The following is a 57,671-nucleotide window of genomic DNA, read 5'->3' on the forward strand; positions in this document are numbered from 1 at the left end:
ACGGGCCCTGGGCTGGAGCTTGCTGGTGTTCTTCGGCCTCGGCCTGTTGCTGGCCTTCGCCCCCTGCTCGCTGCCGATGCTGCCGATCCTCGCCGGCCTGGTGGTGGGCAGCGGCGCCAGCCCGCGTCGCGGCTTCGCCTTGGCGGGCAGCTATGTGGTGTGCATGGCGTTGGTCTACGCCGCCATGGGCGTGCTGGCCGCGCTGCTCGGCGCCAATCTGCAAGCACTGTTGCAGCAGCCCTGGCTGCTGGGCAGCTTTGCCGCTGTGTTCGTGATCCTCGCGCTACCGATGTTCGGCTTCTTCGAGCTGCAACTGCCGGCGGCCCTGCGCGACCGCCTGGAAAACGCCAGCCGTTCGCGTCGTGGCGGCAGCCTGGTCGGCGCCGGGGTGCTCGGCGCCCTGTCCGGCCTGCTAGTGGGCCCGTGCATGACCGCGCCGCTGGCCGGCGCCCTGCTGTACATCGCCCAGAGCGGCAACGCCCTGCACGGCGGGCTGATCCTGTTCGTCATGGGCCTGGGCATCGGCCTGCCGCTGTTGTTGCTGGTGACCGTGGGCAACCGCTTCCTGCCCAAGCCCGGCCCGTGGATGAACCTGCTCAAGGGCGTGTTCGGCTTCCTGTTCCTCGGTACCGCCATCGTGCTGCTGCGCCCGGTGCTCGACGAGTCGCTGTGGATCGGTTTGTGGGGCGCGCTGGCACTGGTCCTGGCCTACACCGCCTGGTATCAGATGCGTGCCGCCGGGCGCGCCGGGCACCTGTTCGGCGCAGGTTCAGTGGTGTTCGGCCTGTGGGGCAGCCTGCTGCTGGTGGGCGCCGCCGGTGGCAGCGACGACCTGTGGCGACCGCTGAAGGTCTACAGCGGCGGCAATGGCGTGGCGGCGGTCAGTGCCCACGACGCCTTCACCACCGTCAAGGCGCCGGCCGACCTGCAAGGCGCCCTCGACGCCGCCAGGGCCCAGGGCCAGTGGGTGCTGCTGGACTACTACGCTGACTGGTGCGTGTCCTGCAAGATCATGGAGAAACAGGTGTTCGGCCAACCCCAGGTCCTCGAGGCCCTGAAAGACGTGCGCCTGCTGCGCCTGGACGTGACGGCCGACAACGCCGCCAGCCGCGAACTGCTCAACCGGTATAAAGTGCCGGGGCCGCCGAGCCTGCTGTGGATCGGCCCGGACGGCGAAGAACGACGCAGCCAGCGGATTACCGGCGAGGTAGACGCCGCTGGCTTCCTGCAACGCTGGACCGCTACCCGAGAAGCCCGTTGATGCTGACCTTTACCATCGGCACCTTTGCCATTGCGCTCAACCACCTGCTGCTGATCAGTGCCCTGGCACTGGCCACCTTTGTCGGCTGGCGAGTCGCCAAGCGCGGTGGCGAGAACCCGGAATCGGTGCTGTTCGGCCTGTTCCTGCTGGGCATGCTGGCCGCGCGCATCGGCTTCGTGGTCGCCTACTGGAAGCATTACCGCCACGACCTGTGGCAGATCATCGACCTGCGCGACGGTGGTTTTCTCCCTTGGCCGGGGGCGATCGTCCTGCTGCTGGCCGCCCTCGCCTGGGGCTGGCGCCGCCCTGCCCTGCGCAAACCGCTGGGCGCCGGGGTCGGCAGCGGCCTGGCCTTCTGGCTGCTCGCCACCCTGTCCCTGAGCATCTTCGAACAAGGCACGCGGTTGCCGGAGATCGCCCTGCGCAACGCCGACGGCGGCACCGTGCAGCTGACCAGCTATCAGGGCAAGCCCCTGGTGATCAACCTCTGGGCCACCTGGTGCCCGCCCTGCCGGCGGGAAATGCCGGTGCTGGAAAGAGCCCAGCAGCAGCGCCCGGACCTGACCTTCCTGTTCGTCAACCAGGCCGAAAGCATGCAGAGCGTCAGCACCTTCCTGGCCACCCAGGAGCTGAACCTGAACAACGTGCTGTTCGACGGCAGCGGCCGCCTGGGCCAGGCCGTGGGCTCCATGGCGCTACCGACTACGCTGTTCTACAGCGCTGACGGGCGCATGCTCGGCAGCCACCTGGGCGAGCTGTCCGAGGCCAGCCTGGCCCGCGCCCTGGAACATTTCGACCGACCGCATTCGACCACGGCCACGCAGGCCGCCCCTTCAAGGAAACTGCCATGCCCTTCATCCGCCACCTGCTGAGCCTGTCCCTGGGCGCGGCGCTGCTCCAGGCACCGTTGCTGCACGCCGAAGAACTGCCCCAGGCGATCAAGAACATCGAAGCCAAAGGCGCCAAGATCGTCGGCCGCTTCGACGCCCCGGACGGCCTCAAGGGGTATGCCGCGCAGTACCAGAACCGCGGCATGGCCCTGTACCTGACCCCGGACGGCAAGCATGTGCTGCTGGGCAACCTGTACGATGCCGACGGCAAGGACCTGAGCGCCGAACCGCTGCAGAAACTGGTATATGCGCCGATGGCCAAGGCAGTCTGGGCCAAGATGGAAAAGAGCAACTGGATCGCCGACGGCAAGGCCGACGCACCGCGCGTGGTCTACCTGTTCAGCGACCCCAACTGCCCCTACTGCAACATGTTCTGGGAACAGGCGCGGCCCTGGGTGAACGCCGGCAAGGTCCAACTGCGGCACATCATGGTCGGCATCATCCGCGAAGACAGCCCGGGCAAATCCGCCGCCCTGCTGGCCGCCAAAGACCCGCAGAAAGCCCTGCAAGACCACGAAAAAGCCGGCAAGGGCAGCAGCCTCAAACCCCTGGACAAGATACCCGCCGAAGTCCAGGCCAAGCTCGACGCCAACATGGCGCTGATGGACGAACTGGAGCTGTCCGCCACCCCGGCGATCTTCTACATGGACGACCAGGGCGAACTGCAACAGCAACAAGGCGCGCCCGCGCCGGGCAAGCTGGTGAAGATTCTCGGGCCTAAATGAATGAGATGCGCCAAGACCTGACCCGTAATGGCCTTTAGCCTTACCGACAGCGTTACACTACTGCCTTTATTCACGCAGACAGGGAAGTGACGTTTTGATAGCTCAAGGACAAGCTAGGCTTTTAGACATTCTCGACTACTGGCACAAGGTGGAGTTCTTTCTACCTTATGCCCTCGAGAAATATGTTGAGGACTTCAAGGAATGGGAGACCCGATGGCTCTCCCAGGAAGATCTCCAGCAGAGCAAGGACAACCGCTGGCGCAACTTTTCCATACCTGACGACCTTCAAGTCAAAGGCTTCAACCTCTACATTGGAGTCTTTGATGCCTCCGTCATTGCAACTCTTTGCGAACCGCACCTGGCCGCTTTATCGGTAGACGAGAACACCTTCTATGAAGAGCAGGAACGGGTGGAGCTTGAAGGGCTGACATGCTTTGCGAAGATCAAGCTCAATGCTCAAGCCGTCCCGCAACTGGATGCCGTGTCACTGTCGACGGCTCCCTGGGCCCTGGGGCAAACGGTGAGCAAAGGGCTTGGCGCTCTTGGCCATCAAGCCTTCGAAGACGCCAAGGAGCAGTTGATCAAACTGCTGCACAACTTCCATGGACAGCGTCAGCAAAACGATGACCCGGCCTTGATGGCTGAGGAAGTCCTGCATTTGCATCAACTGCTGTGCAACTGGGCCAGTTTCACGCCTGAGCAGAACAGCGCTACCTCGGTCGCATTGCTTCAAGTGCTGACCCAGCCCAAGGTCGAGAAACCACTCACGCAGCCCCCTGCGGCACAGGCAACGGAAGTCGAGGACGAAGAAGAACCCGATACCGAGATCGACATCCTCAACAGCTTTTTCATAAAAGACATCGAGCGTGCGATCGCCAGCTTGCAGCGCGCAGAACAGCCGCTGCCTTTGCTTCAGTACCTGGGCCAAGCCGACCCGAGCAAAAGAATCGACCTGTATACCGATCATGGCCGCACGGCCATTTACCAGGCCCTGCAACCGCAATGCATAAACCCCGGGCATTGGCCGGATGAGCCCGGCCATGCCATGAGCCTGATGCAACAGTTCGCGATCAATACCGCGCTCGGCACCTTGGAAAACACCGGAGTGTTCTCCGTTAACGGGCCACCCGGGACAGGCAAAACAACCTTATTGCGCGACATGTTCGCCGAGAACATTGTTCGTCGAGCGCGGGTATTGGCGGGATACAGCGAGGCGGCAGACGCTTTTGTTGGCGGGAAAAAACCGCAGGTCACCTTCAAGGGCATGCCGAATATCTACACCATCCGCGCGCTCAAGCCTGAGCTGACCGGCTATGAAATGGTGGTGGCCTCCTCCAACAATGCCGCCGTGGAAAACATTTCCCGGGACCTGCCCAAACGCAAATCCCTGGGAAAATGCTGGAACAACGTGCAGTACCTGCAACCGGTCGCCCATAAGATTGCTGCCCAGAAAAGCGATGGCAGCATCAGCCCCCTGTCCGATGAGGACAAACCCTGGGGGTTGATCTGCGCCGCACTCGGTAACAGCAGCAACCGAAAAGCCCTGCAGGAACGTTTGTTTTTCAACCCGGTAGACACCACTGAGCCCAATCCGCCCCTGACGATCCGGCAATGGGTGGATGACTATAAGGGCCCCACCTTCAAGGAGGCCTGCGCAGCCTTCAAAAAAGCCGACGAGGAGGTCAGCAAGGCGCTGGAGGAACGAGCCCGCTACGCCAGCCTGCTGGAAGAAATGGCGGCTACCGATGAGCAAGCCTTCCTGCACCCACAACAGCAGTCATTCAATCAGGCCGAACAGACCAGGGCGTCCGCCCAGCAAGCCCTCGACCGCCAGCAACAGCAACTTCAAGCAACGGCGCAACACCTGAGCAGCCTGCAGGAACTGGAGCGCCTGATAGATCGCAGTCGTCCGGTCTGGTGGAAGCGCTTGTTCAATACTCAAGCAGCTAAAACCCACCGTAATGAACAACTGGAAAATGCCCGGCTCCAGCGCCTGGCCCATGAAGAGATCAACCGCGCGAAAAGCCTTCTGAACAATAGCCTGAGACCGGAACTTGAAAACGCGCAAACCGCATTGCTGTTCTGTAAAAGCGAACTCGATACACGTAAAGCGCAATGGCACAGCAGGTGCCAATGCCTGGACGACTTCGCCAGCCGCCTGGGCCGTCCGAACCTGCCAGGCCAACTGAGTGAGCTGGAGAACAGCGAGTTCCAGATCAATGGGCTTTGGCATGATGCCGCACTCAATCGATTGCGCTCGACCTTGTTCGCCGCGGCGTTGACCCTGCATGAGGCCTGGCTTGCCGAAGTCGCGCCCTCAGGCTCGAACGGCAAGGGCTTCAGCGCCAACCTTGCAGCCATCAGCCTGTTGCTGAGCAACAAGACACCCGAGGATGAGCGACTGACCCAGGTGCTCTGGCAAAGCCTGTTCATGGTGATCCCGGTGGTCTCGAGTACCTTTGCCTCCTTTGGCAACCAGTTCCGTGGGCTGGGCGCCGGCTCTCTGGGCTGGCTGTACATCGACGAGGCAGGGCAAGCCGTGCCCCAGGCCGCCGTCGGTGCCTTGTGGCGGGCGCAACGAGCCATGGTGGTGGGCGACCCCCTGCAAATCGAGCCGGTCTTCACCCTGCCGCAACGCCTGGTCAAGACACTGGGCCAGCTATCGGCGCACACGGCAAACGATGCCTTCGCCCCCAATCGCGTGTCGGTCCAGAGCCTGGCGGACCAGAACAATCGCTATGGCAGCGTGTTCAAGAACGACACCGACGAAGAGCTGTGGATCGGCAGCCCGTTGAGGGTCCACAGGCGCTGCATCGAACCCATGTTCAGCCTGTCGAACCAGATCGCCTACGGTAACAAGATGGTCTTTGGCCTGCCCAACGCCCACGCCGAACAGGACGCCCCGGTGTACAGCTCCAGTTGCTGGGTCGATATCCCTGGCAATGTCGAACACAAACAAGTCGTCCCCAGGCAGATCGAGTTCATGGTCGATCTTCTCGGGCAGCTGTACCTGCGTGATGGAGAACTGCCGCAGTTGTACGTGATCTCGCCGTTCAAGGCCGTGCGCCTGGCCCTGCAGAAGGCCATACGCGCGGCGGCCTGGGCCAGGCCCAACCATCGCCCGAAATTACCCGCGGGCGAGTTGAAGCAGTGGTTGAAAGCCTCCATCGGCACCGTGCATACCTTCCAGGGTAAAGAACAAGACACCGTGTTCATGCTGCTGGGGGCAGACCCCGAGCATGCGGGAGCGGCGCAGTGGGCCGCCTCCAAACCCAACCTGTTGAACGTTGCCCTCACCCGGGCCAAACGTCGGGTCTATCTGGTGGGGGATTTTGACCTCTGGGGGTCGCTGCGCTATTTCGATGCGGTGAGTCGCGGCAAATTCCCGCTGCAAAGAATGGGGCCTGCGGCATTTCTGGCAAAACTGAATGCTTTGGAAGAACAGGCCTAACGTTGAACACCGTCAGCGCCTGACGCTGACCTGAAGATATTTCGTGAACGCGCTCGCCCCCACGGATAAGATTGTGAAACAACGATCAGGCCCCTGTGGGGCGAGCCCGCTCAGGATGAACGCTTCAAAAACAGTATCGGTTCAAGGGGCGCCGCGCCCATCCAGCAACGCATCCACCACCGCCCTGGCCATTTCCACGGAATGGACCATCGACCAGATCAACCCACGCTCCAGGCCACTGCCGCGTTCGGTGATTTCATCGCTGACTTCTTCAGCGCATTTGAGCAGCAACGACACATGCACCAGGGCCTCTTCGGCGCTGATGCCTTCGCGTACGTGGAACAAGGAATCCGGTGTGACGCGCACCGCCGCAGTGGTGGCCAAGGACGCGAATGGCACCGCCTCGACAGGTTGCTCGGCCAAGGACTGGCGCAAGGCCTGGTTGGCGAGTTTCAGTTCGGGGTAGCGGTAGGTGCTGGAGTCGAGGGGTGGATCGGGAACAAGTTTTTTCATGGTTAGGCTCCTGGTAAATAAAGGAGCTGACACCGTTCGCTTGCACACGAATTAAGGGTGGCAGCCATACGCGGGTGTGCAAGACCGAGCTACCAGGTCACTCAGCAGATCCGAGGATCTCCCGCGCATGGCCGCCATAAAGCAGCGGACATGAAAACACTCACTCACGACTGAGCGCTTATGCACCTGGTAGCGTCGGACTTGCACATCCGTATCATCGATTTTGCGATGACCAACGCAGGCTAGCCCCGCCCACCGGCGCACTCAAGCGCGTGGGAGTTTCTCGGAAAAGCCTTACAAAAGAAAGCGAAACGCCTCACCGTAGCCGCTGCCGAAGGCTGCGATCGACTGCGCAGCAGGCGCCAAACCTGCCCATGCGGTGTGTCAGGCAAAAGACCGTCGCCTGGTTTGCGGCCGCTTCGTCGGAATGCCGCCCAGCCCGATCGCAGCCTGCGGCAGCGGCTACAGGGGCGTGTCAGCATTCAGCGCCTGTGCGTAAGGCTCAGGCGAACTCGTCCGGCGCTTCGCGGGCAAGGATGTTCTCCAGTTCGTCCGTATCTCCGCGTTCGTTGAGGATGGCGCTGACCTGATCGACCCAGACCTTTTCCGAGGCAATTCCGGCCCACGACTGGCTGCCGAAGCCGTGATACGGACGGTCATCGAAGGTGCTGATCAGCAGTTGGTTGAAGCGCACTGTCTCCAGGTTCTTGCGCTGGATCTGCATCTGCAGCGCCCCCAACACCTTCTGCTGCTCTTGCGGGTTCGGGCGATAGCTGAAGAGCCGCGGCGAGCTGAGCACCAGGAACTCCGGTGGAAGGTTTTCATCGATGGCCGCCTGCAAGCGGTAATGGCCATCGAGAATCAGGTGGCCGCTCAGGCCGCTGACGTACCACAGCAGGATGGGCGGCAAGCTGCCTTCGCGGGCTTTCTTGCGCCACCATTTGAGGCGCCCGGAATGCGGGTCCACTGCATGCAGGCCGACCACTGCGCCGCCACTCTCGCCCAACTCGACCCAGCGTGCCGCGCCGGGTTGCTGGTTGTCGAGGATGTTGCGGCCGTAGATCGCCCACTGCGGCATATGGCTCAGGGCGTCTTCGCCGCCCTTGAAGTACCAGGCTTCGGTGCCGCTCAGCAACGGCCGCATCGGCTTGGGGGATTCCGGGCGCAGGGCCCGTACCAGCCAGTAGCCGGGGTAGAAAAACTCCGGCTGGTGCTGCATCAACTGCTGGACGAAGAAGCGGCTCCAGGCCTTGAGGCGCAGGGCCGGGTCGAGGCGTACCTGTTGCTCCACCTGAGGCGAATCGATGGGGTCCACCAGGGTTTGCGGCAATTGTTCCAGCAGGTGATTGCGTACCAGCCACACGCCGTAAAGGCAGCGGGACATGGTGCCCCACAGCAGCGTCTGGTCACCCAGCACCAGTTGCATGCGTCGGTTGTTGCCACTGAGCAGGCGCAGGTTCGGCTTGCCGCTGGCCGGGCGCTTGACGCCCACCCCGAGGCCGTTCCAGTTGCCGGCCAGGTCCTCGATATCGCGCCAGTAAATATGTTCCGTCATGGCCCCTGTCCCTGAATGAAAACGCCCGGCGCAGGTGCTTGGACCTGCGCCGGGCGCGACTATAACAGAGGGCTGGGTGGTGGCCGTGGGATCGCATCGCGGGCAATCGAGCATCGACCGGCTGCTACTACAGAAGCCGCGATCCACCAGGAGAAATGCGGCTTCTGTAGGAGCGAGGCTTGCCCGCGATGACGTCAGCCCAGACACCGCTGCACTGTCAGCAGGAATACCGCTGCGCCAGAAACGCCAACAACGCCTCGGTGACAAATTCCGGGTTCTCCAGGTTGGAGATATGCCCCGCCTCAGGCACCAACTGATAAGGGCAACCAATCAGCTCGGCCATTTCCCGGGTTTCCGACGGTGGGCGCGGTTTGTCCTGGTCGCCGCACAGCAGCAAGGTAGTGGCAGGGTCCAACTGGTTGAGGCGCGACAGCAGGTCTGCGCGGCTGAAGGTGATGCGGCCCATGGGCACCACGCTTTCGCGCAGGCGATCGCTGGGCAGTGCCGCGAGGACGGCGCGGAAGTCCTGGTACAGTGCCGACTGCGGGTCGATGCCCGGGCGGAAGAAAATCGGCACCACGATGTCCAGCAGTTGCGGCGCGATCACCCCGCTCTCTTCGATCTGCTTGAACAGCGAGAAGTAGTACTGGCGGGTCGGCTCTGGCTCGGCCCCGAGATAGGTGTCCATCAGCACCAGGCCATTGATGCGCTGCGGCGCCGCCAGGGCCAGGCGCGCGCCCCACATGCCGCCCACGGACAGGCCGACCAGGGTGATGCGTTCGATCTCAAGATGATCCAGCAGCGCCAGCACCTGCCGGGCGATGTCGTCCAGCGAGGCGGTGCCTTGCGGCAGCGCGCCGGATTGGCCGTGGCCCCACAGGTCCAGGGCGATCACCCGGTACTGCCTGGACAGCGCCTCGATCTGCGGCGCCCACATGTTCAGGTCCCACAGGTAACTGCCGGCCAGCAGCACCGCGGGGCCGCTGCCCTGGTCCAGGTAGTGAAGGGCTTGTCCATCAATAGTCGCGAAGGGCATCAACTGTCTCCTGTCAGGTGGGCTGCGAAAAAGCTTCGCTAGACTGTGCCGATGAAGGGTTGCCGTCAATCGGACAAGTCCGAACGGCCGTGCAAGCCTGAAGATTTTTCGCGAGCAAACTCGCACCTACAGAGGATGATGGAATCCATGTAGGCTGCTGAACACCTGAACGATGTGTATACCCTCGACACCCTTGAGTGAGATATCGAGAAGCGGCACAGTCGGCCCCTTCACCTCCTCTCCAGAAGTGGTAAATAGACTCAACGTTCATATCAGAAAGTGCAAGTTGATCAGAGCCCTTTCATCTTCAACGAGACTCACACTCTGAGCTATATCGGGGTTGCCGCAATAATTATCATCTCGTCTTGGGAGAAACTGTTGGTTACGACTTGCGGACAGCGGAAACAGGCATCGGGTCCCTGTTCATTCCACCAGCGACAGGAGGCTCTTATCGAGCAACGGGGAAGTTTGTCTGTTACCGTTTTTAATTTCTCTACGGTGCGGGATACAAGCTGGCAGCCTCCTTCCTTGTAGTGCTGGCATCGCATTTCCGCACAGGGTGCGGAAATGCGAAATACCTCTGCCGGACTGACAGGGACTGTTGATTCAGCCAGCTCTTTCGTCATGGGTATTGCTTGTGAAAGGTAAGCTACTTCAGGAGCTGCCACCGTGCCATTCACCACCCCGAATATTTTCGCTCCTTCCCATTCCGGCTGAGCACTTGGGCACAGAAGCTCTTTACTTCGACCGGTTTCAATCAATCGGCGGGATTTTTCTAACGATTTGGGTGGCATTTTATTCCCTCCACCAGCATTCCTTCTGTCCCTATTGGCTTGACGAAAAAATTCCGAAAAACCTAGACCTTGCCAATGTTGGCAACTTCCTTGAGTTCGCCTACCGCGCCTTGGGGGAGTACTTGAATGTTGAAGTCAATCCTTCCACCATAAATAAGAATTTTATCGCGCAACGCTTCTCCACGAGCATCAAGCGCTCTTTGCAAACCGGTAGCTATTGCAGTGCTTATATCGGCAACAGACAGATTCGCTGTTACACGGTCAAACTTTTCATTGGACATTTTAATTCTCCAAAACATAGCCGTTGGAATAACTGGAGGCGTGCAAGCAGAACATCAATGGCGCTTTGGTGTCTCGGGGGCTTGGTAATGGCTCGCTTCAAGCAGTTCCATGTCCATAAAAACTCCAAAATAACGATCTGCCATTATTGCTGGCATGGCAATGACTTTGATAGTCAATCCACTGTAAGAGCATAGCAATTAAAGTTAGCGTCAAAAGTCGAATTTGGAAGATGGATTAACTCGAATAACTATAAGTAAAAGGCTGAATCACCCTGATCGCGGAGATACTTCAAAACTTCATTGCGAGCCCCATGAACGGTCCTGCGAAGGACTCTAATCTCGCACGGTGAGTGATGAGTAATTCGACCCGAAGGGCCGCGTTTTTTTTTAAAATAGCGACATCTGCCGCGTCGATGTTGTCGGCGTATTCGAAGAGGGAGTGGTAACCGGTTTCAAAGATGGCCAGCGGATAGCCGTGGATGTGGCGATAGCACTCGGGCCAGCCGGGAGTGAGCAGGACCTCGATGGTAAGGCCCTGCCAGGTGAAGGTTCAGATTTGGGCGCCATCATGGCGCCCGATTGGTGTGTCCAGGATTATCAGGTCAGTTCAGCTTGCCCACGATAGGACCAGCACTGGCAACGCTGATTACAGCCCCTCCAGCTCCGCCATCAGATCGCTCAGGCGATCAACCTTCTCCTCGTTGATTTCATGGCTCGCCAGGCTGTCGATGTACTGGGCCAGTTCCTCCACCGTGCTGCATTCGAACATTGCCCGCAGCGGCACGTTGCGTTGCAGGGTCTTCTGCACCCGCGAGGCGATCTGCGTGGCCAGCAGCGAATGCCCGCCCAGTTCGAAGAAGTTGTCCTGGACTCCGACCCGCTCGACCTTGAGCACCTCGGTCCAGATAGCGGCCAGGGTCTGTTCCAGTTCGCTGCGCGGCGCCAGGTAGTCCTGACTGTGCAGCTGGCCAATCTCCAGGGCCGGCAGGGCCTTACGGTCGAGCTTGCCGTTGGCGTTGAGCGGCATGCGCTCCAGCCACAGCCAGTGCAGCGGCACCATGTATTCCGGCAGCTCGGCGCGCAGGCGTTGTTTGATGCGCTCCAGGCGTTCCGTCGGGCTCAGGGCCGAGTCGCTCGCCACCAGGTAGCCCACCAGATGCTTGCCGTTGACGCCTTCCTGCACGCCGACCGCCGCGTCGCGGACTTCCGGTTGTTCGTGCAGGCGGGCTTCGATTTCCCCCAGCTCGATGCGGTAGCCACGGATCTTCACCTGATGGTCGATACGCCCGACGTATTCCAGCACGCCATCGGCGCGACGCCGTGCCAGGTCGCCGGTGCGGTACAGGCGTTCGCCCGGGGCACCGAACGGATGGGGTACGAACGCCTGGGCGGTGCGCAGCGGATCGCTGACGTAACCACGGCCGACCCCGGTACCGGCGACGCACAGCTCGCCCACCGCGCCCAGCGGCACCAGGTCCAGCGCGCCATCCATCAGGTACAGGCGGTTGTTGTCGGTCGGCGTACCGATCGGCAGGTAGCTGCCACGGGTCGAGGCCATGTCGACGCGGTAGAAGGCCACGTCATCCGAGCACTCGGCCGGACCGTAGGCGTTGACCAGGCCGATCTGCGGGTAACGCAACAGCCATTGGTGCGCCAGCTCCGGCGGCATCGCCTCGCCGGTGGGCAGCATCCAGCGCAGGCCATCGAGGTGGATGGACTCCTGGGCGAGCATGCCTTGGATCAGCGACGGCACGCTCTCCAGCACGCTGATGCCCTGCGCCTGCACATGGGCCAGCAAACCTTGCGGGTCATGGGCGATGGCGTTCGGCACGATGTCCACCCGCGCGCCGAACAGCGGCGCGGCGAGGAACTGCCAGACCGAAATATCGAAGCTCTGCGACGCGGTCTGGGCGATCACATCGGCTTCGCTCAATTGCAGGTACGGCACCTTGCTCAGCTGGTTGTTGAGCATGCCGCGCTGCTCGACCATCACGCCCTTCGGCAGGCCGGTGGAGCCCGATGTGTAGATCACATAGGCCAGGTTGTCCGGGCCGCTGTAGAGACCTGGGTTATCCTGCGAATGATCGGCCGCTTGCACCTCTTCCCATACCAACAAACGTGGTCGGTTGGCACAGGCGAACTCGTCCAGCAAGGCTTGCGCCTGTTCCTGGCAGGCCGCGGTGCACACCAGCAACGGCGTGCGGCTCAGCTCGATGATCCGCCCCAGGCGCTGGCCCGGCAGGCCCGGGTCCAGCGGCAGGTAGCCGGCGCCGGCCTTGAAGCTGCCGATGATCATGCCCAGCAGGTCCAGGCTGCGCTCGGCCAGCAGGGCCACCGGCTGGTCCAGGCCCACGCCGTTGGCGATCAGGGCATGGCCCAGGCGGTTACTGCGCTGGTTCAGTTCGGCGTAGCTGTATTGCAGGTCCTGGCAACTGGCGGCGATGCGTTGCGGGTGGGCCGCCACCTGCGCCTCGAACAGTTCGACGTAGCTGCGCTCCAGCGGGTACTCATGTTCGCTCTGGTTGCAGCCGGCGAGCAGGAAGCCCTGCTCTTCTGCGCCCAGCAGCGGCAGCTCGGCCATGTCGCCATGGAAGCCCTGCACCAGCGCCAATAGCAGGCGCTTGAACTCGCCGAGCATGCGCTCGATGGTCGCTTGCTCGAAGTAGCGCTGGTCGTAGGACAGGTGCAGCCCCAGGTCATCCCCCGGGTAGCACACCGCGGTCAGCGGGAAGTTGGTGTGGGTGCGGCCGGAATCCGAGGTGGCGTTCAGGCTTTGCGCGCGGTCCAGCACCGAGACTTCCACCGGCGCGTTCTCGAACACGAACAGGCTGTCGAACAGCGGCTGGCCCTTGGGCAGTTCGCTGTTTTCCTGGATCGCCACCAACGGCAGGTACTCGTACTCGCGCAGCTCCATATTGCGTTCCAGCAGGCTGCTGAGCCATTGGCGCACGCTCAGGCGCTGGCCGTCTTCCGGCAGTTGCACTCGCAGCGCGATGCTATTGATGAACAGGCCGACGGTGCGCTGCATCTCCGGCATTTCCACCGGACGCCCGGCCACGGTGACGCCGAACAGCACGTCACGCTCGCCGCTCAGGCGCCGCAGCACCAGGGCCCAGGCCGCCTGGGCGAAGGTGTTGACGGTCAGCTGATGCTGCTGCGCCAACTCGCGCAATTGCGCACCGTCGCGGGCATCGAGCCGGGTGTAGCAGTCACCGACGATCATGCCGCCGCTGTCGCCGGCGTGTTCGCGCAGGAGCGGCCGGTCGCTCGGGATAGGCGTGGTGCGCTCAAAGCCCTGCAGGTTGTTTTTCCACCACTGGCGCGCCTCGGCCAGGCTCTGGCGTTGCAGCCAGCCGATGTAGTCGCGGTAGCGTGGCGGCACGCTGAGCTGGGCTTCGCGACCTTCGCCCAGGGCGGTGTAGATCTCGAAGAAGTCGTTCATCAACAGCGAACGGCACCAGGCATCGATCAGGATGTGGTGGTTGCTCATCATGAACCAGTAGCGCGCGGCCCCCACGCGGATCAGCCGCAGGTGGAACGGCGCCTGGTTGAGCAGATCGAAACCGGCCTCGCGTTCGCTTTTCAGCAGCGCCTGCAACTTCGGCTCCTGCTCGGCTTCGGCCACTAAGCTCCAGTCCAGGAACTCGATCGGCGTGCTGCCCGGCTTGTGGATAACCTGCAGCATGTCTTCGCCGACGTTCCAGCAGAAGGACGCGCGCAGGGCTTCGTGACGGGCCACCACCGCCTGCCAGGCCTGGGCGAAACGCGCCGGGTCCAGCTCGCTGTTGATGCGGTAGCGGTCCTGCATATAGTACAGGCCGGTGCCCGGCTCCAGCAGGGTGTGCAGCAGCATGCCCTCCTGCATCGGGGTCAGCGGGTAGACGTCCTCGATGGCGCTGGCCGGTACCGGCAACGCGTCCAGTTGCGCCTGGGTCAGGCGCGCCAGGGGGAAGTCCGACGGCGTCAGGCCGCCGGCATCATCCTCCAGGCAATGGGCGATCAGGCTGTGCAGTTCGCCGAGGTAGGCCTGGGCCAGTGCGTCGATGGTCTGCGGGTCGAAACGCTCGCCGCTGAAGGTCCAGCGCAACACCAGCTCACCGGCGTAAACCTGGCTGTCGACGCTCAGCTCGTTGGGCAGCGGCGCTTCCGGCGAATGGGCGGCGCCCAGCGGTTCGTCCAGCGGACGGAACAGTGCATCGCTGGCAAAGCTCTGGTCGAACTGGCCCAGGTAGTTGAAGGTGATCGGCGCGTGCGGCAAGGCCGCCATGCCCTGCTGGATCGCCGCGTCGGCCAGGTAGCGCAGCACGCCATAACCCAGGCCTTTATGCGGTACGGCGCGCAGCTGTTCCTTGATCGCCTTGATCGAGGCGCCCTGCCCGGCTGCTTCTTCGATTACTTGCGGGGTCAGGCGCAGCGGGTAAGCGCTGGTGAACCAGCCGACCGTGCGGGTCAGGTCGATCTCGTCGAACAGGGTTTCGCGGCCGTGGCCTTCGAGCTGGATCAGCGTCGAAGCCTCGCCGGTCCAGCGGCACAGCACGCGGGCCAGGGCCGTCAGCAGCAGGTCGTTGACCTGGGTGCGGTAGGCGCTCGGCGCCTGTTGCAACAACTGCCGGGTACGCTCGGCATCCAGCTTCACGTTGACGGTCCGCGCATGCTTGTTCTGCCGCCCGCCCTGGGCGTGCTGCACCGGCAGCGTTGCCGCCGGGCCAGCCAGTTGGTCCTGCCACCAGCTCAACTCTTCGCGCAGCGACTCGCTGCCGGCATAGGCCTGCAGGCGTGACGTCCAATCGCGCAAGGCGCTGGTTTTCGCCGGCAGGCGCGGCGTCTGCTGAGCTTCAAGCTGGCGGTAAACGTTTTGCAGATCCTCCAGCAGCACCCGCCAGGACACGCCATCGACCACCAGGTGGTGGATGGCAATGAACAGGCGTTGCTGCTCATCCGGACCGTCCACCAACAGCGCGCGCAACAGCGGTCCGTTGGCCAGGTCGAGGCTGCGCTGGGTCTCGGCGAACAGCGCCGGGCATTGCGCCATCGAAGCCACGCGCACCGGCACCAGCAGTGGCACCTCGGACAACGCCTGGTGCGCGGCCCGCCATTGGCCGTCGACCTGGGTAAAGCGCAGGCGCAGGGCGTCATGCTGGGCCAGCACCGCGTGCAGCGCTTGCTCCAGCAACTGCCCATCGAGCGTCTGGTTCGGCGCCAGCAGCAGGGCCTGGTTCCAGTGCTGACGCTCGGGGATCTCGCTGTCGAAGAACCAGTGCTGGATCGGCGTCAGGCCCGACTCGCCACTGAGCAAGCCTTGCTCGGCGACGATCCGCTCGCTGCGGCTGGCCACCGCGGCCAGGGTCTGCACGGTCTGATGCTGGAACAGGTCGCGCGGGCTGAAATGAATACCCAGTTGGCGGGCGCGGCTGACCACCTGGATCGACAGGATCGAGTCGCCGCCCAGTTCGAAGAAGTTGTCGTGCAGGCCGACCTGCGGCAGGTTCAGCACGTCGCACCAGACCTGGGCCAGGGTCTGCTCCAGCTCGTTGCTCGGCGCCACGTACTGCTGGCGGTTGAGCTCCAGGTCCGGCGCCGGCAAGGCACGGCGGTCGAGCTTGCCGTTGGCGGTCAGCGGCATGCTCGCCAGCAGGACCAGGTGGGTGGGCACCATGTAATCCGGCAGGTGGGTTTTCAGCTGCGCCTTGATCGCCTCGCGCAAGGCAGCTTGCTGCTCGTCACTCTGTTCAGCGACATCGGTCACCAGATAGCCGGCCAGCTGTTTGCCGCCCGGCATGTCCAGGGCCAGCACCACGGCTTCGCGCACCGACTCATGTTCCAGCAGGCGGTTTTCGATTTCCCCCAGCTCGATACGGAAGCCGCGAATCTTCACTTGGTGATCGACCCGGCCGATGTATTCCACCTGGCCGTCGGCGCACTGGCGCACCAGGTCGCCGGTGCGATACAGGCGCCCGCCATTTGTACTGAACGGGTCGGCGACGAAACGCTCGGCGCTCATGCCCGGACGCTGGTGGTACCCCTGGGCCAGGCCGGCCCCGCCGACATACAGCTCACCGGTGGCGCCTTGGGGCACCAGGGCCAGATCGGCGTCGAGGATGTAGGCCACGCGCTCACCCACCACCGTGCCGATCGGCACGCTGCCGGCGCCCTCCTCCAGTTGTTCCGGCGCCAGGCTGGCCAGGGGCATGACCACGGTTTCGGTGGGGCCGTAGGCATTGAAGAACAGGCTCGGCTTGAACGCCGCGCGGATGCGGCTCAGGTGCTCGCCGGTCAGCGCTTCGCCGCCGGTGATGCACATGCGCACCGGCAGGGTCTCGCCCTGGGTCGCCAGCCACTGCGCCAGCTGGCTGCCGTAGCTCGGGGTGAAACCGAGAATGTTGATACGGTGCTGGCGGATCAGCTGGCAAATCTCTTCGGTGTCCCACTGCCCTTGCGCCCGCAGCACCACCTGGGCGCCACTGAGCAGCGGCACCAGCAGGCGCTCGGTGGCAGCGTCGAAGTTGATGGAATAGAAGTGCAGCTCGCAATCGTCCGGGCGCATGCCGAAGCGCTCGATCACCGCGCGGCAGTGCATGGCGATCTCGCCGTGGGACACCACCACGCCCTTGGGCTTGCCGGTGGAGCCCGAGGTGTAGATCAGGTACGCCTGGTGCTGCGGCAGGCTGATAAAGGGCAGCTCACCGGCCGGGTAGTTGGCCAGTTGCGCGCCGTCCTCTTCCAGGCACCAGCGCGTCACGCTCGGCGGCAGCTGGCCCAGGGCCTGGAACATCGCCGCGTCGCTGAGCAGCAGGCCGATACCGCTGTCTTCGATCATGTAGTGCAGACGGTCCAGCGGGTATTCCGGGTCCAGCGGCACGTAGGCACCGCCGGCCTTGAGGATCGCCAGCAGGCCGATGACCATTTCCAGCGAACGCTCCAGGGCCAGGCCGACCCGCACCTGCGGGCCGACGCCACGCTCACGGAGCATCCAGGCCAGGCGGTTGGCGCGGCTGTCGAGCTCGGCGTAGCTCAGGGTCTGCCCGGCGAACGTCAGGGCCGGCGCGTCCGGGCGCAGCAGCGCCTGCTCGCTGAACAGGTGGTGGATGCACTGGTCCAGGCGGTGTTCTCCGGGCTCGACGCCCAGGCTGTCCAGCAGTTGCTGTTGTTCGACGCGGTCGAGCAGCGGCAATTCGCTCAGGTGCTGCTCGGGGCTCTCGATCAATGCCTCCAGCAGGTTGCGCCAGTGCGCCGCCATGCGCGCGATGCGCGGCTCGTCGAACAGGTCGGTGCTGTAGGTCAGGCAGCAGCCCAGGCGATGGTCGAGGTCGGTGACTTCCAGGTTGAGGTCGAACTTGGTGGCCCGCGCATCGTTGGCCAGGTATTCGACCGCCATGCCGGCCAGGCTGCGGCTCTGCTGGAACTCCCAGCGCTGGACGTTGCACATCACCTGGAACAGCGGGTTGTAGGCGGCGCTGCGCGGCGGTTGCAGGGCTTCCACCAGGTGGTCGAACGGCAGGTCCTGATGGGACTGGCCTTCGATCACGATGTGCCGCACCTGCTCGAACAGCTCGCCGACGCTCATCTGCCCGTCGAGCTGGCAACGCAGCACCTGGGTATTGAGGAAGGCGCCGATCAGCCCTTCGCTTTCCGGGCGGATGCGGTTGGCCACCGGCGCGCCGATGCGCAGGTCGGTCTGGCCGCTGTAGCGGTAGAGCAACACGGCCAGGGTCGCGGTCATGGTCATGAACAGGGTCAGGCCGTGTTCCGCGTTGAAACGGCGCACCCGTGCCGCCAGTTCGTCGCTGAGGTCGAAGCGGTACAGCTCGCCCTGGTGGCTTTGCACCGGCGGCCGCGGACGGTCGCCCGGCAGTTCCAGCAGCGGGTGTTCGTTGCCCAGTTGCGTGGTCCAGTAATCCAGCTGGCGCTGACGCTCGCCGGACTCCAGCCACTGGCGCTGCCAGACGCTGTAGTCCAGGTACTGCACCGGCAGCGGTTCCAGCGGCGAGTCGCGGTCGTCGATAAAGGCTTCGTACAACGCGCTCAGCTCACGGGCGAAAATGTCCATCGCCCAGCCTTCGGTGACGATGTGGTGCAGGGTCAGCACGAAGTAGTGCTCATGCTCCGCCGCCTTGACCAGGCAGGCGCGCAGCAGCGGACCGGTTTCCAGGTCGAACGGCTGGTGCGCCTCGCTGTCGGCCAGTTGTTGCAGGCGTTGCTCACGGCTCGCTGCATCCAGGCTGGAGAAATCCTTCCAGGCCATGCGCACGCCGGTTTGCGCGTGCACCCGTTGCTGGGCCACGCCGTCGACGCTAGGAAAGGTGGTGCGCAGGGTTTCATGACGCAGGATCAGCGCCTGCAGCGCCGCCTCGAAACGCCCGACATCCAGCACGCCCTTGAAGCGCGCCATGCCGCCGACGTTGTAGGCCGGGCTGTCCGGTTCCATCTGCCAGAGGAACCACATGCGCTGCTGGGAATAGGACAGCGGTACAGGCGCGCTGCGGTCGACCTTGGCGATCGGCGGCTGCTGGTTACGCTTGCCGGATTCCTGGATCAGCCGCACCTGCTCGGCGAAGTCGCCCAGCTCGCTGGCTTCGAACAAGGCCCGCAGCGGCAACTCAACGTCGCAGGCCTGGCGGGTCCGGGAAATGATCTGCGTGGCCAGCAGCGAGTGGCCGCCCAGGGCAAAGAAGTCATCGCGCAAGCCAATGCGCTGCTGCCCCAGCACCTCGCGCCAGATCGCCGCGATCTGCCGTTGCAGCTCGCTGACCGGCTCGACGTGTTCACGCACCTGCCATTGCGGTTCCGGCAAGGCGCGGCGGTCGAGCTTGCCGCTCGGGCTCAGGGGCATGGTCGAAAGAAGCATCAGTTGCGCCGGCACCATGTACTCCGGCAGCTCACTGGCCAGGGCGGTTTTCAGGCGCGCGGTCTGCGCATCTTCGTCTTCCACGCTCGCAGTAGATGTGTAGTAGCCAATCAGCTGCGCACCGGCCGCGGTCTCGCGCACCAGCACCGCCGCCTGGGCCACGCCCTCCTGGGCCAGCAGGCGCGCTTCGATTTCCTGGGGCTCGACACGGAAGCCGCGCAGCTTGACCTGCTGATCGAGGCGCCCGAGGTATTCCAGCGCGCCATCGGCCGCCCAGCGCACTCGGTCGCCGGTGCGGTACAGGCGCGCGCCCTCGGTGCTCAGCGGGTCGACGACAAAACGTTCGGCGCTCAGCCCCGGGCGACCGAGGTAACCACGGGCCAGGCCGATCCCGGCAATGCACAGCTCGCCCGGCACGCCGGCCGGCACCGGGTTGAGGTCGGCGTCCAGCACCCGGCAGATCACATTGCCCAGCGGCCGGCCAATGGGCGAACGCTCGCCATCGCTGCTGCGGCAATGCCAGTGGGTGACGTTGATCGCGGTTTCGGTCGGGCCGTAACGGTTGTGCAGCTGGACGTTCGGCAGTTGCTCCAGCACCCGGTCGCGCAATTCGGCCGGCAAGGCTTCGCCACCGGAGAACAGCCGGCGCAGGCTGCTGCATTCGGCGCTCAGCGGCTCATCGACGAACAGCTGCAACAGCGGCGGCACGAAGTGCAGCGTAGTCACGCCGTATTGCTGCACCAACTGGGCGATGCGATGCGGGTCGCGGTGTTCGCCCGGCGCGGCCAGCAGCAGACGGCAGCCGGTGATCAGCGGCCAGAAGCATTCCCACACCGACACGTCGAAGCTGATCGGCGCCTTTTGCATCAGCACATCGCTGGCGTCCAGGCGGTAAGTGTTCTGCATCCACTGCAAGCGTTCGCTCAGGGCCGCGTGGGTGTTGCCCACGCCCTTGGGCTGGCCGGTGGAGCCGGAGGTGTAGATCACATAGGCCAGGTTGTCGCCGTGCAGGTGCAGGCCCGGCGCATGGCTCGGCCAGCTGTCGAGCTTGAGGCTGTCCATGGCGATGGTACTGACGCCTTCGGCCTGGGGCAGACGTTCGAGCAGTTGGGTCTGGATCAGCAGCAGCTCGACGCCACTGTCGGCCAGCATGTAGGCCAGGCGTTCGGCCGGGTAGTCCGGGTCCAGCGGCACATAGGCGCCGCCGGCCTTGACGATCGCCAGCAGGCCGATCAACAGCTGCGGCGAACGCTCGGCGGCGATGGCCACGCAGACATCCGGGCCGACCCCCTTGTCGCGCAGGTAATGGGCCAGGCGGTTGGCCTGGGCGTGCAGTTCGGCGAAGCTCAGTTCGCCGCCCTGCCACACCAGCGCGGTGCGTTCCGGGGTCTGCTGCAGTTGTGCGTCGAGCAGTTCGGGCAGCCATTGGCTGGCCGCCGCGCAAGGGGCTTCGCTCCACTGTTGCTGCTGCGCCTGCTCGCAGGGATTGAGCAACGGCAAGTCGGCGATGGCGGTCTGCGGACGCTCGCAGGCCTCGCGCAACAGGCTGACGAAATGCTCGGCCAGGCGCTCGATGGTCGCGGCCTCGAACAGCTCGGCGGCGTAGTCGAAGGACAGGCTCAGGCGGCCGTTGCGGTCTTCTTCACTGTGCAGTTGCAGGTCGAACTTGGCCTCACGGCTGTGCCACGGCAGCTCTTCGGCCAGCAACCCGGGCAACCGGCGCAGGGCGCCGAGGTCGCGCTGCTGGTGGTTGAACATGACCTGGAACAGACCCTGTTCGCGGGCCTGGGGGAAGGCTTCGAGCAGTTGTTCGAACGGCAGGTCCTGATGGGCCTGGGCTTCCAGCGCGGCCTGGCGAGTCTGCGCCAGCAACGCGCTAAATGGCAGGCGGCCATCCACCTCGGCGCGCAGCACCAGGGTGTTGATAAAGAAGCCGATCAGGCCCTGGGTTTCCAGGCGCGGACGGTTGGCGCTGGGCACGCCGATACGGATGTCGTGCTGGCCGCTGTAGCGGTGCAGCAGGCTCTGGAAGGCCGTGAGTAACAGCATGAAGGGTGTCGATTCATGGGCCTGGGCGGTCTGGCGAATGGCTTCGCTCAGGCTCGCTCCCAGGCGCAGGCTGTGGCGCGCGGCGCTGTGTTGCCGCTGCGCCGAGCGCGGGTGATCGGTGGTCAGGCTCAGGCTCGGGTGCTCGTCGCCCAACTGCTGTTTCCAGTAGGCCAGTTGCCGCTCGCCTTCGCCCTGGGCCAGCCACTGGCGCTGCCAGCTGCCATAGTCGGCGTATTGCAGCGGCAACGGCGCCAGGCTCGCCGCCTGGCCTTGCACGGCGGCGGCATACAGACGCGAGAACTCGTCGATCAGCACATTCAGCGACCAGCCGTCGGCGATGATGTGGTGCAGGGTCACCAGCAGTTGGTGCTCTTCGTCGTCGAGGCGAACCAGGGTCACCCAGAGCAGCGGGCCTCGCTCCAGGTCGAACTGGGTACGGGCTTCCTCCTCGCGGATCTGTTGCGCCCGCGCCTCGCGCTCGGCCAGCGGCAGGTCGCTGAGGTCGATCACTTGCAGGTTGAATTCGCTGACTGCCAGGACCTGTTGCAGCGCCTGGCCGTCACGCTCGAAAAAGCGCGTACGCAGGGATTCGTGGCGTTCGATCAGTTGCTGGAAGCTGGCGCGCAGGGCGTCTTCGTCCAGCTCGCCGCGCAGGCGCAGGCCGCCGGGAATGTTGTAGGCGCTGCTGTGCGGGTCGAGCTGCCAGGTGATCCACAAACGATTCTGTGCCAGGGACTGGGGCAGCGCCTCGGCGCGCGACAAGGCATTGATCGCGCCCTGGGCCAGGCCGCCATCCTGTTGCAGTTGCGCAACCTGCGCGGCGAAAGCGCCAAGGGTCGGCGCTTCGAACAGCAGGCGCAGGTTCAGCTCCAGGCCGAGCTCTTCACGCAGCCGCGCGACAACCTGGGTCGCGGCGATGGAGTTGCCGCCCAGCAGGAAGAAGTGCTCGTCGCTCGCCACTTGCTGCTCGATCTGCAACTGCTCGCGCCAGATGAGGCCGATCAGTTCTTGCAGTTCGCTGCTCGCTTCGCTGCTGGCCTCGCCGGCTACGGCCTGGCGACCAGGGAATTGGGCATAACTGTCAAGGCTGCCATCGGCCAGGCGGTTGCGGCAGGCCGAACGTTGCAGCTTGCCGCTGGAGGTCTTGGGCAAGGCGCCGGGGTTGAGCAGGACCACCACGCTCGGCGCTTGCTGATAAGCCTCGGCCACGGTCTGGCGAATCAGCTTGATCAGTGCGTCCGGGGTGAGGATCTTCTGCACGCTGCGGCTGATTTCCGCGGCGATGCCGATGCCTTCCTGGCCCTGTTCGGTAACCGCGAACGCCGCGACCCGGCCCTTGCGCACCACCTCGACCTCACGCTCGATGGTCTGTTCGATGTCCTGTGGATAAAGGTTGTGCCCACGCACGATCAGCATGTCTTTCAAGCGGCCGGTAATGAACAGCTCGCCACCGCGCATGAAGCCCAAATCGCCGGTGCGCAGCCAGGTCCGGCCGGCATGCTCGACGAAGGTCTTGGCCGTGGCCTCGGGGTTACGCCAGTAGCCATGGGCGATGCTCGGGCCGGCGGCCCAGACTTCGCCGACCAGGTTCTCTTCCAGCTCGGCCAGGGTGTTCGGCTCGACGATCAGCACAGCGTGCTCGGGCTGGCTGGTGCCGCAGCTCATCATGGCGTTACCGGTGCCCGGCTCGGCGCGGTTCTGCGCCAGGGCCTGCTCGTCCAGGCGCAGGGCCGGGATACCCTGGCCACGGGTGCCGCCGGCGACAAACAGGGTGGCTTCGGCCAAGCCATAAGAAGCGAAGAAGTCGTTCGGGGTGAAACCGCAGGCGGCGAACTTCTCGGCGAAGCGCTCCAGGGTGTCCAGGCGGATCGGCTCGGACCCGGAATAGGCCACGCGCCAGCGGCTGAGGTCCAGGCGCTCCAGGGCCGACTCGCTGACCCGCTCGCTGCACAGGCGGTAGGCGAAGTCCGGGCCGCCGCTGATGGTGCCGCCGTATTCGCTGATCGCCTCCAGCCAGCGCAACGGCCGACCGAGGAAGTAGGCCGGCGACATCAATACGCAGGGCACGCCGCTGAAGATCGGTTGTAGCAGGCCGCCGATCAGGCCCATGTCGTGGTACAGCGGCAGCCAGCTGACGATCACGTCGTCGGGGTTGAGGTCGATGCCGAAGCCGCGGCGGATCAGCAGTTCGTTGGCCACCAGGTTGCCGTGGCTGACTTGCACGCCCTTGGGCAAGGCGGTGGAACCCGAGGTGTATTGCAGGAAGGCGATGTCGTCGCCGCGCAGTTCGGCGGCCATCCAGCCTTCGGCCAGGTTCGCCTCCAGGGTATCCACGCAGAGCAGTTGCGGCGCGTCGGCGCCTTGCAGCTCGTCCATCTGCGCCAGGGAATCGCGCAGCCCGCTGCTGGTCAGCAGCAGCCGCGGCTCGGCGTCGGCGATGATCGAGATCAGCCGCTCCTGGTGATGGCGTCGACTCGACTCCGGCGGATAGGCCGGCACCGCGATGACCCCGGCATACAGGCAGGCGAAAAACGCCGCGACATAGTCCGGGCCGCTGGGGAACAGCAGCACCGCGCGATCGCCCAGGCCGGCATTGGCCTGCAGCGCCGCGGCGATGGTCCGGGCCCGCAGATCCAGGTCGCGATAACTGAGGACCACGCTCTGATCCTGCTCTTCGGCAAGAAAGCGCAAGGCCACTTGATCGGGGGTCTGAGCCGCCCGGCGTTGAAGGGCTTGAGCCAGAGTGCTGGGGAGTTCGAACGCGTCCATCATGGGGTTTCCTGCGCGGATTGTGCTTGCACGTAGAGCCGCGGACCAAGGCCGCGACCGTTACATAAACCTTTGAAAAATAAAGGTCCCTGCCCTCGGAACGGGGCATCTGGAGACTGCTGTGGCGGGATGTTCCACCCGCAACCTTTCTCCAATGAGAACGGATGGCGTCTTGAAATAATTAGTCCCCACTCTCCCCTCGAACACCCTCACAAAGTGCGACAACGAGCCGCAGTTCTCACTGCGCACCAAAGAGGATCATTAATTCTCTTTCTCAATTGACAATCATTATCATTCAACATAATTTGTCGCTCGATGTGTAAGACGAATCTGAAACTTCTGTCGTCCTACTAACCCTTTTGCAGCAAGGTGATTTCCATGACGGAACAAGTATCCACAAGCAGGTGCGATTCACCGCTACTCCAGGCCTTTGTCGACAACCGCCTGATCCTGGTCAAAATCGCGGCGCGAATTACCGGCTGCCGCTCCCGCGCCGAAGACGTGGTGCAGGACGCTTTTTTCCGGCTGCAATCGGCGCCGCAGATCACCTCGTCGTTCAAGGCGCAGTTGAGCTACCTGTTCCAGATCGTGCGCAACCTGGCGATCGACCACTATCGCAAGCAGGCGCTGGAGCAGAAGTATTCGGGCACTGAAGAAGAGGGCTTGAATGTGGTGGTGCAGGGAGCGTCGCCGGAAACCTCACACATCAATTTCTCGACCCTGGAACACATTGCCGATGCGCTGACGGAACTGCCGAGCCGCACCCGCTACGCGTTCGAGATGTATCGCCTGCATGGCGTGCCGCAAAAGGACATCGCCAAGGAACTCGGGGTCTCGCCGACGCTGGTGAATTTCATGATTCGCGATGCGCTGGTGCACTGCCGCAAAGTCTCGGGCAGCCGCGCCGACACCTACGCCCGTCACTGATCCGCGCTGCCCGCTACTCCCGCACCTGATCGCGATAGCCACCGTCCGCCACGGCGCTACCGCGAGCAGGAACGCTCCCGCCCGATCTTCTCGACCACCTGATGCCGTTCGACACCACGCCCCTGCGCCAGAATCAGCAGGGCGGCACGCTTGTGCGAAAAATCGAAAGCCCTCCCACAATGCAGGCAGCGCTCCTGCTGCTCGAGCCTTTGACCAGCGTCCTCGGCCAGCCGCTCGCTCGGCCCGTGGTCGAGGCATAACGAATGCACCAGGGTCGACAACCAACCGGCCATCCACTCCTCACGCCATCCCTCTTGCCCACGCAAGGCTTGCAGCACCTCGCTGCCCGCCGGTGGCAGCGGCGCGCCAGGCCCGCGGCTGGCACCGCTGGTTTCAATGCCGGCGAGCCGCAGCGGTTGCAGGCCAGCGGCATCGGCGACGCAACGGCAGGTATCGGCAACGGCCACAGCGGACAGCGTATCGAGAGAGGACATGGCACAGGCTCAGCGTCATCAGTGTTCAACCAAGTGACGTGAGCCGTACGGAGAAATTTAGCCAGGCGGCTTCACTTGGCCGGAGGCATGACCGCGATGCGGTAGGGATCGAAGATCTTCAGCATTTCACCGCCGTCGCGCAGGCGCCCCAGCAACTTGGCGAAGTCTTCGCCCGTGATCGGCGCCATGGGGCGAATCAGGGCGTAGTGATGGTAGACCTGATCGATTCGCTCGGAGGCTATCAGTTGCTGCGCCGTATCGAGATTATGCGAGAGGAAATCGCTGAGGTAGGAACGGGTCACCAGCGCCACGTCGGCACGGCCGCGCAGCACCATCAGCAGGTTGCTGTCGTGGGAATAGGTCAGGGTCGCGTTGTAGGTGTCGGCCAGGTACTTGGGGTCGGCATTGAAGTTGGCGAACGCGTAGTGGTAACCGCTGAACAGGGCCAGGCGCTTGCCCTTGAGGTCGGTGAAATAGTCCTGGCCGCGTCCCGGTTCGCGCTGGGCGACGAAGATTTCCGCGTCTTCCAGGCCCATGTCGACGCTGGTGTGGGGAATGTTCTGCCAGCCCCAGGCCGGGTTCTCGAAAATCGCCATGTCGACGCGGCCTTGCTCGAAATCGCGAAAACGCCGGGGAATCGAGGTCGGCACCAGTACGAATTGGTAATCGCTTTGCAGCGCGTTCAAGGCGTCCACCAGTTGCGGCAGCAACCCGGTGTCGGCGCCCTGCTCGGGCCGCACGGTATAAGGAGGAAAATGCGCCGCCCCCACTCGCACCAACTGCGCAGCGCAGGCCGGAAAAACCGTCAGGGTGGCCAGGCCCCACACCAGCACTCGCAAAGCCGTCCGCATTGGCGAAGACATCAAGGCAACTCACCTCAAGAAAAAGAGACAGGGCAGTGCCATTAAAGCTAGGCGGTTTCCCTCGCTTCGACAACTTTCCACTGAATAATTAATTACTTGCAGGAAACCTATGGCTCCTTGAGCACCAGGGTCAGCGCTTCCTCGGCCAGTTGTTCGAGACTCATGCTGCCCTCGGCGCGAAACCAGGTGGTGGTCCAGGACAGGGCCCCGGTGAGAAAACGCCGGGTAATGAACACATCGCCCTTGATAAAGCCGGCCTCCTTGGCCTCGCCCAGCACCTGCAGCCAGATCTGCTCATAAATGTCGCGCAGCGCCAGGACGTCGGCCTGGCCCTGCGCCGACAACGAGCGCCATTCGTAGACCAGCACCGCCATCGCCTCGCCGCTGCCGCCCATGATCGATTGCAGTTCGCAACGGATCAGCGCCAGCACCCGCTCGCGCACGCTGCCGGCTTCGGCCAGTTCGGCGCGCATCAGGGCGGTGTTGTAGTGGATGGTTTCCTCCATCACCGCGCGCAGGATGTCGTCCTTGCTCTTGAAGTGATGAAAGATGCTGCCGGACTGGATGCCCACCGCGCTGGCCAGGTCGCGCACCGTGGTGCGTTCGTAGCCTTTGTTGCGAAACAGGTGAGCCGCGGTTTGCAGCAGCTTGCCGCGGGCGCTGTCCGGATCGGTCAGTTGCCCGTTGGCGACCAGTTGGCGCATCACCAGCAAGGCTTTTTGCTCGTCCACGGCCTCTCTCCTACATTCGCTCGATCGTTATGCGGCGCAGCCCGCTGAAACAGGGAGCTTGCGCGCGCAATTTAAGCCCGCGGGGACGACCAAGCAAGCGCTTGGGAATAAGATATTTCCGACGTTTACAAACCAAGCGCTTGCTTGGTAGTCTCGATCCAGTTCTGTCATCGCGCCTTTTATCGAGTCTTTTATCGAGAGCCCCCTGCCATGACCAAGACCCTCCGTATCGGCTGCGCCAGTGCCTTCTGGGGCGACACCTCGAGCGCCGCCGCGCAACTGGTGCAGGGCGGCCGCCTGGATTACCTGGTGTTCGACTACCTGGCCGAGATCACCATGTCGATCATGGCCGGCGCCCGGATCAAGGATCCCACTGCCGGCTACGCCACGGATTTCGTCGAGGTCTTGAGCCCGCTGCTGGGCGAGATCGCCCGGCAAAACATCCGGGTCATCAGCAACGCCGGCGGGGTCAACCCGCAGGCCTGCGCTGCGGCCCTGCAAGCGGCCTGCGACCAGGCCGGCGTGGCCCTGAAAATCGCCGTGCTGCTGGGCGACGACCTGCAACCCCGCTTCAAGCAACTGAGCGGCAGCGGCATTCATGAAATGTTCAGCGGCGCGCCTCTGCCGCCGATGTGCGTGTCCACCAACGCCTACCTCGGCGCCCCCGGGATAGTCGAAGCCCTGAAGCTGGGCGCCGATATCGTCATCACCGGCCGCGGGGTCGACAGCGCGGTGGTCAGCGCCGCGCTGGTGCATGAGTTCGGCTGGTCCTGGCACGACTACGACAAACTGGCCCAGGCCGCCCTCGCCGGACACATCATCGAATGCGGCGCGCAATGCACCGGTGGCAACTTCACCGACTGGCGCGACGTGCCGGACTACGAACACATCGGCTTTCCCATAGTCGAGGTCGGCGCCGACGGCCAGTTCGTGGTCAGCAAGCCCGAAGGCTCCGGCGGCCTGGTCACGCCGCTGACCGTCGGCGAACAACTGTTATATGAGATCGGCGACCCAAGGGCCTATCTGCTGCCCGACGTGGTCTGCGACTTCACCCAGGTCAAGCTGCGCCAACAGGGCAAGAATGCGGTCAGCGTGCATGGCGCCAAGGGCCTGCCGCCGACCGGCCAATACAAGGTCAGCGCCACCTACCCGGACGGTTTCCGTTGCACCGCCAGTTGCCTGATCGCCGGCATCGACGCGGTGGCCAAGGCGCGCCGGGTCAGCCAGGCGATCATCGACAAGACCGCGGAAATGTTCAGCCAGCGCGGCTGGGCCCCCTACAGCGAAGTCAATATCGAACTGCTCGGCAGCGAAGCCACCTATGGCCCCCACGGCCAGCGCCAGGACAGCCGCGAAGTGGTGATCAAGCTCGCCGTGCGCCATCCGGACAAACGCGCGCTGGTGCTGTTTTCCCGGGAGATCGCCCAGGCCGCCACGGGCATGGCCCCGGGCCTGACCGGCATCGTCGGCGGCAGGCCCACGGTCTATCCGCTGATCCGCCTATTCTCGTTCCTGATCGACAAGCGCACCTGCACCCTGGACGTCGAGATGGCCGGCCAGCGCCACCGGGTCGAGTTGCCCGAGCTCGACAGCCTCGACTCCAGCGCCCTGCCCGCGCCCCATGCCGTGGCCAGCCCCGTGGGCCGCGCCGATGCCAGCGTGGCATTGGTCAAGCTGGCGGTGGCGCGCTCCGGAGACAAGGGCAACCACAGCAATATCGGGGTCATGGCCCGCGCGCCCGAGTACCTGCCGTGGATCGCCGAAGCCTTGACCCCCGCAGTCGTGGTGGACTGGATGAGCCATGTGCTGGACCCGATCCATGGCCGGGTCCAGCGCTGGTACCTGCCGGGCAGCCACAGCCTGAATTTCCTGCTGGAGAACGCCCTCGGTGGCGGCGGTGTCGCCAGCCTGCGCATCGATCCGCAAGGCAAGGCCTTCGCCCAGCAGTTGCTGGAAATCCAGATCCCGGTGCCGCTGAGCATCGCTGACGCCGTTAATTAGGGGACGCCTATCGTGGCTTACGACTCGATTTTCAAACCCGACCTGTTCGCCGGCCAGACCATAGTCGTCACCGGTGGCGGCAGCGGCATCGGGCGCTGCACCGCCCACGAACTGGCGGCCCTTGGCGCCCGCGTGCTGCTGGTAGGACGCAAGGCGGACAAGCTGCACAAGGTGGCCGCGGAGATTGCCGAAGACGGCGGCCAGGCCAGCGGGCATGCCTGCGATATCCGGGACGAGGAAGCGGTCAAGACCCTGGTCAGTGAACTGATCCGTGACCACGGGCCGCTGCATGGCCTGGTCAACAATGCCGGCGGGCAGTACCCCTCGCCCCTGGCCTCGATCAACCAGAAAGGTTTTGAAACCGTGCTGCGTACCAACCTGGTGGGCGGCTTTCTCATGGCCCGGGAAGTCTTCAACCAGTCCATGAGCAAGCACGGCGGCAGCATCGTCAACATGCTCGCCGACATGTGGGGCGGCATGCCCGGCATGGGCCATTCCGGCGCCGCGCGCTCGGGGATGGACAACTTCACCAAGACCGCCGCATTCGAATGGGGCCATGCCGGGGTGCGGGTCAATGCCGTGGCGCCGGGCTGGATCGCTTCCAGCGGCATGGACACCTACGAAGGCGCATTCAAGGCGGTGATCCCGACCTTGCGCGAACACGTGCCGCTCAAGCGCATCGGCACCGAGTCGGAGGTCAGCGCCGCCATCGTCTTCCTGCTCAGCCCGGCGGCCGCCTTCATCAGCGGCAGCACCTTGCGCATCGACGGTGCCGCCAGCCTCGGCAGCCGCGCCTGGCCGCTGCACAAGGCCTCCCATAGCCAGTCCTACAACGGCTTCCACCGCGCTTATCTGCCCGACGTGCTCAAGGACCAGGAGTAAGCCATGCCGGTCATCCAGTCCCAACTCGACCCTCACAGCCCGCCGTTCCTGCAGAACCGCGAAGCGATGCTGGCCGGCCTGGCGCAGATCCGCCAACTGGAACAGAACCTGCTGGCCAAGGCCGCCGAGGCCAAGGCGAAATTCGAAAAGCGCGGGCAACTGCTGCCCCGCGAACGCCTCAACCTGCTGCTGGACCCCGGCGCGCCCTTTCTCGAACTGGCGAGCCTGGCCGGCTACAAGCTGCATGACGACAAGGACGGCAGCCAGGCCGGTGGCGGGCTGATCGCCGGCATCGGCTACGTCAGCGGCGTGCGGGTGCTGGTGGTGGCCAACAACAGTGCGATCAAGGGCGGCACCATCTCCCCCAGCGGCCTGAAAAAATCCCTGCGCCTGCAACAGATCGCCATGGAAAACAAACTGCCGGTGGTGACCCTGGCCGAAAGTGGTGGCGCCAACCTCAATTACGCAGCAGAGATCTTCGTCGAAGGCGCGCGCAGTTTCGCCAACCAGGCGCGCATGTCGGCCATGGGCCTGCCGCAGATCACCGTGGTGCACGGCTCGGCCACCGCCGGCGGCGCCTACCAGCCGGGGCTGTCGGATTACGTGGTGGTGGTGCGCGGCAAGGCCAAGCTGTTTCTCGCCGGCCCGCCCCTGCTCAAGGCTGCCACTGGTGAGGTGGCCACCGATGAAGAACTGGGCGGCGCCGAGATGCATGCACAGGTGGCCGGCACCGCCGAATACCTGGCGGAAAACGACGGCGACGGCGTGCGCATCGTGCGGGAAATTCTCGGCGCCCTGCCGTGGAATGCCCGGCTGCCGCTGCAGCCTCCGCGCGCTTATGCGGAACCGCTGTACCCGATCGACGAACTGCTGGGGCTGATTCCCGACGACCCGAAAAAACCTTATGACGCCCGGGAAATCGTCGCGCGCATCGCCGACGGTTCGAACTTCCTCGAATTCAAGGGCGAGTTCGACCAGCAGACCCTCTGCGGCCATTTGCAGATCCAGGGGCGCCCTTGCGGTTTTATCGGCAATAACGGGCCGATCACCCCGAAAGGCGCGAGCAAGGCCGCGCAGTTCATTCAGTTGTGCGACCAGAGCCGCACCCCGCTGCTGTTTTTCCACAACACTACCGGCTTCATGGTCGGCACCGAGTCGGAGCAGCAAGGCGTGATCAAGCACGGTTCCAAGCTTATCCAGGCGGTGGCCAATGCCCGGGTGCCGAAGCTGACGATCGTGGTCGGCGGCTCCTACGGCGCCGGCAACTACGCCATGTGCGGCCGCGGCCTGGATCCGCGCTTCATCTTCGCCTGGCCCAACAGCCGCACCGCGGTGATGGGCGGCGCCCAGGCCGGCAAGGTGCTGCGCATCGTCACCGAGGCCAAGCACGCCAAGCAGGGCCAGGCGGCCGATCCGCAGATGCTGGATATGCTGGAACAGGTCACCGCGCAGAAACTCGACAGCCAGTCCACGGCCTTGTATGGCAGCGCCAACCTGTGGGACGACGGACTGATCGACCCACGGGATACCCGCACCCTGCTGGGTTATCTGCTGGATATCTGCCACGAGGCGCAGGTGCGTCAGCTACAGCCCAATAGCTTCGGTGTCGCGAGGTTCTGACCTGTAGCCGCTGCCGCAGGCTGCGATAAAGCCCGAAGGGCCTTCGAGGACCTCAAGGGCACGCCCCCTGCGGGGCCGATCGCAGCCTGCGGCAGCGGTTACAGCGGCAACACGGTTCAGGGATTGCGTCACTCAACTTGAGGAGAACAATAAAAATGATCTTCACCCAGGAACATGAAGAACTGCGGCGCACGGTGCACAACTTTGTCGAACGCGAGATCAACCCGTACGTCGACGAGTGGGAAAAGGCCGGGCGCTTTCCGATCCACGAGATTTTCCGCAAGGCCGGCGAACTGGGCCTGCTGGGCATCTCCAAGCCGGAGAAGTTCGGCGGCATGGGCCTGGACTACAGCTATTCGATAGTCGCCGCCGAAGAGTTCGGCACCATCCATTGCGGCGGCATCCCGATGGCCATCGGCGTGCAGACCGACATGTGCACCCCGGCCCTGGCGCGCTTCGGCTCCGACGAGCTGCGCGAGGAATTCCTGCGCCCGGCCATCAGCGGGGAAATGGTCGGCTGCATCGGTGTCTCCGAAGTCGGCGCCGGCTCCGACGTGGCCGGGCTCAAGACCAGCGCGCGCAAGGACGGCGACGACTATGTGATCAACGGCAGCAAGATGTGGATCACCAACTCCCCCAGCGCCGACTTCATCTGCCTGCTGGCCAACACCTCGGACGACAAACCCCACGTCAACAAGTCGCTGATCATGGTGCCGATGAACAGCCCCGGCATCAGCCTCAGCCCGCACCTGGACAAGCTCGGCATGCGCAGTTCGGAAACCGCCCAGGTGTTTTTCGACAATGTGCGCGTGCCCCAGCGTAACCGCATCGGCCACGAAGGTGCCGGTTTCATGATGCAGATGCTGCAATTCCAGGAAGAGCGGCTGTTCGGCGCGGCCAACATGATCAAGGGCCTGGAGTACTGCGTCGACAGCACCATCGAGTACTGCAAGGAACGCAAGACCTTCGGCAGCGCGCTGATCGACAACCAGGTGATCCACTTCCGCCTGGCCGAGCTGTCCACCGAAATCGAGTGCCTGCGGGCCCTGGTGTACCAGGCCACCGAACAATACGTGCGGGGCCAGGACGTCACCCGCCTGGCGTCCATGGCCAAGCTCAAGGCCGGGCGCCTGGGCCGCGAAGTCAGCGACAGCTGCCTGCAATACTGGGGCGGCATGGGCTTCATGTGGGACAACCCGGTGGCCCGCGCCTACCGCGACGTGCGCCTGGTCTCGATCGGCGGCGGCGCCGACGAAATCATGCTGGGCATCATCTGCAAACTCATGGGCATCCTGCCGGGGAAAAGAAAATGAGCCGCCTGCCCGCCTGCGAAACCCTGCTGCTGGCGCCCCGCGGTGGCGTCCTGCACATCACCCTCGATCGCCCGGACAGCCGCAATGCCATGAGCCTGCAAATGGTCGCCGAATTGCGCGCGGTGCTGGCGGCGGTACGCGATGATCGCGACATTCGCGCCCTGGTGCTGAGGGGCGCCGGCGGGCAATTCTGCGCCGGTGGCGACCTGAAAGACATGGCCGCTGCCCGCGCCGAGGGCGCCAGCGCCTACCGCGAACTGAACCGGGCATTCGGCACGCTGCTCGAAGAAGCCCAGCACACTCCGCAGGTGCTGATCGTGCTGCTGCAAGGCGCGGTGCTGGGCGGCGGCTTCGGCCTGGCCTGTGTCAGCGATATCGCCATCGCCGATCATCAGGCGCAGTTCGGCATGCCGGAAACCAGCCTCGGCCTGCTGCCGGCGCAAATCGCCCCGTTCGTGGTCAAGCGCATCGGCCTGACCCAGGCCCGTCGGCTGGCGCTGACCGCCGCACGCTTTGATGGCAACGAAGCCGCGCGATTGGGCCTGGTGCATTTCGTCGAAGACAGCCCGCAGGCCCTGGCCGAACGCCTCGATGAAGTGCTGGCCCATGTGCTGTGCTGCGCGCCCGAGGCCAACGCCGCGACCAAGGCCCTGTTGCTGGCCAGCGCTGAAGAACCGCTGGCGCCCCTGCTCGATCGCGCGGCGGAACAGTTCGCCGCCGCCGTCACTGGTGCCGAAGGCATCGAGGGGACCATGGCCTTCGTGCAGAAACGCAAACCGGCGTGGGCGTCTGAACCACCTCCCGAGCAGACACCTCCGACTTCAGGAATCTGACCCATGCCCGCCTTCAGCAAAATCCTGATCGCCAACCGTGGCGAAATCGCCTGCCGCATCCAGCGCACCGCCCAAGCCCTGGGTTATCGCACCGTGGCGGTGTTCAGCGACGCCGACGCCGATGCGCTGCATGTGCGGATGGCCGACGAGGCGGTGCACATCGGCCCGGCGGTAGTGCAGCAGTCCTACCTGAACAGCCAGGCAATCCTCGATGCAGCCTTGCGCACAGGCGCCGATGCGCTGCATCCCGGCTACGGCTTTCTGTCGGAGAACGCCGAATTCGCCCGCGCCTGTGAGGCGGCCGGCATCACCTTTATCGGGCCCAGCGCCGAGGCCATCGAACTGATGGGCAGCAAGCGCCTGTCCAAGCTGGCGATGCTCGCGGCGGGAGTGCCCTGCATCGCCGGTTATCAGGGCGCGGAACAGGACGATACGACCCTGCAGCGGCAAGCCGAACGCATCGGCTACCCGCTGATGATCAAGGCCAGCGCCGGTGGCGGCGGACGCGGCATGCGCCTGGTGCAACGGGCCGATGAGTTGCTGGCACAGGTGCGCACCGCTCGCTCTGAGGCGCTACACGCCTTTGGCAGCGACGAGTTGATTCTGGAACAGGCGCTGATCGAACCGCGGCATGTGGAAATCCAGGTGTTCGGCGACCGCCACGGCCAGTTGATCTACCTCGGCGAGCGCGACTGCTCGATCCAGCGCCGCCATCAGAAAGTCGTCGAGGAAGCGCCCTGCCCGGTGATGACCGCCGAACTGCGCCAGGCCATGGGCGAAGCCGCCCTCAAGGCGGGCCGCGCGGTGAACTATGTCGGCGCCGGCACCGTGGAGTTTCTCCTCGATGCGCGAGGGCAGTTCTATTTCCTGGAAATGAACACCCGGCTGCAGGTCGAACACCCGGTCACCGAAATGATCACCGGCCTGGACCTGGTGGCCCTGCAGCTGCAGGTGGCGGCCGGTCAACCGCTGCCGCTGCGCCAGGAGCAGGTCGAACTCAAGGGCCATGCCATCGAAGTGCGGCTGTATGCCGAGGACCCGGCGCAGGGCTTCCTGCCGCAAACCGGGCAGGTACGGCGCTGGGAACCAGCGCTGGGCGCCGATGTGCGCATCGATCACGGCCTGCTGGAAGGCCATAGCATCAGCCCGTTCTATGACCCGATGCTGGGCAAGCTCATCGCCCATGGCGCCACCCGCGAAGAGGCGCGCCGCAAGCTGCTGCGCGCGGTCGAAGACACGGTGCTGACAGGTATGGCGAGCAACCAGAAACTGCTGGCGAACCTGCTTCGCCATCCCGGGTTTGCCAGCGGCGAATTCAGCACCGCCTTTATCGCCGAACATTTCGCCGACGATCCAAGCCAGCATCCCCAGCCGCCAAGCGGCGCCGAACTGGCCCTGGCCGCGGCGCTGCTATATCAGCACGCGGCCCAACACCACGGCGCGGTGCTGGTCGGCTGGCGCAACAACGCCAGTGTGCCGCTGCACTATCGCCTGGGCTCGGGTGAAGCCGTGTGGAACCTTGAACTGAATAACCAGCAAGCCGGAACACTACAGATTCAACACGCCGACGAAGGCTTCGAGGTACAGCTTCTGGAAGCGGATGGCCGCTGGGCCTGCGCGACTATCGACGGTATCCGCCGCCGCTACGCCTATACCCTGGAAGCCGGGCAGCTCTGGCTGTTTACCCGTCCTGGCAGCCTGCACCTTCAAGACCTGAGCCACGCACCGGTCGCCAGCCAGGCCAGCGTCCACAGCGGCATGCTCAAGGCGCCCATGGACGGCGCCATCGTCGACGTACTGGTCAGCGAGGGCGCGACCGTCAGCAAGGGGCAACTGCTGCTGGTGCTGGAAGCGATGAAAATGGAGCATCCGCTGAAGGCCGGGATCGATGGCGTGATCAAGCGGCTGCAGGTCAACCTGGGCGATCAGGTGAAAAAACGCCAGGTTCTGCTGGAGGTGGAATAAGCCGCTAGGCGCAGACGTCGGGTTTGGCTACGCTCAAGCCTCATCGGGATGTTGAAGCTGGAGCCTGTGATGCCCCACTGGTTGGTAATTGATCTGGAAGCCACCACGGACGAAGGAGGCTGGCCGGTGACCGACATGGAAATCATCGAGATCGGCGCCACCCTGGTGAACCGCGAAGGGCGTGAACTGGACCATTTCCAGCGCTTCGTGCGCCCGCTGCGGCGGCCGATGCTGACGCCGTTCTGCCGTGAACTCACCCGCATCACCCAGGCCCAGATCGACGGCGCCCAGCCGTTGAGCGAGGTCTGGCTGCTGTTCGAACGCTGGCTGGGCCAGCACCATGCGCGCCTGGAAGGCTGGGCCAGCTGGGGCGACTACGATCGCAAGCAGTTGCTGCAGGAGTGGCAACGCTCGCAACTGCACAGCGCCCTCGCCCAACTGCCGCACATGAACCTCAAGCAACGCTTCGCCAAGGCCCGCCGCCTCGAACGACCGCTGGGCCTGAACAGCGCGCTGCAACTCGCCGGGCTACAGTTCACCGGCCAGCAGCATCGCGCCCTGGAAGATGCCCGCAATACGGCGCGTTTATTGCCTCTGATTCTTCCCGGCTGATCCGTCTGCGCAACAGGTGACGCATCTGAAGGCCTTGTGCATACTGGCCGGCCTTTTTGACCCCTTTTTTGAGGAATCGCCCATGTTTAAAGTCAACGAGTACTTCGACGGCACCGTCAAGTCGATTGCCTTCGGCACGGCCGAAGGTCCCGCCACCATCGGCGTCATGGCTCCGGGCGAATACGAATTCGGCACCGCTCAACGGGAAATCATGCACGTGGTATCCGGCGCCCTGACCGTCAAGCTACCTGACAGCAACGACTGGGAAACCTTTGCCGCCGGCAGCCAGTTCAACGTACCGGCCAACAGCAAGTTCCAGCTGAAGGTCGCCGTCGACACCGCCTACCTGTGCGAATACCGCGGCTGATCCCTCCCCGGGGACTGATTGCTGGTCATAAAAAATGCCCGTATCTGGCGATACGGGCATTTTTCGTTGCGGCGCCGCCGACTCTTTATTCCAGCACAGTGACCGGCATGCCGACTTCCAGCCGGCCGATGCCATCGTTCACCAGGTTCTGCCCGAACATCGCCCCACCTTCTTGCGCCCGGTACTGCTGCAGCGTAGCCAGCGGTTCACGGTCGGCGCTGCGCTCGCCGGTCTGCGGATCGATGGTGGTGAGGATGCAACGCGCACAAGGCTTGACCACCCGAAACTCGATATCGCCGATGCGGATGCGCTTCCAGCCGTCCTCGGCGAATGCCGGGAAACCTTCGATCACCAGGTTGGGACGAAAACGCAGCATCTCCAGGGGACGGCCGACGCGACTGGACAGATCTTCCCGGGAAGACTCGCCGATCAGCAACAGCGGAAAACCGTCGGCAAAGGCCACCTGATCGTCATCCTTGCCGTAACCGGCCTGAGTGGTGCGCGCACGGTCCAGGGGCACCTGTACCAGGCGGGTCGGCTTGCCAATGAATTCGCTCAGCCAGGCATGGGCCGCCTCGCCTGCATCCGGCACCTGCAGGGTGTCGCGCCAGATGGTCACGCCACGCAACGGGGCATCCGCACCAGGCAGTGGCACGTCGAGAGATGGGTGGCCGGGCGTGCTGAGGGTCAGCCCCCCCTCGGCATTCCACAGCGCCGACAGCTGGCTCATGTGCGGGACCGCGCGCTGGGTCAGGAAGCGTCCGCTGGGTTCATCGACCAGCATCCAGCGTCGATCTCCCTCCAGCCCCAGCCTGTCCAACGCGACCTGTTGCAGGGATTCGCCCTTGCCGGACTTCAAGGGGTATCGATAAAGCGCGCTGAGACGCATGGCCAGCTCCCGGGTGGCAAAAAAAGCAACCTTATACGAGCCGGCCCGCGAATCAAAGAAGCACCTGCGTCGCAGGCATCGCTCCGGCCACTGCTCCCGTCAGGCGGGAACTTCGTCCAGCATCAGGCGCTGGCGCACCACGTCGACCAGTTTGTCCGGCTGGAACTTGGACAGGAAGTTGTCGCAACCGACCTTCTTCACCATCGACTCGTTGAAGCTGCCGGACAGGGAGGTGTGCAACACCACATAAAGGCCGCGCAGACGCGGATCATTGCGGATTTCGGTGGTCAGGCGATAGCCGTCCATTTCCGGCATTTCGGCGTCGGTGAACACCATCAGCAGCTTGTCGGTCATGTCGCCCCCGGTATCGGCCCAGGCCTTGAGCATCTTCAGGGCCTTCAGGCCATCGCTGGCAATGTGCATCTTCACCCCCAGCTGGCCCAGGGTGTCGCGCAATTGCGACAGCGCCACGTTGGAGTCGTCCACCAGCAGCACTTCACGGCCGCGGGCACGCTCAAGCACCGGGTCGTCGAGCTTGTCGCGCGAGACCTTGGCGTTGTACGGGACGATTTCGGCCAGGACCTTTTCCACGTCGATGATCTCGACCAGTTGATCGTCGACCTTGCTGATTGCCGTCAGGTAATGCTGGCGCCCGGCACTGGTCGGCGGTGGCAGGATGGCTTCCCAGTTCATGTTGACGATGCGGTCGACGCCTCCCACCAGGAAGGCCTGCACCGAACGGTTGTACTCGGTGACGATGATGGTGCTGTTGGGACCCGGCACCAGCGGCCGCATGCCGATCGCCTGGGACAGGTCGATGACCGGCAGCGTCTGCCCCCGCAGGTTGACCACGCCACAGACGAACGGATGGCGCTGGGGCATCAGGGTCAGCTTCGGCAATTGCAGGACTTCCTGCACCTTGAACACGTTGATCGCGAACAACTGTCGCCCGGCCAGACGGAACATGAGGATTTCCAGGCGATTCTCACCCACCAGTTGCGTGCGTTGATCTACCGTGTCGAGAATGCCGGCCATGTAATGACTCCTGGGCTTGTTCTGATGAATTCACTAACGCGGGTTATCGGCGCAAATCGCCGAATCTTGACCCGCATACAAAATGCCATGCAAAGGCATTGATGTCACATTAACATCATGCTTTACTGGCTTCGCGATTTCATTCGCACAAGCTCCCGCCGCGACCTCGATTTCAGCACTTGGTTCCCCTCTATAAGGGAATCCCCTATCGGCAATCAGGACTAACCTGATATTCGCAATATCCAATAGCCATTAATGTGACGCCATTCTCATTGCATGAATGGAGTCAGGCTTTTGTTTGTGATCGCAGGAAGATGGGCTGGTGCCCTTTCGAGCCCCCCCACCTCCGCTGTCCAAGCGTGGCCGACACACCGAGCCCGGCAGTCTGTCGCCTGCAGACTAAACACCAGCCCGGCGTTTTCGTCCATTGAGAACCAATCAGATTCGTCCTATATCCCTCGGCATAACTGGCGTAATACCTCACGCCCGCTCACAAACCGGACCATTCCATCATCTGAGGTGGCATCGTGGAGACAAGCATGCTGATCGACGATAAAGAGTGGCACCAGTCACCCGACTTTCTGCTTGAGGCAGAAGCGCTATTGGCCAAGTCGGTTGAATGCCTGAACCATCTCAACCTGATCAAGAACGATCAGGACGCCATCGATTGCATGTTGTCCACTCTGCTCAAACTTGCCGAGAAAACCGACGCGCTGGCGCTGCGCAGCACCGCCGAGTTCTCGCGCCAGGTTCATGCGTTGCTGGATCATTCCCACCCTCATCCGGACATGAACGAGCAGATTCTCGACACCCTCGGGGAGTGCTTCAGCCTGATGGCCTGGCAGCTTGAACTCGTCGATCCGGTGACCGGGCAACTGAACCTCGATGGCAACGAACAGGCCACCCTCATCGAATCCCTCGCCGTGCAAATCGACCCTTTGCCCGCGCCCCTGTCCTGCCAACACAACTCGTTTAAAGTTTTTTCGATCGCCAAGAGAAACGCATAAACCTGTCGTTAATCCCTAACTTCAGCCGTTAGATATGTTGTGACATTGGCCAGCATCATGTCGTTATTCAATATTTCATGCCTGTTAATGACAGAACCAACTAGCGCAACTAAATAAAACCAATCCCGAGACTTCAAATGTCCTGGATTTCGCCTGCCCGTTCGCTCAAGGCGAGATACAGTCACTGTTTCAGGATGGCCAGTTGAAACAAGCAAATCGGTACATACGTCCCAAAAGGCGATATTCCTGACTTTCTGGACATATATAGAAGCGCGACCAACGGTAGCTAAGCTGGTACTATGCCAACCACTAACCGATGTACTTAATGGCACTGTGACTTCAGATTGATCTTGTTACACACCGGATCAGTGCAAGGCTTGCTCCCAACGAATAGACCGCGTTAATTGAAGCCGCATACTCAAACAATACCGTTTTCCAAACCGGGGCCCGTCAGCCGACTTGACCGGTCTCCCCGCAGCGAACATTCATTGGCTCCATCCGCTATGTACGCCAGCCTCAAGTCAACCGCCACCAGGCTTCTTTCTCGAATACACCTGCGCTGGCTCAACCTGTTGCTGTGCTCATGCTCGGCACTTGGAAGCCTGGCCGTCTATTGCCTGTCGACTACCTTTCCCCTCAGCCTGCTGATCCTGAATCTGGCGGCCCTGGCCAGTATCTGGGCCTATTACGGCGATTCGCGCAAATCGATCAAGTTCCAGCCTCAGGAGCTGGCGGACCGTTTGCTGGAAGTCCAGGAAAACGAGCGCCATCGGCTCAGTCGTGAATTGCATGATGATATTGGTCAGTTGTTGACCGCCGCCAAGCTGCAAAGCGAATGGCTCAAGCGTCGCCTGCCCGAAGACCTGCAACAGCATTGCACGACGCTTCAAAGCACATTGGAAGAAACCCTGGCCAAGGTGCGCGATGTATCGGCCATTCTCAATCCCCGGCAATTGGCCAGCCTGGGCCTGGAAGCCAGCCTGCGGGCCCACTTGCTGAAGACCCTGGAAAACACTTCCGTGCACTGGAGCCTGGAATGCAAGCAGCGCCTGGCTGGCATCCCCGAGGAGATGGCGGTGGCCGCCTTTCGCATCACCCAGGAAGCCGTCACCAACATGCTGCGTCACGCCCAGGCGAATAACCTGCTGGTACGCCTGCAACGCCTGCCCGAGGGGCTTTCGCTGTTTATCAGCGACGATGGTCGTGGCTTTTCTCCGGCGGCCAATCCTGGCGCACAAGGACAACGCGGCATGGCGGGCATGTCGGAAAGAATCGCGCAACTGGGTGGCACCCTGAAGGTTTCCAGCCAGCCCGACCAGGGCACACAAATCGAAGCGCTCTTCCCCTGGGCGCCTCGCGCACTCGAACGGGCCAGTACGAATAAGGTTTTACATTGACCTGCAATTTACTTCTGGTGGATGACCACTCGCTCATCAGGGCTGGCGTGCGTGCCCTGGTCATGGACATTCCTGGCTATGCCGTGATCGGCGAAGCCAACGATGGCGCACAAGTATTGGAAATGGTCGAGAGGCTGTCGCCAGACATTATCCTGCTGGATATTTCCATGAAGGATATCGGCGGCCTTGAGGCCCTGAAGAAGCTCAAGGTGGTGCATCCGCAGAGCAAAGTACTGATTCTCTCGATGCACACCGATCCGGCGCTGATCATGCAGGCCCTGGAGTCCGGGGCTCATGGCTATCTGCTCAAGGACACCACCGCCAACGAGCTCGAGCACGCGCTCGACGCCTTGCGCAACAACGAGCGTTACCTCAGCCCGGCCATTGCCCACACGGTGATCAACCAGGCGCTGATCCGCGTGCAGAAACCCCATCCAGAACCCGTTGAAACCCATAACCTGACCGCACGCCAGCTGGAGATCCTGCGCCTGATCGTTCGCGGTAAATCGACCCGGGAAATCGCTCACGGGCTGGGCCTGAGCATCAAGACCGTGGAAACCCACCGCTCGCAGATCATGAAACGCCTACAGATCTATGACGTAGCCGGCCTGGTGCTGTTTGCCGTCCGCGAACAGATCATCAGCCTCGACGATTAAGGCGCCGAGGTTCCCAACAGCGGGGAGTCTTCCGGCAAATGCACCCGCAATGCCCCTGGGAGCGCGCGAAAACGCAGGTTTTCGCCTTGCAGGGGCTCACCGTCAAGATTGATATCCAGCCCCTCGGACACCTTGATTTCCACCCAGGGCAGGCGCGTACGCACAAACAGATTGTCGATCCCCCAGCCGCCGGCCAGCAGGTCCTTCAAGGTGCCCACCAATTCCTGGGGGGCCGGCAGGATACTGACATCCAGCAACCCGTCATCGGCCATCGCCTCAGGGCACAGCAGATGACCCCCACCGGCCTGGCGCCCGTTGCCGATCCCCAGGGCCAGCAGCTCGCCGCGCCAATGGAAATCCGGCCCCTGCAGCTCGCCGTAGGCCGCATGCAGCTCATTGAAGCGGGACAAACCGGTGAACAGATAGGCGGCGCCCCCCAGGATCTTTTTCAGGTCCTCGGAGGTATTGGCCGTCACCTGACTGCCGAACCCACCCGTGGCCATGTTGAGAAATACCTGGCCACCGACCTCGCCAAGGTCGATCGTCCGTGCCGGTACATCGAGCAGGTTCAGTGCCTCATGGGGCAGCAAAGACACGCCGGCCGCCCGCGCGAAATCATTGGCCGTCCCCAGCGGCAGCAACACTAGACTGGCATCGTTGGCCTGCGCCACCATGGCCTCGGCGATATCACGCAAGGTGCCATCACCGCCTCCCGCGATCAGGCGCGTATAACCGACCGCAAGGGCTTCATTCACCAGGCGCTGGGCATCGCCCGCTTCCCAGGTCAGGCGGACCGCCAGCTCCCAACCCTCTTCGCGCTTGCGCTCGACAGCCTCGCGGACCTCTTCGTTGAGGGCCTGCTTGCCGTGCAATATCAGCATCGCCTTGCGTTCGCTCATTGCTCATCACTCCTGTCATTCGAGGGCCATTGAAGGATGTTGACCCTCGTCCCATGAGAAAAAGTCCGACCGGAATGTAATCAATTTGTCCCCATCAGGCCCTCTGCTGGCTGACCGGTAACTTTTCTGACCGCAGATTGAGAATCACCTGAATTGACCCGAAACGGACAATCGGAGAATGTTCATGACAGGCGAACGACGCCTCAAACAGGGAAGCAAAACACATGGATGACAAGAAATGCTTTGAACGCTCGAACTCCGCCCTCAATCGGCTGGAAGGGAGCATCCTGCTCAGTACAGGCAAACACCCGGAACTGAGTGCCCATCAAGTACATGCCCATGACCGCGAGCATAAACCCGACAGCAAGCTTCACGCCTTGCTCAAGAAGCTCGCGTGGGTATTGGCCTATGCCGGTTTTCTATCGGCACTGTTGTCCTGGGGCCTGAACAGCCGTTTTGGCTTGCTGATCCTTCTACTGCTGCGTTGACAGGCAGGGCTCTGGAGGATGGACCCGGCCCTGCCGACCAGGTCCGCCTCCCCTGAAGTCAGCCCAGGACTTCACTCAATGGAATGAAGTTGACCCAATCGCCCTCGACCAGCATTCGCTCTTCCAGCACCTCGACCAGCCCCTCGGCCCAGGCGGCACTGTGCAAGACCCCGGAACTCTGGTTCCGGTAGATGATTGCCCTGCCCTGCTCCAGGCGCCCACGCAGATACTCTCGTCGGTTCCCCGGTTTCGGCCAGGCAAACCCGGCTGGAACCTGGAACTGCAAGGGTTGCAGCGCCGTCACTCCCTGGCGCCGCAAAATATAGGGGCGGGCCAGCAAGGCAAAGGTCACCAGCGTCGAGGCCGGGTTACCGGGCAGGCCGATTACTGGCACACCGCGAAAATGCCCGAAGGTCAACGGCTTGCCAGGCTTGATCGCCAGCTTCCAGAGGGCCAGTTCACCCTCTTCTCTTAAGGCGATGCCCAGGAAATCCGCCTCGCCCACCGATACGCCGCCGGTGGACAGAATCAGATCCACATCCGCCAGCTCGGCAAGACGACGCCGGGTCGTTGGCAGGTCGTCCGGCAGGATTCCGCCGTCGATCACCTCGCAGCCCAGACGCTGCAACCAGCTGCACAGCAAGACCCGGTTGCTGTTGTAGATCTGCCCGGGACCGAGCGCCTGCCCGGGTTCTACCAACTCGTCGCCAGTGGAGAGCACGGCGACCCGCACGCGGCGCACCACATCCAGCTCCGCGCAACCCAGGGATGCAGCCAGCCCCAGCTCGATCGGCCCCAACTGCGTTCCGGCCACCAGCACACACTCGCCAACCGTGGTTTCCTGGCCTTGCGGACGAATGTTCTGCCCCGCGCCGAGAGGCTCGGTAAAAGCCACCCGCCCATCGGGCTGGACCTGGGCGTTCTCCTGCATTTCCACGCAGTCGGCTCCCGCCGGGACCGGCGCCCCGGTGAAGATGCGTGCGCAGGTGCCAGGGGCCAAAGGCTCAGGGGCCTGGCCGGCGAAGATGCGCTGGCTGACCACCAAGGGCTCGCCCTTCCAGTCCGAGGCACGCAAGGCGTAACCGTCCATGGCGCTGTTGGGCCAGGGCGGAAGATCCAGGGTGGAAATCAAGTCGTAGGCCAATACCCGGCCTTGAGCGGCCGCCAGTGGCAGCCGTTCGCGTTCGAGAATGGGGGTAGCCTCGGCCATCTCCAGCAACCGGGCCAATGCGACCTCGACCGGCATCAAGGCACCGGTCTTGCCCGGCTTACCCACGGGATTCACAAGGTGCTGCCTGTTTCAGGTGGGTGACGAAGTTGCACGGCCGGTGCCGCGAATCCAGCTGCTCGGCGAGGATGCCGTCCCAACCGGTACGCACCGCATTGGTCGAACCCGGCAGGCAGCAGACCAGCGTGCCGTTGGCCAGGCCGGCCAAGGCTCGGGACTGCACGGTGGAAGTGCCAATGTCGGCCACCGAGATCTGGCGGAACAACTCGCCAAATCCGTCGACCTGTTTGTCGAGCAGGCAAGACACGGCTTCAGGAGTGCTGTCGCGGCCGGTAAAACCGGTGCCGCCGGTGATCAGCACCACCTGGACCAGATCGTCGGCGATCCAGGTCGCCACTTGTGCGCGAATCTTGTAGAGATCGTCCTTGAGCAGGACGCGCGCGGCCAGGTTATGGCCAGCAGCGCTCAGACGATCGACGAAGACCTGGCCGGATGTATCGGTCTCCAGGGTCCGGGTATCACTGACAGTCAGCACCGCAATGTTCAGGGGTGCAAAAGGTACATCAGCCTTGGCTTTCATAGGCTCGATCCAGTTGTAGGAGAAACAGCCCGGTGTTATATCACAGCGCTCTCTTTGACCGCCCCTGTGGAGACGTGCCATGACCCAGCGCGCAGATTTGCCGCCCTGCTCCATTCTGCTCCTGGCCGGTGGACGCGGCCAACAAGGGGTTGATCGAGTGGCAGGGCCGGCCATTGATCGCCCACCTGCATCGACTGACCCGCAGCCTGAGCGATGACCTGATCATTTCCTGCAACCGCAATCGGCAACAGTACGCGCCTTATGCCGATCAACTGGTGCAGGACGAAAGCAACGATTTCCCCGGGCCGCTGGCAGGTATTCGTGCCGGACTGGCGGTCGCCCGGCATGCCCGACTGCTGGTGTTGCCCTGCGACGTACCGCGCATCGACGTGCAACTGATCGACGCCATGCGACAAAGTGCCGCCCTGCATCCGGACAAACCACTGATGCTTCGCCATGGCGAGCACTGGGAACCCTTGCTGTGTATCATTCCGCGCGCCCTGCTCGGCACCTTCGAGGGTGCCTGGCAGAACGGTGAACGCAGCCCCGGACGTACCATGCGCGGGCTGGATGCTCAGGCCCTGCAATGTCCGGCAAACGATCCCCGATTGGCTAATCTGAATACACCAGCGCTGTTAAGCCAGCAGCACGGCGTGTCAGAATGCCCTTAACTCAAGGAACTTGCAGGCGTTGTATACGTCTCAAGCACAGCAACTAAAAGTATTCATCTCGGAGACACATAATGATTCAGCGGACTCTCGCCACTCTCATGCTCGCACTGGGCCTTGCCACTCTCGCCGGTTGCGCATCGCCTACTGTGATCACCCTGAATGACGGTCGCGAAATCCAGGCCGTCGATACGCCGAAATACGATGAGGATTCCGGCTTCTACGAGTTCGAACAACTGGACGGCAAACAAACCCGTATCAACAAGGATCAGGTTCGTACGGTAAAAGAGCTGTAATCCATAGCGTTACAGCCTTGAACGATAAAGCCCGCTTTCGCGGGCTTTATCGTTTCTGGCAGCGGCAAGCAGTTACCGGGATTACCACTGCAAGGTGATCCGGCTCTCGAACTCGCGCTCCTCCCCGGTCAACGGGTCGGTAAAACGCAGCCCCTGGGCCAGCAGCTTGAGCGGCTTGGCGTAATCGTCCTCCACATCCTTGAGCGCATCGGGATAGAACGGGTCGTTGCAGATCGCCGCCCCCAGCGCACTCATGTGCACCCGCAACTGATGCTTTTTGCCAGTCACCGGATACAGCCCATAACGCCAGAGGTCACCGTTCTTTTCCCGGACCTCCAGCGCCGTTTCCGTATTAGGAATGCCAGGCCCTTCCTGCATGCGGAAAAAGGGCTCGCCATCGACCAGACGACTTTTATGCACCCGTGGGAACTCGAGACCGGGCAAGGCCGGGGCTATGGCCTCGTAGCACTTGTCGATCCTGCGGGTCGGAAACAGCGCCTGATAAGCCGAGCGGCTTTGCGGATTGGCCGAAAACAGCACCAGGCCCGCCGTATGCCGATCGATGCGATGCAGAGGCACCAGGTGGGGATTGTCCAGGCTGCGGATCAGGCGGCGCAGCAAGGTTTGCTCGACATATTCCCCCGCCGGGGTGACCGGCAGGAAATGCGGCTTGTCCGCCACCACCAGATGCTCATCGACGTAGAGGATCGACTCCTGCACCGGGATGACCTTTTCGTCGGGCACTTCGCGGAAATAATGAATGCGCAGGCCTTCGCGGTACGCCAGGTCGATGCTGATCGGCAAACCTTGTCCATCGAGCACCCGGCCACGGACGATCCGGCTCAGCCACTGCTCGCGACTGATGGTGCTGAAATGATCACACAGGCAGTCCAGCACGGTTGGCCATGAACCCGGGGGCAGGTACAGGGTGCTGGCCTGATGCTGTGCGGCGGAAAAAGGTACGGAGGACATACAAAAGCTCGAGCGGACAATGCAGAGCGGCATTATCCAACATGGGTCCCGGGGAACCTAGGAGAGTTTCCCCCTTCGGGACCAACGACTAGGCGCGGGCCACGCCGGCTTGCGCGGCGGCATCGGTGAACTCCTTCAACCAGCGCAGCACATCGACCGCCTCCCAGCGGGCCGGGTCATACAACGCATACAACAAACCCTGATACCCCACCACGTCCAGTTGCCGGTGATAACCCGCACGCTGGAACAGGGCTTCGATTTCCGCGAAGCAGGTATTGAAATGCAGCTTGTTGAACGGCGTCTTGCCTTCCGTGACCAGGCCGTCCAGGCGCAGTTCGAGTACCGCTTCGCGCACTATATCGGCGGACATGCGATTCACACTGCTCTTCAATTGTTCGACATTGACCATCATCAGTCCTTCTACCCTCTCATTCATCCACTGAGCACACGCCCTGCGCATCGATATCAGCCACGGCCGACGTAACTGACCACCCACAGCACCACGCCCCAGATTTGCGCCGAGTCCCGAGCGTCCAGGGGGATCGATGCAATCGAAGGTCGCGCCGCCTTGAGCAGCAGCCCTCCCTTGGGGTCGGGAGCCAGCAGGCGCACGCCATAGGCGTCTTCACCATCGAGATGGGCCACCACGTATTGATCCACCGCCGGGGCCGCCGAACGATCGACGATCAGCCGGTCGCCGGGATAGATACCGAAGCCCAGCAGGCTGTCGTCATCCACCAGCACCGCGCGGATCTGCGGGGCTCCGAGGCCCACGGTGCGATCCAGCGAAAAACCGCCTTCGAACTGGAGCCCGGCAGCAAACCCGCTGTGCTCCGCATGTTCGGGCGACAGGTGTTGCAAACGCTCGGCGCGGGCGAGGATTGTGAGAGACATGACGAACCATCCCGATAACTGTACGCATGTACAGTAACCGAATAATCGGGATCTCGCCAAGGGATTGCAGCGAAGGCGACAAACGGAAAGGGCCGTGCCAGCGACAGCCGGCTCAGCGCAGGAAGGCCACCACCTGCTCGACATCGAACGGCCAGCCCAGCTCGGCGCCGTTGTCCACCCGGCGCAGGACCGGGATACGCAGGCCATACGCCTCGAACAGGGTTTCGTTTTCCGCGATATCCACCAGCTCGACCATCAGCCCGTGCTCCACCAGCGGCATCAACTCCGCCTCGGCGAGTTCGCACAGGTGGCAGCCCAGGGTGCCGAACAGCTGACATTCAGGAGGCATGACATACAGACCGAAAAGAGACAGGCGCTTATTCTAGTTCCGCGGGAAAAAGCCGTCGACCGATGAACGCAGCGCCCTGCGGCCAGTAGCGGTCATCGTCGGGCATTCTGCCAAAGAGCTGATGCAGGTCAGCGCCGCCAACTTCCGGTTGAGCGATCCTCGCGGCTTTTTTTGCCTCTACGCTCTGTCATTACAACCCGCCGCCCGGAGATGTCTGTGTTCGCCAATCTGTTGATCATCCTTGCTTCATCCCTGGTGGTGATCGCCCTGTTCCGCCGCCTGCGCCTGCCGCCCGTGCTGGGCTACCTGTGCGTGGGCCTGCTGGTGGGGCCGACCGCCTTCGGCTGGGTCAACGACAACGAAAACCTGCCTGACCTGGCGGAACTGGGGGTGGTGTTCCTGCTGTTTTCCCTGGGGCTGGAGTTTTCCGTATCGAAAATGCTGGCCCTGCGCCAGGTGGTATTCGGCCTGGGCAGCCTGCAAGTACTGTGCAGCGGCGCCATCCTCGGCGGCCTGCTGATCCTCGCCGGCGTGCCGTCGATCCCGGCGCTGCTGCTCGGCGCGGGCCTGGCGCTGTCCTCCACCGCCATCGTCAGCAAGGAGCTGGGCAGCCTCGGGGAAATCTTCAGCAGCCACGGGCAGAATGCGATCGGCGTGTTGCTGTTCCAGGACGTGGTGGCCGTGCTGTTGCTGACCCTGGTGCCAGTATTCGCCGGCAATACCGAACAGGCCTGGTACTGGGCCCTGCCCCTGACCCTGGGCAAGACCGCCCTGCTGTTCATCGGCCTGGCGCTGGCCAGCCGCTGGCTGCTGCCACGGCTGTTCCATGAGGTGGCCGCCTCCCATTCCGCCGAGCTGTTCGTGCTGCTGGCCCTGGTCATCGTCCTGCTGACCGCCTGGCTGACCCACCTGCTCGGCCTGTCCCCTGCCCTTGGCGCGTTCCTCGCCGGCATGCTGCTGGGGGAAAGCCGTTACCGACACCAGATCGAGGCCGATATCCGGCCGTTCCGCGACATTCTGCTGGGGCTGTTTTTCGTCAGTATCGGCATGCTGATCGACCTGCGACTGTTCGCCAGCCATGCCCTGCTGATCCTCGGCCTGACCCTGGTCCTGATGCTGATCAAGGGCGCCGTGGTGGCGCTGTTGCTCAAGCTGCGCGGCAGCGACGGCGAGACGGCCTGGCGCAGTGGCCTGGCCCTGGCCCAGGGTGGCGAGTTCTGTTTTGCGCTGATGGCGCAGATGCAGCAGAGCCACTTGATGCCGGCCGAGCTGAGCGGCCTGCTGCTGGCCGCGACCTTCTGTTCGATGCTGCTGACCCCCTTGCTGCTGCGCGCCGCCCCGGGCATTGCCGCGCGCCTGCACCGCAAGCCGAACCAGGAGGCCCACCTGGAAGAAATCAGCGCCCTCAACGCCGGCCTGCAGGAACACGTGGTGATCTGTGGATATGGCCGTGTCGGCCAGTCGATCGGCCGCTTCCTGCGCCGCGAACAGCAGCGTTTCATTGCCCTGGACGACGACCCGGTGCGGGTCCAGGAAGCTGCGGCCGGCGAAAGCTGCGTGCATTACGGCGACTCCCGCCGCGCCGAGCTGCTGGCGGCGGTCGGCCTCGAACGCGCGCGGCTGCTGGTGATTGCCGTGGACAAGACCGACATCGCCCTCAACGTGCTGAAAAGCGCGCGCCGGATCAACAGCGAAGTGCCGATCCTGGTACGCACCCGTGACGACAGCCAACTGGCCGAACTGAAAGCCGCCGGCGCCAGCGAAGTGGTACCGGAGCTGCTGGAGTCGAGCCTGATGCTGGCGTCCCATGCGCTGGTGATGCTCGGGCTGCCGGAACACCAGGTACAGGTCAAGGTCGATGAGGTCCGCCACAACCGCTATCGCCTGCTGCATGGCTTCTACCATGGCGCGCAGACCGACCTGCTGGACAATCGCGGCCAGCCGCGGGTGCTGATGCATGCGGTCAATCTCGGCAGCGCGGCCCACGCCTGCGACCTGGCCCTGGGCGAGCTGGCGCTGGAGCAGTTGGGCGTGGATGTGCAAGGCGTGCAGCGCGATGGCCGCGACCTGGAGCTGGCCGCCAGCACCTTGCTGCAAGCCGGCGATACGGTGTTGATGTCCGGCCCGCTGGCGGCCATCGAAGCGTCGGAGGCGCGCCTGCTCGGCGGCCAATGATCAGCGGCAGGCAGCCCAGGCTGGAGGCTCCAGCCTGGGCTGCAAGGCTTCAGTCCTGGCTGACCGCGCCGATCTTGTGCAGCGACAGGTCGGCGCCGTAGTACTCCTGCTCCTGGGTCAGGCGCAGGCCGCAAAGCGCCTTGATCGCACCATACACCAGGAAGCCGCCGACCAGCGCCACCAGCACGCCCAGGCCGGTACCGATCAACTGGCTGATCAGGCTGACACCGCCCAGGCCACCCAGGGCGCTCTGGCCGAAGATCCCACAGGCGATACCGCCCCACACGCCGCACAAACCATGCAATGGCCAGACACCCAGCACATCGTCGATCTTCCAGCGCGTCTGGGTGGCGATAAAGCACCAGACGAACAACGCGCCGGCAATCGCCCCGGTGATCAACGCACCCACCGGGTGCATCAGGTCGGAGCCGGCGCAGATCGCCACCAGCCCGGCCAGCGGGCCGTTGTGCAGAAAGCCCGGGTCGTTGCGCCCGACGATCAGCGCCGCCACCGTGCCACCCACCATGGCCATCAGCGAGTTCACCGCCACCAGTCCGCTGACCGCCTGCAGGGTCTGCGCGCTCATCACGTTGAAGCCGAACCAGCCGACAATCAGGATCCACGAACCCAAGGCCAGGAACGGAATGCTCGACGGCGCGAACGCCACCAGCTTGCCGTCGCGGTAGCGCCCGTTGCGCGGCCCGAGCAACAGCACCGCGGCCAGCGCCAGCCAGCCGCCCATGGCATGCACCACCACCGAGCCGGCGAAATCATGGAAGCCTGCGCCGAAGTGCTCCTGCAGCCAGGCTTGCAGGCCGTAGTTGCCGTTCCATACCAGGCCTTCGAAGAAGGGATAGATGAAGGCCACGATCAGCGCCGTGGCGCAGAGCTGCGGGACGAATCGCGCACGCTCGGCGATGCCGCCGGAAATGATCGCCGGGATGGCCGCGGCGAACGTCAGCAGGAAGAAGAACTTCACCAGCCCGTAGCCGTGATCGGCGCTGATCACCGCCGCCGGTTGCAGGAAGCTGACGCCGTAGGAGATCCAATAGCCTATAAAGAAATAGGCCAGGGTCGAAACCGCGAAGTCGCTGAGGATCTTCGACAAGGCGTTGACCTGGTTTTTCTGGCGCACCGTGCCCACCTCGAGAAAGGCGAAGCCGGCATGCATGGCCAGGACCATGACCGCACCGATAAGGATGAACAGGGTATTGGAACCATGGACCAGAGTGTCCACAGCGCTTTGCAGATTTTCCATGGAATGGGCAGACCTGATAGCAGGAATTATCCGCGAGCCGCTCGAGCGTTTTTGCACCAACTTGGCACCGAAGGTCCTGTCGACCTACGTATTGCGACCCATTTTGGCGCGACGCTTTTTCGAGAGGGATGTATCGCTCGGGGGTGTTTCCATAAGTGTTGATTTTTTAGGGTAAGGTTTTAGCTGCCAGGCACCGCATCCTGCGCGCTTTCGGCGCAACCACCCGTGTTTACGCACCAGGACAAAGCAAAAGCTGTACCAGACAATTGCACTGAACCTTCGCGCAAGGCTCATACTCGAACCCTTCAGAACGCCACTATGGAGATCATCATGGCCAGCAAAACCACCAAGACAGCTCAAGAAACCCTGATGGCGGACTTTCGGGCACTGGTCAGTGACACGGAACGTCTGCTGGAACACACCGCCACCCTGGCGGGCGAGCAGGCGGACGAATTGCGCGCACAGATTCACGACAGCCTGCTGCGCGCCCGCGAGACCCTGCAACTGACCGAGCAATCGCTGCGCGAACGCGGCCAGGCGGCGGTCACCGCCACCGAAGACTATGTGCAGAGCAACCCCTGGCAAGCAGTGGGCATCGCGGCGGGCGTGGGCTTCCTGATCGGCCTGCTGGCGACCCGGCGCTGATATGGCTATCGATGAATCCGGCTCCACTGCGGGCCACGGCTCCTCAACGCGGCGCCTGGGCGCTGCTTTCCTGGGTTTGTTGCACAGCCACGTCGAACTGTTCGGTATCGAGTTGCAGGAACAGAAAGCCAGAACCGTCAGCCTGCTGTTGTTCGCCGGGCTGACCCTGGTGTTCGCCCTGCTGCTGTTGGTAGGCCTGTCGACGCTGGTGCTGATCCTGTTCTGGGACACCTATCGCCTGACCGCCATCACCGGGCTGTGCATCTTCTATACGCTGGCTGCGCTGTTCTGCGCCATGCGCCTGAAGGCGGCGATTTTCGATGAGTCCTCGCCCTTCCATGCCACCCTTGAAGAACTGGCCAACGACAGGGAGCGCCTGCTGCCATGAGCCTGCCGGACATCCCGCAAACCAATTCCCGGCGCGAGATGCGCAAGGCGCTGATCCGCCTGCGCATGGAAATGCATCGCCAGGAAATCCGCCACGAATCCCAGCAGTTGCTGCAACCCTTGCAGCGGGTCCGTGGCCTTGGCCAAAGCTGGCAACAGGGCTTCGGCATCAAGCACGCGCCGTTGTGGGGCGTGGCCGCCGTGACCCTGTTGGGGTTTCTCACCGGCAAGGGCGCCAAGAGCGGCAGCGTCAGAAACTTCGCCCGGCTGGTGCGGCTCAGCGCCGGCCTGTTGCCGCTGATCAAGCTGGTCATGCAAGGTTCTTCGAGCAAGCATTGAGCCGCCGCCATCTGGCTGCATTCTTGCAACCGTTCCCGCAATAGCTGCGCCCCCGACCTCTCTCACGAGAGGTCGGGCCTTGCCTGCCTGTTGCGTCGGCGCGCCGCCAAGATCAACAAGATCAACCAAGGAGGCCCCGTGATCGACGGGCAACCGCTTGCCTGCTTTCAACCCTTCATCGATACCGCCACTGGCCGTATTGCCGGTGTCGAAGCCCTGGGCCGCCTGCGCCAACCGAACGGCCAGCTGCTGTCGGTCGGCCCATTGTTCAACGATCCCCGGACCTCCTCCACCGCCCTGCGCCGGCTCGACCGGCTGATTCGCGCCGACGCCCTGAGCCGCCTGCATGAAGCGCCCGCGGACTGGTTCCTGAGCCTCAACATCTCGCCCCGCTGGATCAGCCGCCTGCGCGCCGGCCAACCCTTGCCGAGCCTCAGGCAATTGCAGCAACAGGGCGTCGATCCGCGGCGCGTGGTCTTCGAAATCACCGAGTTGAGCGGCAACAGCCAGCGCCTGAGCGAAGTGGTGGCGCGCTACCGCGAAGCCGGCGCGCGCATCGCCATCGACGACTTCGGCGCCGGCTACTCCCAGCTCGACCGGGTGCTGGCCCTGCAACCGGACATTCTCAAGCTCGACATGCGCCTGTTCCAGGCCGCGGCCCGTGGCGGGCCCAGCAGCGATGTGGTCAAGGCCCTGGCGCAGATGGCCGAGAAGACCGGCTGCTGGATCATCGCCGAAGGGGTCGAGAGCGAAACCGAACTCAACTTCGCCCTGGAATGCGGCTCGCGGTATGTCCAGGGTTTCCTGTTTGCCCGGGCCGAGCAGGCGTTCTTCGCCAGCGATGCTTTCGTCGCGCCTTTTGCCCGGGCGCGCCAGCGCTATGTGCAGCAGAAACTGGCCGAGCGCGGACACCTGATGCAGATGCGCCATCAACTCGCGGAGCTGATGACCCTGCTACAGGATTGGGCCCAGGCCCCGATCGAACGGTTGCCGCAGCTGGATGCTTTTCCCTGGTTGCTGCGCTTTTATCAATGCGATCGCCACGGCACCCAGCTGACGCCGAACCTGGAATGGCGCCACGACCGCTGGCAGGCCGACCATAGCTATGTCGGCCACAACTGGTCGTGGCGTCCGTACTTCTACCACCTGCTGGCCGAAGGCTGGGACGAGCGGCGGCTGACCCTGTCCAACACCTACCGCGACGCCACCAGCAACCAGTACTGCCTGACTGCCGGGCAGTTCTTCGACAATGGCCAGCGCCTGCTGTTGATCGATATCGATGCCGCGGGGCTTTAGTTCCACTTGCAGGCGCTGGCGCGAACCGGGAAGCTAGCCCATCAGTCATTCGACGGAGAGACCCGCCTTGGATTGGCATACCCTGCTTACCCGCGAACGCCTCGGAAAACCGCTGCACAGCTCCGAAGAGCTGGGTCGCAGCCCCTTCCACAAGGACCACGACCGCATCATCTTCTCCGGTGCCTTCCGCCGCCTGGGCCGCAAGACCCAGGTGCACCCGGTGTCCAGCAACGACCACATCCACACGCGCCTGACCCACTCCCTGGAAGTCAGCTGTGTCGGTCGCTCCCTGGGCATGCGGGTCGGCGAGACCATTCGCGACGCCCTGCCCGAGTGGTGCGAACCAAGCGACCTGGGGATGGTGGTGCAATCGGCCTGCCTGGCCCACGACATCGGCAACCCGCCGTTCGGCCACTCCGGCGAAGATGCGATCCGCCACTGGTTCCAGCAGGCCGCCGGGCGCGGCTGGCTGGACGCCATGAGCGAAAACGAGCGCAACGACTTCCTCAATTTCGAAGGCAATGCCCAGGGCTTCCGGGTGCTGACCCAGCTGGAATACCACCAGTTCGACGGCGGCACGCGGCTGACCTACGCCACCCTCGGCACCTACCTGAAGTACCCCTGGACCGCGCGTCATGCCGACTCCCTGGGCTACAAGAAGCACAAGTTCGGTTGCTACCAGAGCGAATTGCCATTGCTCGAACAGATCGCCAACAAGCTCGGCCTGCCGCAACTCGAGGAACAACGCTGGGCCCGCCATCCGCTGGTGTACCTGATGGAGGCCGCCGATGACATCTGCTACGCCCTGATCGACCTCGAGGACGGGCTGGAGATGGAACTGCTCGACTATGCCGAAGTCGAGTCGCTGCTGCTCGGGCTGGTGGGCGATGACCTGCCGGAAACCTATCGCCAGCTCGGTCCGCGGGACTCGCGCCGGCGCAAGCTGGCGATCCTGCGTGGCAAGGCCATCGAACACCTGACCAACGCCGCCGCCCGGGCCTTCGTCGAACAGCAGGACGCCCTGCTCAGCGGCACCCTGCCGGGCGATCTGGTGGAGCACATGCACGGCCCGGCCAAGCGTTGCGTGCTCAATGCCAAGGACATCGCGCGCAAGAAGATCTTCCAGGACAAGCGCAAGACCCTGCACGAGATCGGTGCCTACACCACCCTGGAAATCCTCCTCAACTCGTTCTGCGGCGCCGCGCTGGAACAGCACGGCGGACGCACGCCGTCGTTCAAGAACCGGCGGATCCTCGACCTGCTGGGCAACAACGCGCCGGATCCGAACGGTTCGCTGCACGCCTCCTTCCTACGCATGATCGACTTCATCGCCGGCATGACCGACAGCTACGCCAGCGAAATGGCCCGGGAAATGACCGGGCGTTCCAGCCCGCAATGACCCGTCGTTGAATGGCTACCTCGCGTTATCGAGGTGGCCGTTCGAGCGGTTTCTCGCCAGTCAGCAACTAAGGGATTCCCCTAGTCCCTTATCAGGCAATATCCCGATGCAATCGTTATTTAAACTTTGATCAGCTGCCTTCTGCGCACTGTTCGACTGCATCTTCACTTCCACCTCGTTCACCAGACATCCATCAAGTCTTGACACTATTCCAGGTAGTCTTCAGCACCTAGAGCACTTTCTCTATAACTAGCGATAGTGACCGATATATGTAGCTGAACAATCAATCCAACTAACCTGAATTAAACAGACCGTTAACGAAACAACCAGACATCCTACCTTTACCTTTCGATACATCTGCTCACCCGCCGGACCAAACCCCTTGCAACACAAGGCCCGTGCAGGTTCCCGTTCGATTACAAATTCCGTACAAATCAACTTTATCGTTTCCGCTAGTCTCGAACCGTAATGGCTTAACAAGGTTAATTTCACGCATCGATAGATCGTTCCCCGTTCATGCCCCTACGCCGGATGATCGCCGGCAAAACAAATAGCAAGCAAACTAAGTACCTTCGCTCAAACTTCAAGCCAACGGTTAGTTCGAAAATAATTTCACCCCTCGCTGTAACAAAGAGCACGCCCAGGACTCAAGCGTCAAAATGGAAGTGATACACGGAATGAATCCGTGTCGATAAGTTGTTCCCGCACTTCCTCGTCCGTTTTTCACCGTTAAGGATGTCGAGTGCCCCATACGTCCTCAAGTCACCCAAGTTGCCATACCAGCCTGCACCGCTGGTTGCTGCTCTCGCTGCTGGCCGGGTCCCTGCCGGTGGCCGCCGCCGATATGCCACAACCGGGTCAGGAAGCCCTGCGCCTGCAGCAACAGCAACAGCGCGACCTGCAACAACTGCAACTGGAACAGCGCCAGCGCCAGTTGCAGCGCGGCAGCTTCGGGCCCCCCGCGGTCACTCCCGCCGAAACCGCCCAGGGTGGCCAGGATGAACAGTGCTGGGCCCTGAGCGGCACACGGATCGCCGGCGTCACGCTGTTCAAGAAAGACCAGTTGAACCGCCAGCTCGAACCCTATATCGCGCCCTGCATGGGGGTGAACGGAATCAATCGCCTGCTGGCGCAGATCACCCGGATCTATGTCGAGGCCGGCTACATCGCCAGCCGTCCCTACCTGAGCAGCGCTCCCGCCGCCGGCCACTCGCTGGATATCGTGGTCGACGAAGGTTATGTCGAGGCCGTCGAACTGGCCGACCAGAGCCTGCCGGTTTCCCTGGCCGGGGCCTTTCCCGGCATGCTCGGCGAACCGCTGAACCTGCGCGACCTGGAACAGGGCCTGGACCAGCTCAATCGCCTGCGCTCTCTGGACCTGACCGCCGATATCGCTCCCGGCAGCCAGCCCGGCGCCTCGCGGATCATCCTGCGCTCGCGCAGCAGCGGCGCCTCGCGCTGGGCCCTCGGGCTGGGTGTGGATAACCTCGGCAGCGCCAGTACCGGACGCGACCGCAACGCCGTCAACCTGAGCCTCGACAGCCCGCTGCAACTCAACGACGCGCTCAACCTGAACTTCAGCGACACCCTCAATCACGGTCCGCGCTACAGCCGCAGCGCCAGCGTTTTCTATTCGATCCCCTACGGCTACTGGACCTACAGCCTGTTCGCCAGCCATGCCGAGTACCGGGCGCCGTTCAAGCTCAGCAGCGTGACCTTCTACAACAGCGGGCGCACTGACCTGCTCAGCCTGCGCGCCGATCGCGTGCTGTGGCGCGACCAGGGGCACCAGCTGAGCGCCAACCTGCAACTGGCCCACAAGGATGTCGACAGCTACCTGGAGAAAGTCCGCCTGGGCATCCAGAGCCCGACCCTGACCGTGGCCGAAGCCGGGCTCAACCTGTTCTGGCTCGACAGCGCGGTGTGGAACCTCGATGTCAATTACGCCCAGGGCCTGACCTGGTTCGGCGCCGACCGCGACTCGCAACAGGTGCAGAAAAACCTGCCGCAGGCGCAGTTCCGCAAGTACCGCGCCAG

43 protein-coding genes and 1 pseudogene (2 of these 44 running past the window's edge) are annotated in these 57,671 nt (G+C 63.3%); 26 read left to right on the plus strand and 18 right to left on the minus strand.

Going from position 1 to position 57,671, the window contains the following annotated elements; translation table 11 throughout:
• The 4 genes from dsbD to H0I86_RS21280 form a co-directional block, all read left to right on the plus strand.
• A protein-coding gene (gene dsbD, locus H0I86_RS21265) for a protein-disulfide reductase DsbD (protein WP_180922078.1) crosses the window boundary here: on the plus strand, window positions 1-1,261 show its 3' portion. The gene continues 479 nt to the left of window position 1, outside the view; only the last 1,261 of its 1,740 coding nucleotides appear in the window; the start codon falls outside the window, past its left edge; it ends in the stop codon at window positions 1,259-1,261.
• Window positions 1,261-2,133, plus strand: a complete 873-nt coding sequence (locus H0I86_RS21270) for a TlpA family protein disulfide reductase (protein ID WP_180922079.1) — start codon at window positions 1,261-1,263, stop codon at window positions 2,131-2,133. The genes dsbD and H0I86_RS21270 overlap by 1 nt, the downstream gene beginning before the upstream one ends.
• Window positions 2,109-2,876, plus strand: coding sequence for a thiol:disulfide interchange protein DsbG (dsbG, locus tag H0I86_RS21275; RefSeq protein ID WP_180922080.1), 768 nt, complete (start codon window positions 2,109-2,111; stop codon window positions 2,874-2,876). The genes H0I86_RS21270 and dsbG overlap by 25 nt, the downstream gene beginning before the upstream one ends.
• Window positions 2,877-3,024: 148 nt before the next feature.
• The gene (locus tag H0I86_RS21280; RefSeq protein WP_258019355.1) at window positions 3,025-6,327 is read left to right on the plus strand and encodes a DEAD/DEAH box helicase; all 3,303 of its coding nucleotides are present in this window, start codon (window positions 3,025-3,027) and stop codon (window positions 6,325-6,327) included.
• A 141-nt stretch (window positions 6,328-6,468) separates the two neighbouring features.
• Here H0I86_RS21280 and H0I86_RS21285 read toward each other — a convergent pair whose 3' ends face one another.
• The 5 genes from H0I86_RS21285 to H0I86_RS21305 form a co-directional block, all read right to left on the minus strand.
• Window positions 6,469-6,840: a DUF6124 family protein gene (locus H0I86_RS21285; protein WP_180922082.1), complete on the minus strand. Its 372-nt coding sequence runs from the start codon at window positions 6,838-6,840 to the stop codon at window positions 6,469-6,471.
• Between the two features lie 502 nt (window positions 6,841-7,342).
• Window positions 7,343-8,395 (minus strand): hypothetical protein, encoded by a 1,053-nt coding sequence (locus H0I86_RS21290; RefSeq protein ID WP_180922083.1) that lies wholly within the window; start codon window positions 8,393-8,395, stop codon window positions 7,343-7,345.
• Window positions 8,396-8,612: 217 nt separating this feature from the next.
• A complete protein-coding gene (locus H0I86_RS21295) occupies window positions 8,613-9,431 on the minus strand; it encodes an alpha/beta fold hydrolase (protein WP_180922084.1) in 819 nt (272 codons plus the stop codon).
• An 856-nt stretch (window positions 9,432-10,287) separates the two neighbouring features.
• Window positions 10,288-10,506, minus strand: a complete 219-nt coding sequence (locus tag H0I86_RS21300) for a hypothetical protein (RefSeq protein ID WP_097140047.1) — start codon at window positions 10,504-10,506, stop codon at window positions 10,288-10,290.
• A gap of 646 nt (window positions 10,507-11,152) precedes the next feature.
• Window positions 11,153-24,172, minus strand: a complete 13,020-nt coding sequence (locus H0I86_RS21305; protein WP_180922085.1) for a non-ribosomal peptide synthetase — start codon at window positions 24,170-24,172, stop codon at window positions 11,153-11,155.
• 375 nt (window positions 24,173-24,547) lie between these two features.
• Here H0I86_RS21305 and H0I86_RS21310 point away from each other — a divergent pair, with 375 nt between their 5' ends.
• Window positions 24,548-25,096, plus strand: coding sequence for an RNA polymerase factor sigma-70 (locus H0I86_RS21310; RefSeq protein WP_009050074.1), 549 nt, complete (start codon window positions 24,548-24,550; stop codon window positions 25,094-25,096).
• A 56-nt stretch (window positions 25,097-25,152) separates the two neighbouring features.
• Here H0I86_RS21310 and H0I86_RS21315 read toward each other — a convergent pair whose 3' ends face one another.
• The 3 genes from H0I86_RS21315 to H0I86_RS21325 all read right to left on the minus strand — a co-directional run bounded on the left by H0I86_RS21315 (window position 25,153) and on the right by H0I86_RS21325 (window position 27,184).
• Window positions 25,153-25,590: a pyoverdine biosynthesis protein gene (locus tag H0I86_RS21315; protein WP_180922086.1), complete on the minus strand. Its 438-nt coding sequence runs from the start codon at window positions 25,588-25,590 to the stop codon at window positions 25,153-25,155.
• Window positions 25,591-25,661: 71 nt separating this feature from the next.
• Window positions 25,662-26,453, minus strand: coding sequence for a substrate-binding periplasmic protein (locus tag H0I86_RS21320; protein WP_180922087.1), 792 nt, complete (start codon window positions 26,451-26,453; stop codon window positions 25,662-25,664).
• A gap of 107 nt (window positions 26,454-26,560) precedes the next feature.
• Window positions 26,561-27,184 (minus strand): TetR/AcrR family transcriptional regulator, encoded by a 624-nt coding sequence (locus H0I86_RS21325; RefSeq protein ID WP_180922088.1) that lies wholly within the window; start codon window positions 27,182-27,184, stop codon window positions 26,561-26,563.
• A gap of 210 nt (window positions 27,185-27,394) precedes the next feature.
• On the opposite strand from H0I86_RS21325, the gene H0I86_RS21330 reads away from it, so the two are divergent.
• The 8 genes from H0I86_RS21330 to ppnP all read left to right on the plus strand — a co-directional run bounded on the left by H0I86_RS21330 (window position 27,395) and on the right by ppnP (window position 36,777).
• Complete coding sequence (locus H0I86_RS21330; RefSeq protein WP_180922089.1) at window positions 27,395-29,185, plus strand: acyclic terpene utilization AtuA family protein; 1,791 nt, start codon at window positions 27,395-27,397, stop codon at window positions 29,183-29,185.
• A 12-nt stretch (window positions 29,186-29,197) separates the two neighbouring features.
• Window positions 29,198-30,067 carry an SDR family oxidoreductase gene (locus H0I86_RS21335; RefSeq protein WP_180922090.1) on the plus strand — a complete coding sequence of 290 codons (870 nt, stop codon included), beginning with the start codon at window positions 29,198-29,200 and terminating at the stop codon, window positions 30,065-30,067.
• Window positions 30,068-30,070: 3 nt separating this feature from the next.
• The gene (gene atuC / locus H0I86_RS21340) at window positions 30,071-31,687 is read left to right on the plus strand and encodes a geranyl-CoA carboxylase subunit beta (RefSeq protein WP_180922091.1); all 1,617 of its coding nucleotides are present in this window, start codon (window positions 30,071-30,073) and stop codon (window positions 31,685-31,687) included.
• Between the two features lie 155 nt (window positions 31,688-31,842).
• Window positions 31,843-33,000 carry a citronellyl-CoA dehydrogenase gene (gene atuD, locus H0I86_RS21345; RefSeq protein WP_180922092.1) on the plus strand — a complete coding sequence of 386 codons (1,158 nt, stop codon included), beginning with the start codon at window positions 31,843-31,845 and terminating at the stop codon, window positions 32,998-33,000.
• On the plus strand, window positions 32,997-33,833 hold the full coding sequence (locus tag H0I86_RS21350; RefSeq protein WP_180922093.1) for an enoyl-CoA hydratase/isomerase family protein: 837 nt from the start codon (window positions 32,997-32,999) through the stop codon (window positions 33,831-33,833). Before atuD ends, H0I86_RS21350 begins: the two co-directional genes overlap by 4 nt.
• A 3-nt stretch (window positions 33,834-33,836) precedes the next feature.
• Window positions 33,837-35,798 carry an acetyl/propionyl/methylcrotonyl-CoA carboxylase subunit alpha gene (locus H0I86_RS21355; RefSeq protein WP_180922094.1) on the plus strand — a complete coding sequence of 654 codons (1,962 nt, stop codon included), beginning with the start codon at window positions 33,837-33,839 and terminating at the stop codon, window positions 35,796-35,798.
• Between the two features lie 69 nt (window positions 35,799-35,867).
• Window positions 35,868-36,410, plus strand: coding sequence for a 3'-5' exonuclease (locus tag H0I86_RS21360; RefSeq protein WP_180922095.1), 543 nt, complete (start codon window positions 35,868-35,870; stop codon window positions 36,408-36,410).
• 82 nt (window positions 36,411-36,492) lie between these two features.
• Complete coding sequence (ppnP, locus tag H0I86_RS21365; RefSeq protein WP_007930001.1) at window positions 36,493-36,777, plus strand: pyrimidine/purine nucleoside phosphorylase; 285 nt, start codon at window positions 36,493-36,495, stop codon at window positions 36,775-36,777.
• 85 nt (window positions 36,778-36,862) lie between these two features.
• Here the strand turns inward: ppnP and H0I86_RS21370 are convergent, their stop codons facing one another.
• Both H0I86_RS21370 and H0I86_RS21375 read right to left on the minus strand, forming a co-directional pair.
• A complete protein-coding gene (locus H0I86_RS21370) occupies window positions 36,863-37,666 on the minus strand; it encodes an MOSC domain-containing protein (protein WP_180922096.1) in 804 nt (267 codons plus the stop codon).
• 99 nt (window positions 37,667-37,765) lie between these two features.
• The gene (locus H0I86_RS21375) at window positions 37,766-38,701 is read right to left on the minus strand and encodes a chemotaxis protein CheV (protein ID WP_180922097.1); all 936 of its coding nucleotides are present in this window, start codon (window positions 38,699-38,701) and stop codon (window positions 37,766-37,768) included.
• Window positions 38,702-39,240: 539 nt separating this feature from the next.
• On the opposite strand from H0I86_RS21375, the gene H0I86_RS21380 reads away from it, so the two are divergent.
• The 3 genes from H0I86_RS21380 to H0I86_RS21390 all read left to right on the plus strand — a co-directional run bounded on the left by H0I86_RS21380 (window position 39,241) and on the right by H0I86_RS21390 (window position 41,761).
• Window positions 39,241-39,708: a hypothetical protein gene (locus tag H0I86_RS21380; protein ID WP_180922098.1), complete on the plus strand. Its 468-nt coding sequence runs from the start codon at window positions 39,241-39,243 to the stop codon at window positions 39,706-39,708.
• 503 nt (window positions 39,709-40,211) lie between these two features.
• On the plus strand, window positions 40,212-41,105 hold the full coding sequence (locus H0I86_RS21385; protein ID WP_180925889.1) for a sensor histidine kinase: 894 nt from the start codon (window positions 40,212-40,214) through the stop codon (window positions 41,103-41,105).
• Window positions 41,102-41,761 carry a response regulator gene (locus H0I86_RS21390; protein ID WP_180922099.1) on the plus strand — a complete coding sequence of 220 codons (660 nt, stop codon included), beginning with the start codon at window positions 41,102-41,104 and terminating at the stop codon, window positions 41,759-41,761. Before H0I86_RS21385 ends, H0I86_RS21390 begins: the two co-directional genes overlap by 4 nt.
• Here H0I86_RS21390 and yegS read toward each other — a convergent pair.
• Window positions 41,758-42,660: a lipid kinase YegS gene (gene yegS, locus H0I86_RS21395; protein WP_180922100.1), complete on the minus strand. Its 903-nt coding sequence runs from the start codon at window positions 42,658-42,660 to the stop codon at window positions 41,758-41,760. The two genes, H0I86_RS21390 and yegS, sit on opposite strands and share 4 nt — an antisense overlap.
• 224 nt (window positions 42,661-42,884) lie before the next feature.
• Here yegS and H0I86_RS21400 point away from each other — a divergent pair, with 224 nt between their 5' ends.
• A complete protein-coding gene (locus H0I86_RS21400; RefSeq protein ID WP_180922101.1) occupies window positions 42,885-43,148 on the plus strand; it encodes a hypothetical protein in 264 nt (87 codons plus the stop codon).
• A 58-nt stretch (window positions 43,149-43,206) separates the two neighbouring features.
• Here H0I86_RS21400 and H0I86_RS21405 read toward each other — a convergent pair whose 3' ends face one another.
• Both H0I86_RS21405 and moaB read right to left on the minus strand, forming a co-directional pair.
• The gene (locus tag H0I86_RS21405; protein ID WP_180922102.1) at window positions 43,207-44,433 is read right to left on the minus strand and encodes a molybdopterin molybdotransferase MoeA; all 1,227 of its coding nucleotides are present in this window, start codon (window positions 44,431-44,433) and stop codon (window positions 43,207-43,209) included.
• On the minus strand, window positions 44,417-44,956 hold the full coding sequence (gene moaB, locus H0I86_RS21410; protein ID WP_007923271.1) for a molybdenum cofactor biosynthesis protein B: 540 nt from the start codon (window positions 44,954-44,956) through the stop codon (window positions 44,417-44,419). The genes H0I86_RS21405 and moaB overlap by 17 nt, the downstream gene beginning before the upstream one ends.
• A gap of 79 nt (window positions 44,957-45,035) precedes the next feature.
• On the opposite strand from moaB, the pseudogene mobA reads away from it, so the two are divergent.
• Window positions 45,036-45,627: pseudogene (gene mobA, locus H0I86_RS21415) on the plus strand (molybdenum cofactor guanylyltransferase MobA).
• A gap of 71 nt (window positions 45,628-45,698) precedes the next feature.
• The gene (locus H0I86_RS21420) at window positions 45,699-45,920 is read left to right on the plus strand and encodes a YgdI/YgdR family lipoprotein (protein WP_007923269.1); all 222 of its coding nucleotides are present in this window, start codon (window positions 45,699-45,701) and stop codon (window positions 45,918-45,920) included.
• Window positions 45,921-46,001: 81 nt separating this feature from the next.
• On the opposite strand, the gene H0I86_RS21425 is transcribed toward H0I86_RS21420, so the two are convergent.
• The 4 genes from H0I86_RS21425 to H0I86_RS21440 all read right to left on the minus strand — a co-directional run bounded on the left by H0I86_RS21425 (window position 46,002) and on the right by H0I86_RS21440 (window position 48,135).
• Window positions 46,002-46,892 carry a pseudouridine synthase gene (locus H0I86_RS21425; protein ID WP_180922103.1) on the minus strand — a complete coding sequence of 297 codons (891 nt, stop codon included), beginning with the start codon at window positions 46,890-46,892 and terminating at the stop codon, window positions 46,002-46,004.
• Between the two features lie 88 nt (window positions 46,893-46,980).
• A complete protein-coding gene (locus H0I86_RS21430) occupies window positions 46,981-47,301 on the minus strand; it encodes a transcriptional regulator (protein ID WP_180925890.1) in 321 nt (106 codons plus the stop codon).
• Between the two features lie 56 nt (window positions 47,302-47,357).
• A complete protein-coding gene (locus tag H0I86_RS21435) occupies window positions 47,358-47,786 on the minus strand; it encodes a S24 family peptidase (protein WP_180922104.1) in 429 nt (142 codons plus the stop codon).
• Between the two features lie 112 nt (window positions 47,787-47,898).
• Window positions 47,899-48,135, minus strand: a complete 237-nt coding sequence (locus H0I86_RS21440) for a glutaredoxin family protein (RefSeq protein WP_180922105.1) — start codon at window positions 48,133-48,135, stop codon at window positions 47,899-47,901.
• 216 nt (window positions 48,136-48,351) lie between these two features.
• Between H0I86_RS21440 and H0I86_RS21445 the strand changes: the two genes are divergently transcribed.
• Window positions 48,352-50,310 (plus strand): monovalent cation:proton antiporter family protein, encoded by a 1,959-nt coding sequence (locus H0I86_RS21445; RefSeq protein WP_180922106.1) that lies wholly within the window; start codon window positions 48,352-48,354, stop codon window positions 50,308-50,310.
• A gap of 49 nt (window positions 50,311-50,359) precedes the next feature.
• Here the strand turns inward: H0I86_RS21445 and H0I86_RS21450 are convergent, their stop codons facing one another.
• The gene (locus H0I86_RS21450) at window positions 50,360-51,568 is read right to left on the minus strand and encodes an ammonium transporter (protein WP_038577245.1); all 1,209 of its coding nucleotides are present in this window, start codon (window positions 51,566-51,568) and stop codon (window positions 50,360-50,362) included.
• Window positions 51,569-51,898: 330 nt separating this feature from the next.
• Here H0I86_RS21450 and H0I86_RS21455 point away from each other — a divergent pair, with 330 nt between their 5' ends.
• The 6 genes from H0I86_RS21455 to H0I86_RS21480 all read left to right on the plus strand — a co-directional run.
• Window positions 51,899-52,213, plus strand: a complete 315-nt coding sequence (locus H0I86_RS21455; protein WP_180922107.1) for an ElaB/YgaM/YqjD family protein — start codon at window positions 51,899-51,901, stop codon at window positions 52,211-52,213.
• Between the two features lies 1 nt (window position 52,214).
• On the plus strand, window positions 52,215-52,601 hold the full coding sequence (locus H0I86_RS21460; RefSeq protein ID WP_124309205.1) for a phage holin family protein: 387 nt from the start codon (window positions 52,215-52,217) through the stop codon (window positions 52,599-52,601).
• Window positions 52,598-52,939, plus strand: a complete 342-nt coding sequence (locus tag H0I86_RS21465; protein ID WP_180922108.1) for a hypothetical protein — start codon at window positions 52,598-52,600, stop codon at window positions 52,937-52,939. Before H0I86_RS21460 ends, H0I86_RS21465 begins: the two co-directional genes overlap by 4 nt.
• A gap of 138 nt (window positions 52,940-53,077) precedes the next feature.
• Window positions 53,078-54,235 (plus strand): EAL domain-containing protein, encoded by a 1,158-nt coding sequence (locus tag H0I86_RS21470; RefSeq protein WP_180922109.1) that lies wholly within the window; start codon window positions 53,078-53,080, stop codon window positions 54,233-54,235.
• 67 nt (window positions 54,236-54,302) lie between these two features.
• Window positions 54,303-55,634, plus strand: a complete 1,332-nt coding sequence (locus tag H0I86_RS21475) for a deoxyguanosinetriphosphate triphosphohydrolase (protein ID WP_180922110.1) — start codon at window positions 54,303-54,305, stop codon at window positions 55,632-55,634.
• A gap of 742 nt (window positions 55,635-56,376) precedes the next feature.
• Window positions 56,377-57,671, plus strand: the 5' portion of a protein-coding gene (locus tag H0I86_RS21480) for a ShlB/FhaC/HecB family hemolysin secretion/activation protein (RefSeq protein ID WP_180922111.1). Its footprint extends 430 nt past the window's final position; only the first 1,295 of its 1,725 coding nucleotides appear in the window; the start codon lies at window positions 56,377-56,379; its stop codon lies off the right edge, out of view.

The organism is Pseudomonas chlororaphis subsp. aurantiaca, from assembly GCF_013466605.1.
GTDB lineage: Bacteria > Pseudomonadota > Gammaproteobacteria > Pseudomonadales > Pseudomonadaceae > Aquipseudomonas > Aquipseudomonas chlororaphis_I.

Coding starts and splice junctions, on each gene's coding strand:
- H0I86_RS21270 (WP_180922079.1), top strand. CDS start 1,261: ATGCTGACCTTTACCATCGGCACCTTTGCCATTGCGCTCAACCACCTG.
- dsbG (WP_180922080.1), top strand. CDS start 2,109: ATGCCCTTCATCCGCCACCTGCTGAGCCTGTCCCTGGGCGCGGCGCTG.
- H0I86_RS21285 (WP_180922082.1), bottom strand. CDS start 6,840: ATGAAAAAACTTGTTCCCGATCCACCCCTCGACTCCAGCACCTACCGC.
- H0I86_RS21290 (WP_180922083.1), bottom strand. CDS start 8,395: ATGACGGAACATATTTACTGGCGCGATATCGAGGACCTGGCCGGCAAC.
- H0I86_RS21295 (WP_180922084.1), bottom strand. CDS start 9,431: ATGCCCTTCGCGACTATTGATGGACAAGCCCTTCACTACCTGGACCAG.
- H0I86_RS21300 (WP_097140047.1), bottom strand. CDS start 10,506: ATGTCCAATGAAAAGTTTGACCGTGTAACAGCGAATCTGTCTGTTGCC.
- H0I86_RS21305 (WP_180922085.1), bottom strand. CDS start 24,172: ATGATGGACGCGTTCGAACTCCCCAGCACTCTGGCTCAAGCCCTTCAA.
- H0I86_RS21310 (WP_009050074.1), top strand. CDS start 24,548: ATGACGGAACAAGTATCCACAAGCAGGTGCGATTCACCGCTACTCCAG.
- H0I86_RS21315 (WP_180922086.1), bottom strand. CDS start 25,590: ATGTCCTCTCTCGATACGCTGTCCGCTGTGGCCGTTGCCGATACCTGC.
- H0I86_RS21320 (WP_180922087.1), bottom strand. CDS start 26,453: ATGTCTTCGCCAATGCGGACGGCTTTGCGAGTGCTGGTGTGGGGCCTG.
- H0I86_RS21330 (WP_180922089.1), top strand. CDS start 27,395: ATGACCAAGACCCTCCGTATCGGCTGCGCCAGTGCCTTCTGGGGCGAC.
- atuC (WP_180922091.1), top strand. CDS start 30,071: ATGCCGGTCATCCAGTCCCAACTCGACCCTCACAGCCCGCCGTTCCTG.
- atuD (WP_180922092.1), top strand. CDS start 31,843: ATGATCTTCACCCAGGAACATGAAGAACTGCGGCGCACGGTGCACAAC.
- H0I86_RS21350 (WP_180922093.1), top strand. CDS start 32,997: ATGAGCCGCCTGCCCGCCTGCGAAACCCTGCTGCTGGCGCCCCGCGGT.
- H0I86_RS21355 (WP_180922094.1), top strand. CDS start 33,837: ATGCCCGCCTTCAGCAAAATCCTGATCGCCAACCGTGGCGAAATCGCC.
- H0I86_RS21360 (WP_180922095.1), top strand. CDS start 35,868: ATGCCCCACTGGTTGGTAATTGATCTGGAAGCCACCACGGACGAAGGA.
- ppnP (WP_007930001.1), top strand. CDS start 36,493: ATGTTTAAAGTCAACGAGTACTTCGACGGCACCGTCAAGTCGATTGCC.
- H0I86_RS21370 (WP_180922096.1), bottom strand. CDS start 37,666: ATGCGTCTCAGCGCGCTTTATCGATACCCCTTGAAGTCCGGCAAGGGC.
- H0I86_RS21375 (WP_180922097.1), bottom strand. CDS start 38,701: ATGGCCGGCATTCTCGACACGGTAGATCAACGCACGCAACTGGTGGGT.
- H0I86_RS21380 (WP_180922098.1), top strand. CDS start 39,241: ATGCTGATCGACGATAAAGAGTGGCACCAGTCACCCGACTTTCTGCTT.
- H0I86_RS21385 (WP_180925889.1), top strand. CDS start 40,212: ATGTACGCCAGCCTCAAGTCAACCGCCACCAGGCTTCTTTCTCGAATA.
- yegS (WP_180922100.1), bottom strand. CDS start 42,660: ATGAGCGAACGCAAGGCGATGCTGATATTGCACGGCAAGCAGGCCCTC.
- H0I86_RS21400 (WP_180922101.1), top strand. CDS start 42,885: ATGGATGACAAGAAATGCTTTGAACGCTCGAACTCCGCCCTCAATCGG.
- moaB (WP_007923271.1), bottom strand. CDS start 44,956: ATGAAAGCCAAGGCTGATGTACCTTTTGCACCCCTGAACATTGCGGTG.
- H0I86_RS21420 (WP_007923269.1), top strand. CDS start 45,699: ATGATTCAGCGGACTCTCGCCACTCTCATGCTCGCACTGGGCCTTGCC.
- H0I86_RS21425 (WP_180922103.1), bottom strand. CDS start 46,892: ATGTCCTCCGTACCTTTTTCCGCCGCACAGCATCAGGCCAGCACCCTG.
- H0I86_RS21430 (WP_180925890.1), bottom strand. CDS start 47,301: ATGGTCAATGTCGAACAATTGAAGAGCAGTGTGAATCGCATGTCCGCC.
- H0I86_RS21435 (WP_180922104.1), bottom strand. CDS start 47,786: ATGTCTCTCACAATCCTCGCCCGCGCCGAGCGTTTGCAACACCTGTCG.
- H0I86_RS21440 (WP_180922105.1), bottom strand. CDS start 48,135: ATGCCTCCTGAATGTCAGCTGTTCGGCACCCTGGGCTGCCACCTGTGC.
- H0I86_RS21450 (WP_038577245.1), bottom strand. CDS start 51,568: ATGGAAAATCTGCAAAGCGCTGTGGACACTCTGGTCCATGGTTCCAAT.
- H0I86_RS21455 (WP_180922107.1), top strand. CDS start 51,899: ATGGCCAGCAAAACCACCAAGACAGCTCAAGAAACCCTGATGGCGGAC.
- H0I86_RS21460 (WP_124309205.1), top strand. CDS start 52,215: ATGGCTATCGATGAATCCGGCTCCACTGCGGGCCACGGCTCCTCAACG.
- H0I86_RS21465 (WP_180922108.1), top strand. CDS start 52,598: ATGAGCCTGCCGGACATCCCGCAAACCAATTCCCGGCGCGAGATGCGC.